The 56,599-nt window shown below is 65.3% G+C and carries 52 protein-coding genes and 2 tRNA genes (2 of these 54 running past the window's edge); 32 read left to right on the top strand and 22 right to left on the bottom strand.

The features are described from left to right. The 4 genes from ABIC16_RS14255 to ABIC16_RS14240 all read left to right on the top strand — a co-directional run. Window positions 1–172, top strand: the end of a protein-coding gene (locus ABIC16_RS14255; RefSeq protein ID WP_354291595.1) for an acyclic terpene utilization AtuA family protein. Its footprint begins 1,172 nt before the window's first position; 172 of the gene's 1,344 nt are visible here — the last part of the coding sequence; its start codon lies beyond the left edge, outside the window; it ends in the stop codon at window positions 170–172. A 1-nt stretch (window position 173) separates the two neighbouring features. Next, the gene (locus ABIC16_RS14250) at window positions 174–482 is read left to right on the top strand and encodes an AtuA-related protein (protein WP_354291594.1); all 309 of its coding nucleotides are present in this window, start codon (window positions 174–176) and stop codon (window positions 480–482) included. 11 nt (window positions 483–493) lie between these two features. Continuing rightward, window positions 494–2,497, top strand: coding sequence for an alpha/beta hydrolase domain-containing protein (locus tag ABIC16_RS14245; RefSeq protein ID WP_354291593.1), 2,004 nt, complete (start codon window positions 494–496; stop codon window positions 2,495–2,497). Window positions 2,498–2,720: 223 nt separating this feature from the next. Then, on the top strand, window positions 2,721–5,537 hold the full coding sequence (locus ABIC16_RS14240; protein WP_354291592.1) for a TonB-dependent receptor domain-containing protein: 2,817 nt from the start codon (window positions 2,721–2,723) through the stop codon (window positions 5,535–5,537). Here ABIC16_RS14240 and ABIC16_RS14235 read toward each other — a convergent pair. The 3 genes from ABIC16_RS14235 to ABIC16_RS14225 form a co-directional block, all read right to left on the bottom strand. Then, window positions 5,534–6,847: a hypothetical protein gene (locus ABIC16_RS14235; RefSeq protein ID WP_354291591.1), complete on the bottom strand. Its 1,314-nt coding sequence runs from the start codon at window positions 6,845–6,847 to the stop codon at window positions 5,534–5,536. The two genes, ABIC16_RS14240 and ABIC16_RS14235, sit on opposite strands and share 4 nt — an antisense overlap. Before the next feature lie 251 nt (window positions 6,848–7,098). Beyond that, window positions 7,099–7,172 (bottom strand) — tRNA-Gly (locus ABIC16_RS14230). 189 nt (window positions 7,173–7,361) lie between these two features. Then, window positions 7,362–8,039 carry a FadR/GntR family transcriptional regulator gene (locus tag ABIC16_RS14225; protein ID WP_277968593.1) on the bottom strand — a complete coding sequence of 226 codons (678 nt, stop codon included), beginning with the start codon at window positions 8,037–8,039 and terminating at the stop codon, window positions 7,362–7,364. A 285-nt stretch (window positions 8,040–8,324) separates the two neighbouring features. On the opposite strand from ABIC16_RS14225, the gene ABIC16_RS14220 reads away from it, so the two are divergent. The 10 genes from ABIC16_RS14220 to ABIC16_RS14175 all read left to right on the top strand — a co-directional run bounded on the left by ABIC16_RS14220 (window position 8,325) and on the right by ABIC16_RS14175 (window position 16,908). Further along, window positions 8,325–8,594, top strand: a complete 270-nt coding sequence (locus ABIC16_RS14220) for a response regulator transcription factor (protein WP_431358368.1) — start codon at window positions 8,325–8,327, stop codon at window positions 8,592–8,594. 30 nt (window positions 8,595–8,624) lie between these two features. Then, the gene (locus tag ABIC16_RS14215; protein ID WP_354291590.1) at window positions 8,625–9,719 is read left to right on the top strand and encodes a Gfo/Idh/MocA family protein; all 1,095 of its coding nucleotides are present in this window, start codon (window positions 8,625–8,627) and stop codon (window positions 9,717–9,719) included. Window positions 9,720–9,803: 84 nt separating this feature from the next. Beyond that, a complete protein-coding gene (locus ABIC16_RS14210) occupies window positions 9,804–11,051 on the top strand; it encodes a CaiB/BaiF CoA transferase family protein (RefSeq protein WP_354291589.1) in 1,248 nt (415 codons plus the stop codon). An 85-nt stretch (window positions 11,052–11,136) separates the two neighbouring features. Continuing rightward, a complete protein-coding gene (locus tag ABIC16_RS14205; protein WP_354291588.1) occupies window positions 11,137–12,438 on the top strand; it encodes a spinster family MFS transporter in 1,302 nt (433 codons plus the stop codon). Window positions 12,439–12,533: 95 nt separating this feature from the next. Next, window positions 12,534–13,643, top strand: a complete 1,110-nt coding sequence (locus tag ABIC16_RS14200) for an S-(hydroxymethyl)glutathione dehydrogenase/class III alcohol dehydrogenase (RefSeq protein WP_242137124.1) — start codon at window positions 12,534–12,536, stop codon at window positions 13,641–13,643. Then, entirely contained in the window at window positions 13,643–14,581 is a 939-nt protein-coding gene (fghA, locus tag ABIC16_RS14195) for an S-formylglutathione hydrolase (protein WP_354291587.1), read from the top strand. The genes ABIC16_RS14200 and fghA overlap by 1 nt, the downstream gene beginning before the upstream one ends. 11 nt (window positions 14,582–14,592) lie before the next feature. Continuing rightward, window positions 14,593–14,853 carry a hypothetical protein gene (locus ABIC16_RS14190; protein ID WP_354291586.1) on the top strand — a complete coding sequence of 87 codons (261 nt, stop codon included), beginning with the start codon at window positions 14,593–14,595 and terminating at the stop codon, window positions 14,851–14,853. A gap of 181 nt (window positions 14,854–15,034) precedes the next feature. Next, window positions 15,035–15,856, top strand: a complete 822-nt coding sequence (locus ABIC16_RS14185; protein ID WP_354291585.1) for an SDR family NAD(P)-dependent oxidoreductase — start codon at window positions 15,035–15,037, stop codon at window positions 15,854–15,856. Between the two features lie 77 nt (window positions 15,857–15,933). Beyond that, on the top strand, window positions 15,934–16,281 hold the full coding sequence (locus tag ABIC16_RS14180; protein ID WP_277968585.1) for a glycine zipper 2TM domain-containing protein: 348 nt from the start codon (window positions 15,934–15,936) through the stop codon (window positions 16,279–16,281). Between the two features lie 219 nt (window positions 16,282–16,500). Then, a complete protein-coding gene (locus tag ABIC16_RS14175; protein ID WP_502958317.1) occupies window positions 16,501–16,908 on the top strand; it encodes an Hpt domain-containing protein in 408 nt (135 codons plus the stop codon). Between the two features lie 37 nt (window positions 16,909–16,945). Here the strand turns inward: ABIC16_RS14175 and ABIC16_RS14170 are convergent, their stop codons facing one another. Beyond that, complete coding sequence (locus tag ABIC16_RS14170) at window positions 16,946–19,306, bottom strand: coiled-coil domain-containing protein (RefSeq protein WP_354291584.1); 2,361 nt, start codon at window positions 19,304–19,306, stop codon at window positions 16,946–16,948. Between the two features lie 83 nt (window positions 19,307–19,389). Between ABIC16_RS14170 and ABIC16_RS14165 the strand changes: the two genes are divergently transcribed. From ABIC16_RS14165 to ABIC16_RS14145, 5 genes are all read left to right on the top strand, one after another. Next, a complete protein-coding gene (locus tag ABIC16_RS14165; protein ID WP_354291583.1) occupies window positions 19,390–19,683 on the top strand; it encodes an Hpt domain-containing protein in 294 nt (97 codons plus the stop codon). Between the two features lie 126 nt (window positions 19,684–19,809). After that, entirely contained in the window at window positions 19,810–20,970 is a 1,161-nt protein-coding gene (locus ABIC16_RS14160; protein ID WP_354291582.1) for a hypothetical protein, read from the top strand. Between the two features lie 56 nt (window positions 20,971–21,026). Beyond that, window positions 21,027–22,148, top strand: coding sequence for a DUF2336 domain-containing protein (locus ABIC16_RS14155; RefSeq protein ID WP_354291581.1), 1,122 nt, complete (start codon window positions 21,027–21,029; stop codon window positions 22,146–22,148). Beyond that, on the top strand, window positions 22,145–23,560 hold the full coding sequence (locus tag ABIC16_RS14150; protein WP_354291580.1) for a sensor histidine kinase: 1,416 nt from the start codon (window positions 22,145–22,147) through the stop codon (window positions 23,558–23,560). Before ABIC16_RS14155 ends, ABIC16_RS14150 begins: the two co-directional genes overlap by 4 nt. A 92-nt stretch (window positions 23,561–23,652) precedes the next feature. Next, entirely contained in the window at window positions 23,653–23,841 is a 189-nt protein-coding gene (locus ABIC16_RS14145) for a hypothetical protein (RefSeq protein WP_354291579.1), read from the top strand. Window positions 23,842–23,899: 58 nt separating this feature from the next. Here ABIC16_RS14145 and ABIC16_RS14140 read toward each other — a convergent pair whose 3' ends face one another. The 3 genes from ABIC16_RS14140 to ABIC16_RS14130 form a co-directional block, all read right to left on the bottom strand. Next, window positions 23,900–24,562: a DUF4893 domain-containing protein gene (locus tag ABIC16_RS14140; RefSeq protein ID WP_354291578.1), complete on the bottom strand. Its 663-nt coding sequence runs from the start codon at window positions 24,560–24,562 to the stop codon at window positions 23,900–23,902. Between the two features lie 111 nt (window positions 24,563–24,673). Then, window positions 24,674–25,459: a 3-hydroxybutyrate dehydrogenase gene (locus ABIC16_RS14135; protein WP_354292337.1), complete on the bottom strand. Its 786-nt coding sequence runs from the start codon at window positions 25,457–25,459 to the stop codon at window positions 24,674–24,676. Between the two features lie 46 nt (window positions 25,460–25,505). Then, a complete protein-coding gene (locus ABIC16_RS14130) occupies window positions 25,506–26,666 on the bottom strand; it encodes a DUF3734 domain-containing protein (RefSeq protein WP_354291577.1) in 1,161 nt (386 codons plus the stop codon). A gap of 137 nt (window positions 26,667–26,803) precedes the next feature. Here ABIC16_RS14130 and ypfJ point away from each other — a divergent pair, with 137 nt between their 5' ends. Further along, complete coding sequence (ypfJ, locus tag ABIC16_RS14125) at window positions 26,804–27,727, top strand: KPN_02809 family neutral zinc metallopeptidase (protein ID WP_354291576.1); 924 nt, start codon at window positions 26,804–26,806, stop codon at window positions 27,725–27,727. A gap of 58 nt (window positions 27,728–27,785) precedes the next feature. Here ypfJ and ABIC16_RS14120 read toward each other — a convergent pair whose 3' ends face one another. Continuing rightward, on the bottom strand, window positions 27,786–28,775 hold the full coding sequence (locus tag ABIC16_RS14120; RefSeq protein ID WP_354291575.1) for an NADP-dependent oxidoreductase: 990 nt from the start codon (window positions 28,773–28,775) through the stop codon (window positions 27,786–27,788). Window positions 28,776–28,912: 137 nt separating this feature from the next. Next, on the bottom strand, window positions 28,913–29,908 hold the full coding sequence (locus ABIC16_RS14115) for a DUF2171 domain-containing protein (RefSeq protein WP_354291574.1): 996 nt from the start codon (window positions 29,906–29,908) through the stop codon (window positions 28,913–28,915). Window positions 29,909–30,154: 246 nt separating this feature from the next. On the opposite strand from ABIC16_RS14115, the gene ABIC16_RS14110 reads away from it, so the two are divergent. The 3 genes from ABIC16_RS14110 to ABIC16_RS14100 all read left to right on the top strand — a co-directional run bounded on the left by ABIC16_RS14110 (window position 30,155) and on the right by ABIC16_RS14100 (window position 31,938). Further along, window positions 30,155–30,230 (top strand) — tRNA-Ala (locus ABIC16_RS14110). A 107-nt stretch (window positions 30,231–30,337) separates the two neighbouring features. Beyond that, on the top strand, window positions 30,338–31,183 hold the full coding sequence (locus ABIC16_RS14105; protein ID WP_354291573.1) for an oxygenase MpaB family protein: 846 nt from the start codon (window positions 30,338–30,340) through the stop codon (window positions 31,181–31,183). Beyond that, window positions 31,183–31,938, top strand: a complete 756-nt coding sequence (locus ABIC16_RS14100; RefSeq protein ID WP_354292336.1) for an NUDIX hydrolase — start codon at window positions 31,183–31,185, stop codon at window positions 31,936–31,938. The genes ABIC16_RS14105 and ABIC16_RS14100 overlap by 1 nt, the downstream gene beginning before the upstream one ends. Before the next feature lie 6 nt (window positions 31,939–31,944). Here the strand turns inward: ABIC16_RS14100 and ABIC16_RS14095 are convergent, their stop codons facing one another. From ABIC16_RS14095 to ABIC16_RS14080, 4 genes are all read right to left on the bottom strand, one after another. Continuing rightward, window positions 31,945–32,496, bottom strand: a complete 552-nt coding sequence (locus ABIC16_RS14095; RefSeq protein WP_354291572.1) for a hypothetical protein — start codon at window positions 32,494–32,496, stop codon at window positions 31,945–31,947. 209 nt (window positions 32,497–32,705) lie between these two features. Further along, the gene (locus ABIC16_RS14090; protein ID WP_277968572.1) at window positions 32,706–33,005 is read right to left on the bottom strand and encodes a hypothetical protein; all 300 of its coding nucleotides are present in this window, start codon (window positions 33,003–33,005) and stop codon (window positions 32,706–32,708) included. Between the two features lie 56 nt (window positions 33,006–33,061). Next, window positions 33,062–33,841: a transglutaminase-like domain-containing protein gene (locus ABIC16_RS14085; protein WP_277968571.1), complete on the bottom strand. Its 780-nt coding sequence runs from the start codon at window positions 33,839–33,841 to the stop codon at window positions 33,062–33,064. Between the two features lie 97 nt (window positions 33,842–33,938). Continuing rightward, the gene (locus ABIC16_RS14080) at window positions 33,939–34,673 is read right to left on the bottom strand and encodes a Bax inhibitor-1/YccA family protein (protein WP_277968570.1); all 735 of its coding nucleotides are present in this window, start codon (window positions 34,671–34,673) and stop codon (window positions 33,939–33,941) included. 280 nt (window positions 34,674–34,953) lie between these two features. Here ABIC16_RS14080 and ABIC16_RS14075 point away from each other — a divergent pair, with 280 nt between their 5' ends. After that, entirely contained in the window at window positions 34,954–36,525 is a 1,572-nt protein-coding gene (locus ABIC16_RS14075; protein WP_354291571.1) for a spinster family MFS transporter, read from the top strand. Between the two features lie 35 nt (window positions 36,526–36,560). Here ABIC16_RS14075 and ABIC16_RS14070 read toward each other — a convergent pair whose 3' ends face one another. The 3 genes from ABIC16_RS14070 to ABIC16_RS14060 form a co-directional block, all read right to left on the bottom strand. Continuing rightward, the gene (locus ABIC16_RS14070; protein ID WP_277968568.1) at window positions 36,561–37,097 is read right to left on the bottom strand and encodes a superoxide dismutase family protein; all 537 of its coding nucleotides are present in this window, start codon (window positions 37,095–37,097) and stop codon (window positions 36,561–36,563) included. Window positions 37,098–37,253: 156 nt separating this feature from the next. Next, complete coding sequence (locus tag ABIC16_RS14065; protein WP_354291570.1) at window positions 37,254–38,270, bottom strand: ferritin-like domain-containing protein; 1,017 nt, start codon at window positions 38,268–38,270, stop codon at window positions 37,254–37,256. Window positions 38,271–38,310: 40 nt separating this feature from the next. Then, on the bottom strand, window positions 38,311–39,294 hold the full coding sequence (locus tag ABIC16_RS14060) for a ferritin-like domain-containing protein (RefSeq protein ID WP_354291569.1): 984 nt from the start codon (window positions 39,292–39,294) through the stop codon (window positions 38,311–38,313). A gap of 410 nt (window positions 39,295–39,704) precedes the next feature. On the opposite strand from ABIC16_RS14060, the gene acnA reads away from it, so the two are divergent. The 3 genes from acnA to ABIC16_RS14045 all read left to right on the top strand — a co-directional run bounded on the left by acnA (window position 39,705) and on the right by ABIC16_RS14045 (window position 46,058). Then, window positions 39,705–42,377, top strand: a complete 2,673-nt coding sequence (gene acnA / locus ABIC16_RS14055) for an aconitate hydratase AcnA (protein WP_354291568.1) — start codon at window positions 39,705–39,707, stop codon at window positions 42,375–42,377. A gap of 410 nt (window positions 42,378–42,787) precedes the next feature. Continuing rightward, the gene (locus ABIC16_RS14050; protein WP_277968564.1) at window positions 42,788–44,176 is read left to right on the top strand and encodes a helix-turn-helix domain-containing protein; all 1,389 of its coding nucleotides are present in this window, start codon (window positions 42,788–42,790) and stop codon (window positions 44,174–44,176) included. A 286-nt stretch (window positions 44,177–44,462) separates the two neighbouring features. Beyond that, a complete protein-coding gene (locus ABIC16_RS14045) occupies window positions 44,463–46,058 on the top strand; it encodes an isocitrate lyase (protein WP_354291567.1) in 1,596 nt (531 codons plus the stop codon). A 46-nt stretch (window positions 46,059–46,104) separates the two neighbouring features. On the opposite strand, the gene ABIC16_RS14040 is transcribed toward ABIC16_RS14045, so the two are convergent. The 3 genes from ABIC16_RS14040 to ABIC16_RS14030 are packed head-to-tail and all read right to left on the bottom strand — an operon-like array spanning window position 46,105 to window position 47,596. Then, window positions 46,105–47,055 (bottom strand): aldo/keto reductase, encoded by a 951-nt coding sequence (locus ABIC16_RS14040; protein WP_354291566.1) that lies wholly within the window; start codon window positions 47,053–47,055, stop codon window positions 46,105–46,107. After that, a complete protein-coding gene (locus ABIC16_RS14035) occupies window positions 47,052–47,261 on the bottom strand; it encodes a hypothetical protein (protein ID WP_277968561.1) in 210 nt (69 codons plus the stop codon). The genes ABIC16_RS14040 and ABIC16_RS14035 overlap by 4 nt, the downstream gene beginning before the upstream one ends. Continuing rightward, window positions 47,261–47,596 (bottom strand): hypothetical protein, encoded by a 336-nt coding sequence (locus tag ABIC16_RS14030; RefSeq protein WP_277968560.1) that lies wholly within the window; start codon window positions 47,594–47,596, stop codon window positions 47,261–47,263. Before ABIC16_RS14030 ends, ABIC16_RS14035 begins: the two co-directional genes overlap by 1 nt. Window positions 47,597–47,772: 176 nt before the next feature. Between ABIC16_RS14030 and ABIC16_RS14025 the strand changes: the two genes are divergently transcribed. From ABIC16_RS14025 to metH, 4 genes are all read left to right on the top strand, one after another. After that, window positions 47,773–48,741 (top strand): ArsR/SmtB family transcription factor, encoded by a 969-nt coding sequence (locus ABIC16_RS14025; RefSeq protein WP_354291565.1) that lies wholly within the window; start codon window positions 47,773–47,775, stop codon window positions 48,739–48,741. After that, a complete protein-coding gene (gene metF, locus ABIC16_RS14020; RefSeq protein ID WP_354291564.1) occupies window positions 48,738–49,676 on the top strand; it encodes a methylenetetrahydrofolate reductase [NAD(P)H] in 939 nt (312 codons plus the stop codon). The genes ABIC16_RS14025 and metF overlap by 4 nt, the downstream gene beginning before the upstream one ends. 135 nt (window positions 49,677–49,811) lie before the next feature. After that, a complete protein-coding gene (locus ABIC16_RS14015) occupies window positions 49,812–50,858 on the top strand; it encodes a homocysteine S-methyltransferase family protein (protein WP_354291563.1) in 1,047 nt (348 codons plus the stop codon). Between the two features lie 144 nt (window positions 50,859–51,002). After that, window positions 51,003–53,720: a methionine synthase gene (metH, locus tag ABIC16_RS14010; protein ID WP_354291562.1), complete on the top strand. Its 2,718-nt coding sequence runs from the start codon at window positions 51,003–51,005 to the stop codon at window positions 53,718–53,720. On the opposite strand, the gene ABIC16_RS14005 is transcribed toward metH, so the two are convergent. Beyond that, on the bottom strand, window positions 53,717–54,916 hold the full coding sequence (locus ABIC16_RS14005; RefSeq protein WP_277968555.1) for a cation:proton antiporter: 1,200 nt from the start codon (window positions 54,914–54,916) through the stop codon (window positions 53,717–53,719). The genes metH and ABIC16_RS14005 overlap by 4 nt on opposite strands. A gap of 175 nt (window positions 54,917–55,091) precedes the next feature. Here ABIC16_RS14005 and ABIC16_RS14000 point away from each other — a divergent pair, with 175 nt between their 5' ends. Then, entirely contained in the window at window positions 55,092–56,024 is a 933-nt protein-coding gene (locus ABIC16_RS14000; protein ID WP_354291561.1) for a polysaccharide lyase domain-containing protein, read from the top strand. 10 nt (window positions 56,025–56,034) lie between these two features. Here the strand turns inward: ABIC16_RS14000 and ABIC16_RS13995 are convergent, their stop codons facing one another. Beyond that, complete coding sequence (locus ABIC16_RS13995; RefSeq protein ID WP_354291560.1) at window positions 56,035–56,412, bottom strand: avidin/streptavidin family protein; 378 nt, start codon at window positions 56,410–56,412, stop codon at window positions 56,035–56,037. A 109-nt stretch (window positions 56,413–56,521) separates the two neighbouring features. Beyond that, window positions 56,522–56,599, bottom strand: the 3' portion of a protein-coding gene (locus ABIC16_RS13990) for an alkaline phosphatase family protein (protein ID WP_502958349.1). It continues 1,575 nt past the right edge of the window; 78 of the gene's 1,653 nt are visible here — the last part of the coding sequence; its start codon lies beyond the right edge, outside the window; its stop codon occupies window positions 56,522–56,524.

The raw sequence follows: 56,599 nt of genomic DNA, 5'->3' as shown, positions 1-56,599 counted from the left end.
ACCGACCCGCGCCGCCGCCGAACGGATCGGCGCCGAGGTCGAGGCCCTGTACACCAACGGGCCGTTTGGCGGCGGTGGCGCGGTCGCGGCGGTGCGCGACGTGCTCGCGGTCGCGTCCACGTTGATCGACCGTGCGCGCGTGTCGCCGACCGTTCACTACGAGGTGGCGTGACATGATCCTCCGTGACATCGCGCATCTGAGGACCGGCGACAAAGGCGACATTTCGCAGATCGCGATCTTCGCGCATGCCGCCGAAGACTATGACCTGCTCGTGCGCTGCGTGACGGCAGAGCGGATCGTCGCGCATTTCGCCGATCTGCCGATCCGCGCCATCCGCCGCTATGAGTTGCCCGGAATCGGCGCGCTCAATTTCGTACTGGAAGGCGCGCTGCGCGGCGGCGTCACGCGCTCGCTCGCGCTGGATGCGCACGGCAAGACGCTGGGCGCGCAACTGCTCGATCTGGTGATCGACCCATTTTGAAAGGTTCGCTCATGCGACGGTCCGTGCTTCTTGCCGCCGGTTCCCTGCTGTCCGCCGTGTTGGTCGATCCCGCGCTCGCGCGGCTCGAACGCGTCCGGATCGACAGCGTCACGCCCGCGCCGCCGCCCGCGAAAGCCGGGGCGCTGCGCTACGAGATCGTGCGCGGCCAGTTCTTCGGGTCGCTCGATCCGGCGGACCCGCATAACGGGATCATCACCGATATCGCGGCCGCGACCCGCGATGCGCGGGGTCGCGTCGGCTATTCGGCGACCTTCGCGATCGCACGACCGATCGACCGGGCCAAGGCGAGCGGCGTGCTGTTCTACGACGTTCCCAACCGGGGCGGCTGGCCGATCGCCGCCGATCCGGATGGGCATGTCCGGGTCATCAGCGGGTGGCAGGGCGACTTGCCCGCCGGACCGGACGTCCAGCGCGCGACCGTACCGGTGGCGCATGGGCCGGGCGGCAGCCCGTTGACCGGGCCCGTCCTCGCGCGGTTCATCGACATGCCGGCGGGGGCGCGGACGATCGCGATCACCGGCAGTATCGGCAAGCCGACCGCGCGGCCCGTGCCGGTGTCGCTCGATACCAGGCAAGCGCGGCTGTTCCGACAAAGCGCGGACACCGCCGCCCCGGTCGACATCGCGCCGGGCGACTGGGCGTTTGCGGATTGCAACGCGCAGCCTTTCCCCGGACGGCCCGATCCGGCCAAGCTGTGCGTGCGCGGCGGGTTCGATCCGGCGTTCGCCTACACGCTGGTGTATCAGGGCAAGGATCCGCTGGTGCAGGGGGTAGGGTTCGCCGCGACGCGCGATCTGGTCGCGTATCTGCGCGGCGGCAAACCCGATGACGTCGGCACGCCCAACCCGGCGGGGGCGATCCGCTGGACGGTTGCCAGCGGGACGTCGCAATCGGGCAATTTCCTCAAGAGCTTCATCAATTTGGGGTTCAATGCGGATGAGCGCGGGCACCGCGTGTTCGATGGGGTCAATCCCAACATCGCCGCACGACAAGTTCCGCTCAACCTGCGCTTCGCGGTCCCGGGCGGCGCGGCGACGCTGTACGAACCCGGCAGCGAAGGAACGCTGTGGTGGGGGCGCTATGACGATGTGGCACGCGGGCGGGGAACGAGCAGCCTGCTCGACCGGTGCGGCGCGAGCAACACCTGCCCCAAGGTGATCGAGACGTTCGGATCGGCCGAATTCTGGGGCCTGCGGATGTCGCCCGGGCTGATCGGCACCGACGCGAAGGCCGACCTGCCGCTGCCGGGCAACGTCCGGCGTTACTATTTCCCGAGCGTCACACACGGCGGATCGTACACCGGGGGCTTCCCGACGGTAGGGGACAAGGGGCTGGCGATTTGTGCATTGCCGGGTAATCCCAACCCGTCGATCGACAGCTTGCGCGCGGCGCAGGCGATGCTCGTTTCGTGGGTCCGTTCCGGCAAGGCGCCACCGCCGAGCCGCTATCCGACACTGAAGGCGGGGGATCTGGTGGAGGCCAATGCCGCGGCGATGGGGTTCCCATCCTGGCCCGGTGCGCCGTCACCCGACGGCAAGCTCAACGTCTTTCTCGATTACGACATGGGCAACGCCTTTCGCTATCACGACATCAGCGGCGTGATCACGCCCCAGCCGCCGACGGTGCGCGGGACGATCCCGTCGCGCGTCCCGCGGGTCAACGCGGATGGCAATGAAACGTCGGGCGTCCCATCGGTCCAGTTGCAGGTTCCGCTCGGCAGCTATCTCGGCTGGAACGGGCAGGCGACGGGTTTTGGAAAAGGCGGCGGCTGCGGCTTTTTCGGCGGCTTCGTGCCGTTCGCACGAACCAAGGCCGAGCGTCTGGCGGCGCACGATCCGCGACCCTCGCTCGAGGAACGCTATCGCGACCATGCGGGCTTCGTCACGCAAGTCCGCAGCGTCGTTGCCCGGCAACAGGCCGAGGGCTGGCTGCGCGACGAGGATGCCGCGCGGCTGGTCGAGCAGGCGCAGGCGAGCAAGGTTCTGACGGACTAGAGGATTGATCAGTCAAACGGATCGATCAATCAGAAGATTGTATTTCCGTTCTGAAACCCGGTGGGTCATTCCATCACCAACAAGAACGTTCCGGTCGCGGAGACGTCGAGAGGATGCAAGGCACCGTCGCTTGCGACCAGCCTGATACACCCGTCACCTTCGGGCTGGCGGCATGATCCTTCACGTCCTTCGCTGTCAGGAACGGCCAGAAGGGGAGAGTTTCATGTCGCGACCACATTCGACCGCCGCTGCGAACCGCCTGCTGGGCGGGCTTTCGATCACCGCTTTGGCGATGATGCTCGTCCCTGCCGCCGCCGCGCAGGTTGCGCCGGGTGCAGCGCCCGAGGGGCAAGTGGCACCGGCGGACGCGCCGCCGCCAGTGGCCGCGCCGGAAGACACTGGTCCCGACATCGTCGTCACCGGATCCTATCTCGGCAATGTCCGGCAGGAGGACCGCGCTTCGCCGATCCTGTCGATCGACTCGCAGAGCCTCGCGCGGACCGGCGTCACCTCGCTCGGCGACATCACGCGCTTCATTCCGCAGAACGTCGGCAGCGCGGGTGGTATTCAGGATCTGGCCAAGGGCGGCGGCGCCGATTCCCGCGATACGCGGTCGGCCAATCTGCGCGGGCTTGGTGCCGGCGCGACGCTGGTGCTGCTCAACGGACGCCGGGTCGTCCCCGCCGACGGGTTCGTCAACCTCAACAGCCTGACGCCCGAGATCGCGATCGAGCGGGTCGAGACGGTGCTCGACGGCGCCTCGTCGACGTACGGTGCGGATGCGGTCGCGGGCGTGTTCAACGTCCTGACCAATACACGGTTCAAGGGGCTGAAACTCTCCGCGCAATATACCAATATCGCGGATACCCCGGCGGCGACGGTCCAGGCGATGTGGGGCGTCGGCGATGGCCGGTTCCACACCGTCACTTCGGTCGCCTATCGCTATCAGGACGGGTTGCAGAACAGCGAGCGCGACGTCACCAATTTCTTCAACCCGTCCTCGGGCGCGGGCGCGAACCCGGGTGCCTTCACGCTCTACTCGCGGCCGCGCACGGCGGGGGGTGGCGACGTGGTCATCAACGGCAACAATTATTCCGCCCTGTACGACCGCTTCCGTTCGGCAGCCGGGACGGTGACGGTGGTCGATCCGAATTGCGGATCGGCGGCGAGCCAGAGCCGCTATGTGCCGTCTGCGAACAGTCCGGGGTTCGGGCTTGGATCGTGCCAGTTCAGCTTCCAGGCGCAGAACCCGATCCGACCGGAAGCCAAGAGCTACCTCGTCCATAACGACACCACGTTCGAGATCGCGCCGGGGCAGACGCTGTTCGCCGAAATCGGCCTGTATCATCAGGATTCCAAGCGGTTCAGCGTGCCGTCCTACGCGCAGAACCGGGTCGGTGCGCGCCCGCCGATCGTGCCGGGCAGCAACCCCTACAATCCGTTCGGGGTCGATGTCGGCTTCATCGGCCGCGCGATCGGGTCGCAGGGGTTCCCCGGCTACCAATATCGCCTGATCCAGGACAAGGTCGATCAGGGCCAGTTCGTGGTGGGCGCGCGCGGGCGGATCGACGGGAACTGGAAATATACCGCGAACGCCACCTATTCGCGCGCGGACGTCGCCTCGACCGATCGCGACACCGACATGAACCTGTTCCAGGCCGCGCTCAACGGATACGGCGGGCCGAACTGCAACATCCGCTACAGCGGACCCGGCGCGGGCGCACAGCCGGGCGCGGGCAATTGCCTGTACCTCAGCCCGTTCACCGCCGACGTGTCGAAGATGGACCCGTCGCTGATCTACAATCTCCAGAGCAACGTCGTCACCCAGTCGCGGATCGAATATATGATCGGCGAGGCGGTGGTGAACGGCACGCTGGCGACGATCAACGGCCATGCGCTGGCGGTCGCGGTGGGCGCGCAATATCGCAAGGAAAAGCAGTCCACCCAATATTCGGATCTGTTGCTGAGCGGTTTCGGCGGGTTCCTCGGGCCTAATCGCAACACCGCATTCGAGCGCGAAGTGAAGAGCGTCTTTGCCGAAGCGAATTACGAGGTGATCGACGGGCTCAACGTCAATGCCGCCGCTCGTTACGAAGATTACGGCAATTTCAACACGACGGCGCCCAAGCTCGCGGTCAACTGGCGGATCATCCCGCAGTTGTCGCTCCGGGCATCGGCGAGCAAGGCGTTCCAGGCGCCGTCGATCGCCAATTCGGCGGCGGTGCTGATCTCGACCAACGTCGCCAACATCATCGATCCGCGCGACGGCACGACGACGTTCCGGTCGATCCAGCAATATGGCAACCCGGCGCTGCAGCCGCAGAAAGCGGACGTCTTCAACATCGGCGCGACGCTGTTGCCGGTTTCCCGGCTGACGCTGTCGCTCGATTACTGGCACTATAAGTACAAGAACCAGATCCAGCTGCAGAACGGGCAGGCGGTGATCAATGCCGCCCCCAACGGCCCGAACGTCATCCGGGATGGCAGCGGCGTGGCGCAGTCGATCGTCATCTCCTCGTACAACGCACCGAGCGGGACCGGAACGTCCGGGATCGATGCGGCGGCCAGCTATCGCTTCGACATCGGCGCGGCGCGGATCACGCTGCGCGACAACCTCAGCTATCTCGCGACGTATGACGTGGATACGGGGTCGGTCGTCTACGACGGCGTCGGGCATCGCAACAATTACCAGACCTCGCCGCTGACGTCCGCCGCGGCACCGCGCTGGCGCAACATCGCCGGGATCGACCTCTCGCTCGGGGATCACTTCCTGTCGGGCACGTGGCGTTATGTCTCGAGCGTGATCGACGATTATCAGCAGGTCGTCGGCGCGCCGACGGTTGCGCGGGTCGGAGCCTGGTCGGTGTTCGACGTTCAATATGGCCTGCAGTTCGGGTCGACGAAACAGTATGAACTGACGCTCGGCATGATCAACGCGTTCGACAAGGCGCCTGCCAAGGCGCTGTATACCGGGTATCTCTCGACGCTCGGCGATCCGTATGGGCGGCAGGCGTATGTCCGGATCGGCGCGAAGTTCTAGTGGTGCGCCGGGGTGGATGGTGTCTTCGGTGGTGACGCGGTCGCCGCAACGCCGAGGTTCAGGGTGCCCGCATAGGGTCCATCCCCGCCGTCCATGACCACCCCACGCGCGACGGTTACCGGAGACGATGGAGCGGACGACTGTCGGCCGCAGGTCGTAGCCGAGGTACATGCCCAATACGATCCGCCGTTCCATCTGGCATCGAGACTGACGGTGGAATCGGCAGGCAGATAGCCAGCCATCGGGAGATAGGCTGGCTTCGCCCAGGCCGGGGGTGTCCGCATTGCGTGAACGTTGCCTACCAGAACGAGCACCCGGCCTTGGCTCGCCACCCGGCCGATCAAGGATGCCGCGAGCGCTTTCTCATAGTCGCCCGCGTTGAACCCGGGGTCGTACAAGGGTTGGAAGGCAACCACGCTCGTTATCTGCCCTGCTGCTCGCAGCGCGCGCAGGCGCCGGAAAAGCTCAAAATACGCCTCACTGGAGAGACCGGCCTTGAAGGGTTCGGTCCATATCCTGCTCGCGAGAAAGCGGGATGTCGCTTCGGCATCCCCATTGGACCCGATGTAGTCATCGATCGCGGGCTGTTCGGTAGTCGCTTGCTCGACCGCGACCACCACCGGCTGGGCTGTCGCTGCCAGACAAACGAGGTCGCCAAAGGCTTTGGGTGTTTCGGTCGTTCCATGGATCTCGCCGACGACGATCCAGCGCAGCGACGACCGCCCGAGAAGCTGTTCCGAACCAGGGATCGCGGCGCAAACGGACGGTTGTAGCTTTGCCACGAAGATCCTCGCCGGGGGCGCCGGGACGGGAGGCCGCAGCGGCGACTTCGAGACGCTGGCGGGAGCGCGGCGTGCCGACGTTTCATCCGCAGCGCGTCGCTCTTCTTGCGCCGCAAGCGTCGGCACACCGAGCGCGCCCCGCAGCGCGTCCGAAACGAGGGAGCGATCGAACGGCTCCTGTGTTATCCGACCGTCCGCACCGGTCAGAAATTGCGTGCCAAGAATCTGTGGCTTGCCCGTGGTCTGGAGATATCGATCGAGCGTGGCAGCCGCGATCCAGGTAGCGCCGACCTTGCCCTTCGCGACGGCGATCGTCGCGAGCAGGTGCGCTTTCAAATAGGCGTCGGACGATCCGCCGTGTTGAAACACGAAAGCGGCGTTAAAGAAGTCGTCCCCGCTCTTCAAGGTACCGGCATCAAGTAATGCTTGTGTACGCTTAAGACGCGCCTCGTCCTGTGGTCCGACGATTGCCCAGTCGATATCGACGCTTTGTCGGTCCTTTTGGTCCGCCTCGAAAATCGCCGTCATCTCGGGGTTCGATGCCGCAGCAGGGACGGGCGCAATCGAAACCGACGACGGGGAAATTGCCAGCAAGGAAAGGACAATCATTGGATTGAACATTGCTGGACCTTTCGCGATCGATCGTATCGGAAAGGAAGCTGACGGTGTTTGGCGCCTCCAAGCAAGCCAAAAGCGCGAGCGCGTGGCTCGAAACTAGAGCGTCTGCCGTGCATGCCCATCAATCAGCGCGGGCGCGGCGAGGAACCGTTGTTTGGGAATGGAGCGGGTGAAGGGAATCGAACCCTCGTCGTAAGCTTGGGAAGCTTCTGCTCTACCATTGAGCTACACCCGCGACGCCGCGTATTTCCGTCGTTTCCTGTCTTATGTCAACGGGCATTCCGCCTTTCCGACCCTCTGAATTCCGACTTTGAAAACAAATAGGAATGCCGCGTGGTTCGTTCCTGACCACGCATCCGACCGGCCTATCGGAAATTCTATCCCGTTGAATGAGGCCGTTACGTTCTTTCGACATCGTAAAGGCTCACGGCATCAGCCGCTTGCGGCCTTCCGACAAATGCCAGCGCATCGCCAGGGCGGCGCCGTCTGCATCCTGCGCGCGAATGGCCGCGACGATCATCTCATGTTCGCGCAGCATCGCGCCGATCACTTCAGGTGGACGCGAGCGGGAGATGTCGACGCCCGCCCGCATGATCCGGTCGACGTCAGCGAACAGCGCTTCGAACGTCACGAGGAACGCGGGGTTGGCGGTTGCGAGCATGACCCGGCGGTGGAACTCCATATCCTCGTCATGCGCGGGTGCACTCGACAGCAAGGCGGTACGGAGCTGGTGCAAGCCGTCCTCGATCTGCGCCATTTCATCGGTCGACCGCCGTGTCGCGGCGAGCCGGGCCGCTTCCGCTTCGAGCACGAACCGTACCTCATAGGTGCCGAGCGTTGCGGACATGTGGTCCATCGGCATGAAGGCGATCAGCTGGTTCGACGGGCGGCTCTTGACGAACGACCCCGCACCGCGCCGCGCTTCCGTAATGCCATCCGATGCAAGCCGCACCAGCGCTTCGCGGACGATCGTTCGGGACATGCCAAAGATTTCGGCAAGCCGCGCTTCCGACGGCAAGCGATCCCCGACCGAAAGATTGTCGGTGTCGATGATCTCAACGATGCCGGCATAGGCCCGGTCCGCCAGCCGCCCCTCCCTCATCGCTTGCTTTCTCTCTGCATGTGGGACGCAGGGTAGCGCAGGCACTGGATGGCGAGCAACGCTCTTGCAGTCGCACATTCTGATGACCGACCTGTACGACAACGTTTGCGTTAAATCGGCAACAATTGCTACTATTCTGGCGTCAGGCTGCAATAGATGGTTGAGTCTGTCCAACCAATTTGCCTAGACTGACGAACGAAGGATCCGAAAACGGGACTCGAACGGGCGGTTGGGGCCAGCCGTGCACTGCTTGCATCGTCAGGTGGATCAACAGGGAGAGGTTGTGTGAAGACCAATCGTCAAGAAGCGCCGGCAATTGAGGCCACCGCGGCGTTGCCGCCGCTTGCGTTACTGACCCCGACGCAACGCAAGGTGCTCGACGGGGTCTATTCGGGCCAGCTCAACAAACAGATCGCGTTCGATCTCGGCATCGCCGAGGCGACGGTCAAGGCGCACATGACGGCCCTGATGCGCAAGCTGAAGGTGCGCAACCGCACGCAACTCGCGATCACCGCGCAGTCGCTCGGCTGGAACGGGCGTACGCTCGCGCATTGAGTGCGCTTTGGTCATTGAGGAAGGATCGTCATGGAAATCGGGCGTCGCGATGTTCTGCTCGGCTCGGCCGCGCTGCTGCTTGCTCCTGGAGGCTCGGCCTGTGCCGCGACGGATCGTCCGCTTGGCTATGCGATCGTCGGGCTGGGGTATTACGGGCTCAACGTCATCATCCCGCAATTCGTCAACTGCACGCATAGCCGCCTCGCAGCGGTCGTCAGCGGCGATCGCGCAAAGGCGCAACGTGTCGCGCGCGAACACGGTCTGTCGGACAAGGCGATCTACTCTTATGCCGATTTCGACACGATCCGCGACAATCCGGATGTCGACATCGTTTATGTCTGCCTCCCCAACGGGATGCATGCCGAATATACCATCCGCGCCGCGCGGGCGGGCAAGCACGTGCTGTGCGAGAAGCCGATGGCGATCTCGGTCGCCGAATGCGAGGCGATGATCGCCGCGTGCCGCAAGGCGGATCGCAAGCTGATGATCGGCTATCGCTGCCATTTCGAAGCGCATAATCTGGAGGCGATGCGGCTCGCGCGGAGCGGGGCGGCGGGCAAGATCCGCTACGTTCGGTCGGAACACGGGTTCGTTCAGCGGGATCCCACGAAATGGCGGCTCAAGCGCGCCTTGTCGGGGGGCGGGTCGCTGATGGACATGGGCATCTACAGCCTTCAGGCCGCACGGTACATGACCGGCGAGGAGCCGGTCGCGGTGACCGCGCGTGAATCCACGGATCGTCGAGACCCGCGCTTTACCGAGGTCGAGGACATGATCGACTGGACGCTCGAATTCCCGTCGGGCGCGATGGCGGGCTGCCTGTCGATGTACAGCGCGAACCAGAACCGCATCCTGCTGATGGGCGACACCGGGCGGATCGAGCTCGAACCGGCGACGCGCTATGACGGGAACGAAATGTGGACCGGCAAGGATGGCCGGGAGCGCAAGATCGTCCCGCCGCCTGGCCCGGCGAAGACACAGTTCGCGGGACAACTCGACCACATGGCGCAAAGCGTGCGGCGCGGGCAGGAACCGATCGTGTCGGGCGACGAAGGCCTGCGCGACATGCGGATCGTCGAGGCGATCTATCGATCCGCGCGCGAGGGGCGGACGATCCGGCTCTGAAGGGCGCAGTCGTGTCGGGGGTAGCGGAACGGGAAACGCTCTCCCCCCTCGCATGCCGCCGTTTTTCGTGGCAGCACCGCCGGCATGTCCAGCGTGCCACCTCCCGGTCCATCCACTCCCGCCGCCCTCCAAGGCATCAAGGTCCTCGATCTCTCGCGGGTCCTGGCAGGGCCGTGGGCGACGCAGATGCTGGGGGATCTCGGCGCCGAAGTCCTCAAGATCGAGCAGCCGGGGCAGGGGGATGATACGCGCCGTTGGGGTGGCCCGGCGCTTGATGACGGATCGGGCGATTCCGCCTATTTCCTGTGCGCCAATCGCAACAAACGGTCGCTCGCGATCGACCTTGCCAAGCCGGAAGGCGCCGCGCTGATCCGTCGATTGGTGCAGCAGAGCGACGTGCTGGTGGAGAATTTTCGCGTCGGTGGGCTGGCGAAATACGGGCTCGATTATGCCACGCTGTCCGCGCTCAACCCGCGACTGGTCTATTGCTCGATCACCGGGTTCGGCCAGACCGGGCGCTATGCGGACAAGGGCGGCTACGACTTCCTGATCCAGGCGATGGGCGGGCTGATGAGCATTACCGGCTTGCCGGATGGCGTCCCGGGTGGTGGGCCGATGAAGGTCGGCGTGCCGATCGTCGACCTGTTCACCGGCACCTATGCGACGGTCGCGATCCTGGCGGCGTTGCGCCACCGCGATGCGACCGGGGAGGGCCAGCATATCGATTGCGCGCTCCTCGATACCCAACTCAGCCTGTTGTCGAACCAGGCGTCGCGCTATCTCAACGGGGGTGCGGTGCCCGGGCGATTGGGCAACGATCATCCCGATATCGTGCCGTATCGCGACTATGCCTGCGCCGATGGCGACATCGTCGTCGCGTTGGGGAACGACCGGCAGTTCCGGGATTTCGCCGTCCTCCTTGGGCTGGCGCCCTTGGTCGAGGATGCTCGCTTCGCAAGCGTTGCGTTGCGCAGCCTAAACCGCGCGGCGCTGCACGCGGTGATCGGCCCGGCCGTCGCGCGGTGGCGGGTCGCTGATCTGGTCGACGCGATGGAAGCCGCCAAACTTCCGGCGGGCAAGGTGCAGACCGTGCCGGAAGTCTTCGACGACCCTCATGTCGCGGATCGGTCGAGCGTGCAGACGATGTGCCGGGACGACGGCACGCCGCTCCGGGTCGTCGGCTTTCCCGTCAAACTTTCCGAAACGCCCGCCCGCTACGACCGCGCGCCGCCGCGCGCCGGGGCCGATACGCGGCAAGCCTTGAGCGCGGCACTGGGCCTGACGGCGCGCGATCTGGACGATCTTGCGGCGGATGGCGTCATTCCGGCGTAGCGGCGCAACGGCGGTCTCCCTCTTGCGGAACCGCGCCTGCACGAACAAGGGAGCGGACTTGCACGGTGACAGCGGAGAACGGTTTTTGAACAACGAGACGACGCCGACCCTGTCCCCTGCGCGCTGGTATGTCGTGACGATCCTCGCCCTGGTCTATGCGCTCAACATCGCGGACCGGTATGTCGTCTCGACCGTGCTCGAGCCGATCCGCAAGGAATTCGCGCTGAGCGATACCGGGGTCGGCTGGCTGACGGGGGTGTCGCTGGCGTTCTTCTACATCATCGCGGGTCTGCCGATCGCGCGCTATGCGGACCGCGGCAATCGCCGCAACATCGTCGCGGTCGCGCTGGTGACGTGGTCGGGGATGACGGCGTTGCTCGGGATGACGCAGAATTTCTGGCAGTTCCTGCTGGCGCGGATCGGGGTCGGGATCGGCGAGGCGGGCTGCACCCCACCCTCGACGTCGATTATCGCGGACAATTTCCCGCGCGGACGTCGCGCGTTTGCGCTGACCTTGTGGGCGCTGGGGTTGCCGCTTGGCGCGTGGCTGGGCTCAAGCGTCGCTGGCGCGATCGTCGATCATTTCCATAGCTGGCGGGCAGCGTTCATCGCGCTCGGCGTGCCGGGCGTGCTGTTCGGCGCGATCATCCTTTTCACGGTGCGCGAACCGGTGCGCGGACGGTTCGAACTCCGCGGGCGTACGGACGACGCCGCCACCTTCGTCGAGACGTGCCGCTTCCTGTGGACCCAGCGATCGGCGTGGCACATCAATGCGGCGGGCGCGGTGATCTGCCTGTGGGGCTGGGGGATGCTGTTCTGGATGCAGACGTATTTCGAGCGTGCCTATGGCCTGTCGACCTCGGAAGCGGGGGCGCGGCTGGGTACGATCTATTTCTGGGCGGGCACGCTCGCGACGATCGCGACGGGCGCGCTGCTGGCCTTGCCGCAGATGCAGGACGTCAAGCGGATCGCCTGGTTCCTCTCCGCAATTGTGATCCTGTCGACGATCCCGTCTTTCCTGATCTTCTGGACGCATTCGCTGAGCGTCGCGACCGCGATGCTGTGGATCGTGATCCCATGCGTCTATCTCTACATGGGGCCGACGATGGCGCTGCTGCTCAACTTCCTGCCGCCGACGATGCGCGCGCAAGGGATGGCGATCAGTCTGCTGGCCGCCAACGTGTGCAATCTGATCGTCGCGCCTACGGTCGTCGGCTGGATCAGCGACACGCTCGCGCCGCGGCTGGGGAGCAATGCGGAGTCGCTGCGCTATGCGCTGCTCGCGTTGTCGCTGACCGGCTTCTGGGCGGGCTATCACTATCTCACGAGCGTGCGGACGTTCGACAGCGACGACGTTCGACTGGGGCACCCGGGCAAGCTGGCGTAGCCTAGGGACCATTTGGCGGGACCGTTCGGCCACTCTGCGCTTTATGCAATGGAAGGCCGGCCTATAAGCGCCGAGCCCAGAGACCGGAGTATGCCATGAAGACCCGTGCCGCCGTCGCGTTCGAAGCGAAGAAGCCCCTCGAGATCGTCGAACTCGACCTGGAAGGCCCGAAGGCGGGGGAAGTGCTGGTCGAGATCATGGCGACGGGCATCTGCCATACCGACGCCTATACGCTCGACGGGCTCGACAGCGAGGGGCTGTTCCCGAGCGTGCTTGGACATGAAGGCGCTGGCATCGTCCGCGAAGTCGGGCCGGGCGTCACCTCGGTCAAGCCGGGCGACCATGTCATCCCGCTCTACACCCCCGAATGTCGCCAGTGTAAGTCGTGCCTCAGCGGCAAGACCAACCTGTGCACTGCGATCCGCGCGACGCAAGGGAAGGGGTTGATGCCCGACGGCACGACGCGCTTCAGCTACAAGGGCCAGCCGATCTACCATTATATGGGCTGCTCGACCTTCTCCAACTTCACCGTCCTCCCCGAGATCGCGGTCGCGAAGATCCGTGAGGACGCGCCGTTCAAGACGAGCTGCTACATCGGCTGCGGCGTGACGACGGGCGTCGGCGCGGTGGTCAACACCGCCAAGGTCGAGGTCGGCGATACGGTGATCGTGTTCGGGCTCGGCGGGATCGGGCTCAACGTGCTCCAGGGCGCGCGGCTCGCGGGCGCGGCGAAGATCGTTGGGGTCGACATCAACCCGGACCGCGAGGAATGGGGCCGGCGCTTCGGCATGACCGACTTCGTCAACCCCAAGGACGTCAGCGGCGACTTGGTCGCCCATCTCGTCGCGCTGACCGATGGCGGGGCGGACTATACGTTCGATTGCACCGGCAACACGACCGTGATGCGGCAGGCTTTGGAGGCGTGCCATCGCGGTTGGGGCACGTCGATCGTCATTGGCGTCGCGGAAGCGGGCAAGGAAATCAGCACGCGGCCGTTCCAGCTCGTCACCGGGCGCAACTGGCGCGGCACCGCGTTCGGCGGCGCGAAGGGGCGGACCGACGTTCCCAAGATCGTCGACTGGTACATGAACGGGATGATCGAGATCGACCCGATGATCACGCACGTCCTGACGCTCGACGAGATCAACAAGGGCTTCGACCTGATGCATTCGGGCGAGAGCATCCGCAGCGTGGTGCTGTTCTGATGGCGGCGGTGAAGACCGTTTCCGAGGTCAAGGCGCATGGCGGGGTGCAGGGCGTTTACAGCCACGCCTCGACCGCAACCGGCACCGAGATGACCTTCTCGGTGTTCGTGCCCGACCATGCCGAGGGCGAGACGCTGCCGGTGTTGTGGTTCCTCTCGGGGCTGACCTGCACCCAGGCGAACGTGACCGAAAAGGGCGAGTTCCGTGCGGCCTGCGCCGAGCACCGGGTCATTCTGGTTGCACCCGACACCAGTCCGCGCGGCGAGGGCGTGGCGGATGATCCGGACGGGGCGTATGACTTCGGGCTGGGCGCGGGGTTCTACGTCGATGCGACCGAGGCACCGTTTGCGGAGCATTACCGGATGTGGAGCTACGTCACCGAGGAACTCCCGGCGCTGCTCGGCGAGACGTTCGCGGCGGACATGGGCCGTCAGGGGATCATGGGGCATTCGATGGGCGGGCATGGCGCGTTGACGATCGGACTGACCTTCCCGGATCGCTTTGCGGGCGTCTCGGCGTTGGCGCCGATCGTCGCGCCGTCGCAGGTGCCGTGGGGGCAGAAAGCGCTCGGCGGGTATCTTGGCGACGACCGGGCTGCGTGGCGCGCGCATGATGCGGTCGCGCTGATCGAGGATGGTGCGCGGGTGCCCGCGTTGCTGGTGGATCAGGGGGAGGCGGATAATTTCCTGGTGGAGCAGCTTCGCCCGGAACTGCTGCGCGCGGCTTGCGAGGAGGCAGGGATCGACCTGACGCTCCGGATGCAGCCGGGGTATGACCACAGCTATTATTTCATCTCGACCTTCATGGCGGACCATGTCGGCTGGCATGCGGCGCGGTTGCGCTTGCGTTCTCCCGCGAAGGCGGGAGTCCAGGGTTCGGGGGCGGTGCGTTTGCAACTCTGGATTCCCGCCTTCGCGGGAAAACAGGGAGAAATCTAAGCGGGGAGTTCATGGCCAAGAAGCGCACGTTCCTCACCGCCACGCTCCCCGACGGGTACGTCAAGACGATCGGGCCGACCACGACCGCCTTCACGCATTATTGGCGGATCGTCGCGACGCTCGAGAATGGCAAGAGCGAGGTTTTCTGGGGCCACACCAAATCGCTTGCCGAAGCGAAGCGCAAGACCGCGGCGGCAGGCGAGGCATCGAAGATGCGCGGGTGGCGGAGCTATGCGCTCGATATCGTCGCGGTCGTACCGACCGACGGTTGAGCGCAACAGGGTGTCGTATCACCGCGCGACGGCAACCCTTCGGGCGGCGGAACATTGGGCGATCGAAGGCAACGGCCGGAACGTGGTGCCGGACAGGGAGATCGCTGATGACACTGGGTGAAAACGGCTCGCAAGGCTTCGGACGACCGGTTCGCAAGTCTTGGGAATTGGACGACAATCAATGAGCGCGCTGGCACCGGGCAACCTTGCCGTCGTAACCGGCGGCGCGAGCGGGATCGGGCTTGCCGCCGCGAAAGCGTTCGTCGACCTTGGATTGCGCGTCGTGATCGTCGATCGACCTGGCGAAGCGCTCGAGGCTGTGGTCGCGCTGCTCCGGGGCGACGGGGTCGGCATGGCGGTCGATGTCGCGGATCGGGTCGCGGTCGAGGCGCTCGCGGCTACGATCGCCGACCAATATGGCGCGGTTTCGGTTTTGATGAACAATGCGGGCGTCGGCGCCGGTGGCGACGTGCTGGCGGATCCGTCGGCATGGGAGCATGTGCTCGGCGTGAACCTCATGGGTGTCGTGCACGGGGTCCAGAGCTTCGTCCCTGCCATGATCGAGAGCGACCGGCCGGGAATCATCATCAACACCGGGTCGAAGCAGGGGATCACCCAACCACCGGGCAACACGGCGTACAACGTCAGCAAGGCAGGGGTGAAGGCGTTGACGGAAGGGTTGGCGCATACGCTTCGGCAGCGTTCCGGGGACCGGGTGACCGCACATCTGCTGATTCCAGGCTTCACCTTTACCGGGATGACGGCGGCCAGCACACCGGACAAGCCCGCCGGGGCGTGGTCCGCGGATGAGGTCGTTGCCTTCATGCTCGACGGAATTGCGGCGGGCGATTTCTACCTGCTCTGTCCCGACAACGAAACCAGCCCGGAACAGGATCGCAAGCGCATCCTGTGGGCGGCGGGCGATCTCGTCGAAAACCGACCAGCCCTGTCGCGATGGCACCCCGACTGGATGGATCGCTTCGCAGCGTTCATGCGGGGTTAGTCCGAAGACGCGCAAATGAACTTTCGCAAGGGTCGATGGTTGTTCGGCCACAGGGTTCAAAGTCAAAGGACGAGACGATGAAGAAGTTTATGATGGCGCTGATGGTGGCTGCGGTGACGCTTCCTGGTCCGGTCCTTGCGGCGCAGGATCGCGATCGCGACGGATATCGTGATGGCTATCGTGACCGCGACTATCGTGATCGCGGACGGAACTATCGCGGACGTGACTCGCGTCGCTATCAGGATTGCAAGCGCAGCAGCGGCACGACCGGTACGATCGCTGGCGGCGCAGGCGGCGCCATTCTCGGCAACGTTCTTGGCGGCGGCACGCTCGGCACGGTTGCAGGCGGTGTTGGCGGTGCGTTGCTCGGTCGTAGCATGGACAAGAAGCATGATGCCGCTCAGAACCGGAAGAACGGTTGCTGATCTGATACGCTAACGCCGCTCCTCAGGCAGGGGCGTTGTCGGAATGTCCCGATTACCCCGCTCCCTTTCCAGGGGGCGGGGTTTTTTATTGCAGGAACAACCGGAAGCGCCGTTTTCCGTCTACCGTTCCGCGGCGTGTCAACGGGTCGTTTACGATATCGCCCTACATCGACGTCATGACCTTCGCGTCCGCGGCGGACGTGTTTGGGGGAGACGAAGGTGCCACACGACGACAAAAGCCTGATCGATTGGGTCGTGTTCGCGCGCGCTCGTAGCGAACTTGGCGGCGGTTTCGTGCGGATTCTGGGCTATTTTCGCGAGGATGGCGTCAAGTCCGTGCTCGCCATCGAGGCCGCGATGCGCGGGCAGAACGCAGCTGCGATCGTGATCCCCGCCCACACGCTGAAAGGCGAAGCCCGCCAGTTCGGTGCGGAGCCGCTGGGCGCGCTGGCCGAGAAGATCGAGACCGTCGCGCGGGACTGCGTGGAGCGCCGCGACACGCCCGACGAGGCGATGGCCGATGTCGCCGCACTCCGGCAGATGTTCGAACGCAGCCTGGCCATTCTCGAGGCCGAAGCCAACCCCGTCACCCCGCGGCGGCAAGGGTTCGGCAGACGGATCGGATGATCTAGGGGACTTGCACGGCGGCCGGCCTCGGTCCGTCTCAGGTGCGCAGGCGCTCGATCGCCTGCGCCAGCGCGACGTAAAGCTTGCCCATGTCGGACGACAACAGCGTCACCCCGAGCGGCGACCCGTCGGGACCGGACAGGATCGCGCGCAGCATCGCTTCGAAATCGTGGATATAGCGGTTCACATGCTCGCGGAACGCATCGTCCTCGTCATACAGATAGGCGATCTCGCGCGCATCGGTCGTATCCAGCAGCCGGACCGCGCGGCGCGTGAAGACACCGCGATCGCCCTTCAGATAGGCTGACCACGCGCTGTCGGAAACGTCCGCTGAAAACGTCTTGGCGATGTCGATCGACGCGGAATTGAGCGCCTCGACGAGCAACGATACGCGTCGGGTCATCGAATTCTGGTCGGCTTCGGCCCGCTGCAGACGATCGTCCTCGAACCGCGTTTCGAGGACCGCGGAGGCGTTGGCCAGCGCGGTGACGCGCTCCGTCAGGCGCTCGGACGCCCGCGCCGCCGAATCTGCTGCGGCATCGGCGGCTGCCGCAATTGCGGCAAGCTGTTGCTGGACGGCATGGGTCGCACCGCGCTCGACGGCGGCGGCGCTATGCTGTTCGATCGCGAGCGCAGCGTCGGGGATGACGCTGGCGAGCGTCTCGCGCGCGCGGTCCGCCGCGGCATTGGCGGTATCGCGAACCCGCAACAGCGCTTCCACCAGTCGCGGCGCGGCTTCGTCGGCGAAGCGGTTGGTCTGGCCGATCGTGTCGTCGACCATCTGCCCGAGCGCATCCGCCTTGAGCTTGCCGTCGCTGAGCGTGTCGATCAACGTGCCCGCAAGCTTTTCGACCGTATCATGCTGCGTCGCGACGACGTGCGCGATCGCCTCGATCGCGTCGTGCGTGCTTTCCGCGGCGGTGACGAGCGCGAGCAGTTCGGGCTTGGTCGCGCCGACGTGGCGGCGCGTGTCGCCGACCTTGGTGTCGAGGCGGGTCAGGGCGTCCGGCAAGGTCTCGTCGATTTCACGCGCGGCGGCGTCGAGCGCGAGCAACAGACGTTCGGTCGTCTCGATCGCGGTGCTGGCGACGGTGTCGCCCATGCGCAACGCTTCGGTCATCGCATGCGCGGAGCCGCCGAGCGCGCTGATCGACGCGGCGAGCGCCTGGCTGCGGTCGATCCCCTGCGCATGCAACGCGTCGAAGCGACCGGACACGTGGACAATGTGGTGGTCGAGCTCGGCGAAGATCTCACCACCCGTGCCGCGCTGTTCGTTCAGTCGGGATGCAACATGCTCGATCAATCCCTCGATCTCGACGATGCGCGCGGCGAGGCCATCGGCACTGTCGTGCGCGACGCGTTCGAGCGCGGCCTGGTTGGTGCCAAGCATCGCGAGCAACGCATCGCCCTGTGCCGCGATCCCGCGGCGCGCTTCGTCGATCGCGTCGGCCGTACGCCCGAGCAGTCCGTCGACCGCGACCGACATGTCGCCGGTAACCCGCTCGAGCCGGGCGCCGGCCGTTTCGCTGGTCGCTTCCATCCGCGTGATGTGCGCGGCGAGCTTCTGGGCGGCACCGTTGGCGACGGCATCCGCTTCGCGGCCGCGTTCGGCGAGCGCCGCCAGTTGCGCGTCGAGCGCGGCGGCATGCTCGGTCGCCGTCACCCCGGTCGCCTTGAGCAATTGCGCGAGCGCATCGGTCTCGCCGTGCGCGCGCGGCAACAGCGCCAGCAGGACATCGAGCCGGGTCTGCGCATTCTCGGCAGCCTTGGCGAGCGTGGTCGCGTGCGACTCCGCCGAGGCAATATGGTCGCGCATGCCACCGCCGACTCCCGCGAGCCTTGCGACGGCGGTATTGCCGAGCGTGTCGAGCCGTTCACTCTGTTCGCTAAGCTGGATCCGGTGATCGTCGATCCGGGTGGAAAGGCGATCGATCGTGCGCTCCAGATTGGCCGCCTCTGCGCGCATCGCCTGTGCGGTGCGCCCGAAGCGGCGTGCCTCGGCTGTGCTGGTGCGCAGGGCAAGCAGGAGCAGAATTCCGATAAAGGCCGGGGGCACGCACAGGCCAGCGACGAAGCTGACCAGTTCCGGGGCGCTCATCCGCGGCAGCGACGGCGCCGACAGTAGCAGCATCGTGACCAGCCATGCCAGCGACAGAACCAAACCAGCGACCATCAGCCACGGGAAGGGTTTGCCGGGAACATCGACCTCGACGTTGTCGGGGTCGGCGCCGGGTTCGGCGTCGACGAACGTGGCGGAATCGGACAGATTTTGCATGGGCACGGTTTCCGCGTCGGACGACAGGGCTTGCGGGTTGGGCAGCAGATCGCCGTGCGGCGGGTAGCCGGGTTTCGGACGATGATTGGGCCGAAGATCGATGATGCGAGAACCCCCGTTCATACGGGTCGTTTATCATGAAAAGCGCAGACGCAAAGCGAATAGCGAAACCCAACATTAAGTCCTTCGTCCATACGGTCCGAATCATGGCGTATGAACCTGGTGCAATCGATGCGACGCTGGCGGCGGCGGTGGGCGACGAGCCCCTGCTGATCGCGGAATTGCGGATCGCGTTTCTCGAAAGCGTTCGACGTGGGCTCCACGGGTTGGAGTGTGCGGTGGACGAAGCGGAATGGAAAGGTGCCGCATGGCGGTTACGCGGCCTCGCGGCGAGCTTCGGTGCGGTTCGGCTGATGGCGATCGCGACCGAGGCGGCGGCGTGCGAGGTGCAGGACCCGGCGTTGATGCTGCGTTTGCGTCGCGCGGTCGAGGAGCTGTAACGCGCCGTTCTGCAGGTCGTACGGGTCCCTGGCGATCTTTCGGTCCCTTGCCTTTCGGCCGATCGCCTTTGGGCAGGGGGCTTGCGGCCTTTGCCAAGCTGTTCCGAACGCCGTAACAGCGCGTCCATGCTGGCAGGACTGATTTTCACGACCGAAGACGCCGACGATCGGCCAGGGACGCTTGCGGCCACCTTGCCGTTCGGCGGATTGACGCTGGTGGAATTCCAGGCGCGGTTGCTCGCGGCGGCGGGGGCGACGCAGATCATCCTCGTCGTCTCGCGGATGACGCCCGAATTGCTCGGTGTGATCGGTCGGATCGGGCGGCGCGGTGGGCTTGTCGATGCAGTGCGTACCGCGCAGGATGCGGTCGCCAAGCTCCACCCGCTTGCGCGCGTGCTTGTCGTTGCTGACGGCGTGGTGACAAGCGGCGACATCATCCAGAGCCTCGCGTCCGCGGGCCACGACACGCTGGTGATCTGCGATCCCGACGATCACCGTTACGAACGCGTCAGTGCCAAGGCGGCGTGGGCCGGACTGGCGCTGCTCGATTGCAAGCGCGTCAGCGAAGTCGCCGCGATGCCGCGGGATTATGATTTCCAATCGACGCTGTTGCGAGTGGCGGCGCAGGCGGGGGCGGAGCAGGTGCGGCTCGATCCGCGCGACGCGCCCAAGCATGCGATCGAACGCAGTGCCGACGCGCTGATCCGGCGCGGGACCGCGACCGTTGCGGCGCTGGTGGCGAAACCGGTGCGCTGGGCCGAACGGTTCCTGCTGGCACCGCTCGTCCGGGTCGCGTTGCCGCCGCTGATGGCGCGGCTGATATCCACGATCGTGCCGCTCGCGGTTGCGGGGGCGCTGAGTGTCGGGGCCTTGATCGGCATTCTTGGAAAACACCCCGTGATCGGGCTGTTGCTTGCCTTTGCGGCGCTGGTCGGGGTGAGCATCGCCGCTGCGCTGGGGTGGGTCCGGGAGGAAAACCGGATCGCGTCGATCTCGACGCACGCCCGCTCAGCGATCGTCGCCGGCGCGGTGCTGGCAATCGGAGTGCGCGCCGATCCGGTCGCCGGTACGGCGCTGGCCGGGGCGCTGGTCGTTGCAGGGGCTTTGCTCGAACGTGCCGCATTGCCCGCGTTGCTCCGGCGGTGGTGGGCGAGTCCGACCGCCTATCTCGTGATCCTGCTGCCGCTGGTGATCCTCGGATGGCCGCTCGTCGGTCTGGCGGGGGCCGCACTGTACGGCGCTGGGACACTTGCGGCCGCGATCGAGGCTTTTCGGCAAAAGCCGTAGTCCCGCCGTCCGAGCAAACGGCGTAAGTCGCTCCCATGTGGAGCGATGGACGCAGCATGGACAGGGGAGCTGGGGACGGGGTCGCGACGCTGCTTGCCCGTGCCGCCCACGCCGCGGCGACCGCGGAGGACCGGCTCGGCGGCGCGATTGCCGACGTGTTCCTCGACGATGCCGTCCGGCTGGATGATCGCACCCGTCTCCGTGTGCGGGCGGTGCTCGCCCAACTTGCCGGCGAGGTCGAAACGGTCTTGCGCGTGCAGGCCGCGCGCTTGCTCACGCTGCGCGACGCAGCGTCCCTGGCGGAACGCCTCATCACGAACGGCACACCCGTCTTTGCACGGCTGAACGCCAGCGGGTTGCTTCGCGACCCGGCGTTGATCCGTGAAGTGATCGGGCGAGTCCAGCAGGACGCCATCGCCGACGCCTTACCGTCCCACGCTCCGGAAGATCGTGATCGGCCAAGCCTCCTGCCGCGACTGTTGTACCATGCGGACTCGTCGGTAAGCGCAGCAGCGGCAGCGCTGCTCGCCGCGGAAAGCCGCCGTCGCGGCGTCGCGCCGGTTGGCGCGGGTGGGTCGAGTGACTTGCCGGCGGACCTGCACCGCCACTTGGTCTGGTGGAGCGCGGCAGCGCTGCGCATCGGTATTGGCCAAGTCGGCGCGGGGGCAGTACCGGCGCTGGACCGCGCGCTGGCTGAGGCGGCGCTCCACGCGATCGATGCTCATGTCGACGGAGACAGGCTCGACGCAGTGGCGATGCGGTTGGCCCGGGCACTCGACCCGAGTTCGAGCGAACGGGCTCGCTGGCTGATCGAGGCGTTGCGCGACCGGCGTCTGTCGCTGTTCATCGCCTTGCTGGCAGACGGACTCGGGCTGTCGTACGCCGACATGCGCGCGATCGTGCTCGATCCGAGCGGCGTGCGCCTGTGGCTCGTGTTGCGCGCGCTCGGCCTTGATCGTGCGGCGATTGCGCGGGTCGGTCTGGCGCTCGCCGAGGCAGACCCTCGGCGCGACATCGACGGGTTCGTCGCGGTGCTCGACGCCATTATGGCGACCGACGGCGCCGTGGCGCGACAGGCGCTGGCGCCCCTGCTGCTCCATCGCGATTATCGCGCGGCGCTGACCGCACTCGCTCGGGGCATGGACGGGGCGTGGCCATCGTGGGATTTACCCGGGTGAGTCTGGACGACCCGGTACCGCCAACCACCGTACGCGCCACACTCGATCGCGCAGGACGGTTGATCGCGGCGGACCGCCGGCTGCTTTCGCTCAACAAGCGGGCGGGCGGGGAGACCGGCATGCCGTTGGCGATCCCGGGGCTGGACACGGTGGTGCGGCTCGCGCTGCAGTTGGCGATTCCGGTCGCGCGGACGGTGGTCGTCGCGGATGGTGCCGAGGATCTGGACCTGTGGGTCCGCGCCGATCCGATCACCGATCCGGCTGGTGTGCGTGGCGGGGTCGATCTCATTCTGGTCGGGTGGCGTACCCGCTCCCCGTGGCAATCGGATGCTTTGCACGAAACACGCGAGGCCGACTTCCTGCGCAGTGCCGCGCAGTGGGAATGGGAAACCGATGCGATCCTGTCGCTGACCGCCTTGTCGGGCAGAGCAAGCGCAGCGATGGGCGTGGACGGGCAGGCCGCCCTTGGACGCCCGCTGACACAGCTGTTCGTGCTGGCGGAAGACGACGCCGGTGTGTTTCCGATCCTGCGCGGTCTCGCGTCGCGGGAACGCTTCGTTCGGCAACGCGCGATCGTGCGCCAAACTGGCCAGACGGTCCTGCTCTCGGCAGTGCCGCGGCTCGACACAGGCGGCGAGTTTGCCGGGTTCGCCGGATACGCGGAGGATGTGGACCCGTCGGGTGCGGCCCGGACCGGTGCGCTATCGACGGCGGATGTCAGGAGCGATCTGGACGCGCTGACGGACGGGATCGCGGCGCGGCTCGATCGGACGCTACGGGGACCGCTCGACCGGATCATCGCTTCGGCGGAAACGATCCGAGCGCAATTCGATGGGCCGCTGCGCCAGGATTATGCGGATTATGCCGCTGACATTGCGAACGCGGGGCGGCATTTGATCGGGCTGGTCGACGATCTGATCGACCTGCGCGCGATCGAACAGCCCGGTTTCACGGTCGTGCGCCAGCCGATCGACTTTGCCCATGTCGCACGCCAGGCGGCCGGGTTGCTGCGGCTCCGGGCGTCGTCGGCGCGAGTGCAGATCGATGTGCCTGCTGCCGCGGAAAGCCTGATGGCGACGGGCGATGCGCGGCGGGCGTTGCAAGTTCTGGTCAACCTTCTTGCCAATGCGATCCGCTACTCACCGCTCGACGGGACGATCTGGATCCGGGCGGAGCGCGACGCGCATCTCGCCGCCATCATCGTCGGGGATCAGGGCAAGGGCATCGCACTCGACGATCAGGCGCGGATCTTCGCGAAGTTCGAACGCGTCGACCCCGGCGAGGCGGGAGGATCAGGGCTGGGCCTCTACATCGCACGACGGCTGGCGCGCGCGATGGGTGGGGACGTGCGAGTCGACAGTGGGCCAGGGCTGGGCGCGCGGTTCGTTTTTACCCTCCCGCTGAACGGCTGACGGATGACATAATCGTCAATTGACGTTGCGCGCATGCGGCGTAGGTTCGCGCCTGGCTCGTGTACGGGCCGTGAGCGTGTTGGAGAGTCTGTATGCGTAAGCTTATTCTGGCGGCGTCCGTTCTGGCGTTTGCAGCCGGCACCGCGCCCGCCGTGGCGGCACCGTGCAAGGACGCCAAGGGACGGTTCATGAAGTGCCCTACCGTCGCGCCAAAGGCAACGAAGTGCCGCCTCAACGGCAAGTTCACGAAATGCGGTACCCCCGGGGCCAAGCCAGCCTGACCTGGCGGCGCGGTCTTCGGGCCGCGTTTCCGTCGAGAGCAGGCGCCCGGCCCGAGCGTTACCGCGCCGGTATTATCTCGACGACGTTCAACAGCGATTCGAACCGCGGCCACGGGAGCACCATACGCCAGCGTTGCGGTTCGATCCGCTCGACGTACCCGGCAAGGTCGTGGTTGGCGTCTTTGCCATAGGCGAGGGGGCGGTGCTCGTCCCCCAGCACCATCGTGCCGAGAAACACCGCGCGCGACGATGAGTCTTCGTACAGCGTCCCGAAAGGGCGCTGCGCGCCGTCGATCTTGTACAGGCGCACGATCCCGTCCGTGCTTTCGACCCTGCAATCGACTGCAGGGTAGCGCGTCAGATCGCGCATCGCGGTGCCGTTGGCGCCCAGTTTGACGACCTGGCAGCGATAGAGCCCGGCGGGCGGCACCGGGTTGGGCAGGGCGCGGTCCGGATCGAACAGCGTCGGGTCGGCTTCGATCGAGGCGATCAGGCCGGCGGCGCGGATCTTTGCCATGGCGTCGATCCAGGCCCCGCGCCAGGATCGCAGGCGTGCGCGGTCGGCCGGCGTGGCCACGCGGCGCCAGTCCGTCTGACGATCCGTCTGGGTATCCGCCGCTGGAACGGGCAGCGGCCGTGCCGACGCCGTTCCCCCGCATCCGGCGGACACCCCCGCCATCGTACAGGCGATCAGACCCGAGAGGCGGGCGGGGCTGTTCACCGGCAGGACGTCATAATGTGCAGTTCCACAGAGAGATGACCGGACCGCCCATCAACCACGCAATTCCCGCAATGCCAAGGACTTCCGTGCGGGCGCCGGGACCCAGGCAGGTCAGGCGGCGGTCCATCCCCCATCGACCGACAAGTTCGCGCCGGTAATCGCCTTTGCCTCGTCCCGGCACAGGAACAGCGCGAGCGCGGCGACCTGATCGACCGTCACGAATTCCTTGGTCGGTTGCGCCGCAAGCAGGACGTCTTCCATCACTTGCTCGCGCGTCATCCCGCGCGCCTTCATCGTGTCGGGGATCTGCGCTTCGACCAGCGGGGTCCAGACATAGCCGGGCGAGATGCAGTTGACGGTCACGCCATGCGTCGCGGTTTCCAGCGCGATCGTCTTGGTCAGCCCGGCAAGACCATGTTTCGCCATGACATAAGCGGACTTGTTCGGACTGGCGACGAGCGAATGCGCCGAGGCGGTCGAGATGATCCGGCCCCAGCCTGCCGCCTTCATGTACGGCACCGCAGCCTGCATCATGTACCAAGCCGAATGCAGGTTGATCTGCAGGATCGCTTCGAACTTATCGGCCGGAAAATCCTCGATCGGCGCGACGTGCTGGATGCCGGCGTTGTTGACGATGATATCCGGGCCACCCAGTTCCTCATGACACCGCTTCACCATTGCCGCGATCTGGTCGGGGCGAGTCATGTCGGCGGGGTCGTAGAGCGCCTTCGCGCCACTCGCGGCCTCCAGCTTAGCGCGCGCGTCCTCGATCGCTTCGGGCGCGCCGAAGCCGTTGATCAAGACGTTTGCGCCCTCTTGTGCGAAGACCTTCGCATATTCCAGCCCGATGCCCGAGGTGGACCCGGTGACGATCGCGGTTTTGCCCTTGAGGAACATGGCCTTGGTCTCCGTCATTGATAGCAGGATGTCTTGAATGCGGGCGTCAGAAGGGGTGCGTCGGGGCCGGTTGCGTCAGGTCGAACGCCGCGCTCTTGCCCGTCTCGATATTGTGCGCGATCAGGCGTGCGTTCTCCATCGTCTTGGCGACGTCCGCCATTCCGGCGTTCCAATGCTCGCGCATCGTCCGCGCCGAAAACTCGAAGTCGCGGCTGCCGCCCTCCCAGGCGTTGGCACGGTGGATGAGATGGACAAGGTTGACCGGATCCTCGCGCGCGCTCGCTGCGAGCGCGATCACATCCGGGTCGTCCAGTAATTCCTTGGGAAGCTTGTCGAGCACGCGTCGCGCAAGCTCGCGGTCCTTGCGGACCCGCATCATCTGGTCGGAGACCTGACGCGTCCGGCTCGAAAAGCGGATTTCCTTCTCGCGCGCCATCACGTCCATGATCGTGCGGGGACGCTCGGTCGCGGCGGGGAACAGGTCGATCTGGAAAGCCAGCAATTCCCCGCTTTGATGTTCGAGGACGTGAGTCAGCGGGGTGTTCGAGACGAGCCCGCCATCCCACCACAGGCGTCCGTCGATCTCGACCGCAGGCAAGCCGGGCGGCAGCGCGCCCGATGCCATGATGTGCCGCGCGTCGATCCGCATTTCGGTCGTATCGAAATAGGCGAAATTGCCGCTCTCCACATCGACCGCGCCGACCGAGAGGCGGACGCGGCCGCTGTTGAGCAGATCCCAGTCGATCAGGCTGTCGAGCGTCGCGCGCAGCGGGGCGCTGTCGTAAAAGCTCGTCGCTTCGGGGGTGCCGGGAAGCGCGAAGGTCGGGGGAATGAGACGGGGCGAGAAGAACCCGGGAACGCCCCCGGCAAGGACGGTCGCCGCCGACCATTCATGCAGGAACTCGCGGATCCGGTCGTCGGGAAAGATCGGGAAGCTCGGCAACGCCCCGGTCATCACGTCCCAGAACTTGGCGAGCTTCTCGACGCGGTGCTCGGGCAGATTGCCGGCGAAGATCGCCGCGTTGATCGCGCCGATCGAGATGCCCGAGACCCAGTCGATCTCGATCCCGCTCGACGCCAGGCCCTCGATCACGCCGGCCTGGTAACTTCCCAGCGCGCCGCCGCCCTGCAACACCAGCGCCACGCACTCGGGCAGGGGCAGCGCTTTCGCGCGCCGTTTGGGTCTGATCGATTCGCTTTTCGACATGGCGCCGCCATGCGCGCGTTGCGGTGCGCGATCAACGCTTGGCGCACAAAAGAACGAACCCGCCAACCCGACTTGCAACAAGCCGGGCCGCCGCGCATTCATGCCGCAACGGCAACGACTTTCGGAATACTCCCGCCATGCGTCTCGATGATTTCGATCCCAACATCAACGTCGAGGACCAGCGCGGCCAGGGTGGCGGCAGCGGCTTCGGCGGTTTCGGCGGCGGCGGTGGCGGCGGGTTGTTGTTCGGCCTGCTGCCGATGGTGTTCAGCCGGTTCGGCTGCGGCGGCGTCGCGATCCTGCTGGCGGTGCTGTTCTTCTTCGGCGGTGGCCTGGGGATGCTCGGCGGCGGCGGCGGTCAGGTCGGTGCGCCGACCCAGCAGGTCAGCCGCGAGAAGGCCGGTAGCGACGTCGCGTCGAGCTGTTCGCTCAACGCGGAGAGCAAGGCGGCGTGCAACGCGTTCAGCTCGGCCGACAAGACTTGGGCGGCGATTTTCCAGCGTGAGGGCAAGCAGTTCCAGCAGCCCAAGCTCGTGTTCTACGGCGGCAACGGTCAGTCCGGCTGCGGCGCGGCGCAGAGCGCGATGGGGCCGTTCTATTGCCCGCGCGACCAAGGCGTCTATCTCGACACGAGCTTCTTCGCGGAGCTGGCCGACCGGTTCGGCGCTAAGGGCGACTTCGCCCAATATTATGTGATCGCGCATGAGTTCGGCCATCACATCCAGAACCTGCTGGGCACGTCCGACCAGGTTTCGCGCATCCAGCGCAGCGGGGACGAAGTCGCCGGGAACCAGGCATCGGTGAAACTCGAGCTGCAGGCCGATTGCTATGCGGGCGTATGGGCGGCGCAGAATCGTGACCGTTTGGAACCCGGCGATATCGAGGAGGGAATGACCGCCGCGCGCGCGATCGGCGACGATACCTTGCAGAAGCAGTCGCAGGGGCGAGTAGTGCCCGACAGCTTCACCCATGGCACCTCGGCCCAGCGGATGAAGTGGCTTCGCGTCGGCATGGAAAGTGGCGATCCGAATGCCTGCAACACGTTTTCGGGCGCGCTCTGAGGAGGTCTGAGACCCGGGGCGTCGCCATTCGGCAACGCCCCGGGACGGAGAGGATGTTTTAGAGGCGGACGAGCATCTTGCCGGTGTTGCCGCCGCTGAACAGGCCGAGGAATGCGTCAGGCGTCGCGTCCAGCCCGTCATGCACGGTATCCTGGCTGGTCAACGCGCCCGACTTCACCATCGCGGCCATATCCTCGTAGAATTCCGTCGCACGCGCGAAGTACGGCGTGACCAGGAACCCCTGCACGCGGATGCGCGCGGCGATCACGCGCATCAGATACTTCAGTTCGGTCGGCGTGCCGCTGTTATACCCTTCGATCATCCCGCAAATCGCGAACCGGGCGCCATCGCGCGCATGGGCGAGCGCGGCATCGAGGTGACTTCCACCGACATTGTCGAAATATACGTCGATCCCGTCCGGGGCGGCTGCACCGAGCGCTTTGACCAGCGATGTGCCGTCCTTGTAATCAATCACATGGTCGGCGCCCAACGACTTGACCCAGGCGCACTTCTCCGCACCGCCGGCAGAGCCGATCACCGTCATGCCCTTGGCCTTGGCAACCTGCACCACCGTCGAGCCGACCGCACCGGCTGCGGCCGACACGAACACGGTTTCACCGGGCTTGGCGGAGGCAACGTCGAGCAATCCCCAATATGCGGTCATGCCCGGCATCCCGAGCATACCGAGGAACTGTTGCACTGGCACGCCCAGATCCGGCAGCTTTTGAACCTGCGCGGCGGGCAGTACTGCCTCGTCGCGCCAGCCGAGCATGTGCTGGACCATGTCACCGACCTTGATCGAGTCGGCGTTGCTCTCGACGACTTCGCCGATCGCGCCGCCCTGCATCGGCTCGCCGAGCGCGAATGGCGCGACGTAGGATTTCGTGTCGTTCATCCGGCCGCGCATATACGGATCGACCGACAACCAGCGGTTGGCGACGCGTACTTCGCCGTCGCCAAGGCTGGCCGACGCGGTCTCGAGCAGCGCGAAATCGTCCATCTTCGGCATGCCGGCTGGGCGGCTTTTCAAAGTCCAGGAACGGGGCATCGGGGCTTTCTCCTTCATGTGTTTCGAACGGGGGGTATGCCCTGAGGAAGCTTGAGGCAACGAAAAAACCCCCTCCCTGCGGCGGCAGGGAAGGGGGCTTTCCAGGTTCAGGGAAGTTTACTTACGTCGCAAGGACTTCAGTAGGTCCCGCCAAAGCTCCGGTTGAGCGTGCGCGGGCCATTGTTCTTGTCCGCATCGGCTGCACCTGCATTTTTGTCGTTCTCGCCGAAGAGCGCCTGGTTGCGTTCCTCATCGCGCCAATGCGCCTTTGCGTCCTCGGCCGACTTCGAGATTGTCACCTTGTCGGCAACGGTCTGCAACCAGCTCGATGGGATCGAGTGGTGGCGTCCACCGGCGTCGGCATCGGTCTTGGTCAGAATGATGCGGTCGCCGCGCACCTTGTCGACCGTGCCGACATGCGCGCCATCCGAACCGACGACTTCCATATGTTCGGTGACCTGCGACAAGGACGAGCGCTGCGTCTGCCGATTGCTCCGCCACGACCCGAATTCCGACTCGAACTTCGACCGGTTTTCGCGGCGATATTCATCATAGTCGCGATCGAGCGCCTCAATCTGCGTACGACGCCAACTGCCATAGTTCTCGTCATGATGTCCGCGCTCGTTACCGCCGCGCTGGTCGTCGTAGCGCGCATCGAACTCGCGGCGGCGCTGGGCTTCGTCGTCGCCGAACCACGAGCGGACTTCGTCGCCCGCGCGGTCGAAGAAGCCGCGGTCGTCATAGTCATAGCCTTGGGGCTGGCGACCATATCCTTGCTGGCTGCGACCATAGGCCTGATTGCCACCGCGATTGCCATATGGGTCACCTTGGCCATAGCTATCGCGTCCATCACGGTTCTGGCTTTGGAAGCGATCGCCGCTGCTCCGGTTGCCACCATAGGAACCGCCGGTTTCCTGTCCGAAATTGCGGTCGCCATATCCGCGTGCGCCATATCGGTCGCTACCGCCTTGTCCCTGATACCCGCTTCGATCGGACGGTCCGTAGTCGTCGTGCCGGTCGGGGCCACCAAAGGGATTTCCTCGGTCGCCGTATGCGCTCTGACCGTAGCGGTCATTCTGGTCGAGGTTGCCGGGGCGGTCCGAATAGGATCGGGAATAGCGTTCATCAGCCATGATAACGTCCTCCTGAGACAGTGAGCATCAAGGTGCGCGACGTTTGCCGCGTCGCATTGACGGGGAATAAACTCGGAAAAAAGCGAACCGGTTCCGCTGTTTGACGCAATGTCGGGGCGGATCGTCGTCCTGCCACGGCGAAGCATTTGAAAATTGCGTACGGTCGGCGGCGCATTGTCGTTGCACCGTGCACAAACCATGATATTGCAAGAATGAACGCTCCGCTGGGGCGGTCGGGCGTGGTGCGGGGCTGTAGCTCAGATGGGAGAGCGCTGCAATCGCACTGCAGAGGCCAGCGGTTCGATTCCGCTCAGCTCCACCACCACGCATCCTTTCGGCATCCCTGACGGCATCTAGCACCGGTTCCGTTATGACGGGTTCGCGTGGGGAGCCTAGCGGCGTGTGCTTCGTTCGTGCATCATGCCGTTGATGTCCTCCGCCGATCGTCTCGCCCGCCCGCTTAAAGGACTGATCGCCGGACAGGTTCGGGCCGTCTTCAACGATCGGTCCAGCGGTGAGGTGCCGGTGGTACGGCGTGCCGATGCCTTGTTCCCGCCGGACTCGGTCGCGTGGCGCGTCCATGGCGACGTGACGTCGATGCTGGTGGGCGGCGTCACTGCGCTGATGCTTCAGATGCTCCATCCCGCGGTGCTTGCAGGGGTCTGGGATCATTCAGGGTTTCGGGACGACATGCAGGGGCGGCTCCGCCGGACCGCGCGCTTCATCGCGGTAACGACCTACGGCGCGCCCGAGGATGCCCGCGCGCTGCTGGCAAAGGTGCGTCGCATTCATGATCACATCGGCGGATCGCTTCCGGACGGTACGCCGTATCGTGCCAGTGAACCCGCTTTGCTCGCCTGGGTCCATGTCAGTGAAGTGCTGAGTTTTCTCGATGGCTGGATTCGGTACGGGGAGCCGGGCATGAGCCGCGCCGACCAAGACCGCTATGTCCGCGAGATGGCGCGGATTGCGGAGCCGCTGGGGGTCGATCCGATCCCGACGACCCGCACCGAAGCGGAGGCGATCCAGCGTCGGATGCGGGCAGATCTTCGGGTCGATGCGCGGACTCGGGACGTTGCCGATGTGCTGCTCAACCAGCCAGCGCCATCGATCGCTGCGCGACCCTTCCAGGCGATGACGATGCAGGCCGCGATCGATCTGCTGCCGGGGTGGGCGCGGACGCTCCATGGACTGGAGCGCCCCGGCATAACGCTGCCGCTGCTGCGCGCGAGTACCTTCGGTGTCGCCAGTACGCTGCGATGGGCGTTCCGATGATGCCGGAGCCTGCCACGGTGCCGATCCCGGCGGCGACGCTCGTTTTGTTCCGGGAGCGCATGGGGACACCCGAACTGCTGTTCGTGGAGCGATCGCGGGCGATGGCCTTTGCGGCGGGTGCGTTGGTCTTCCCCGGTGGCCGGGTCGATCCGGGAGACCATGTGTTGGCGCAGCAATACGGAGACGATGTGGAGGACGGCGCGAGCCGGATCGCGGCGATCCGCGAGACGCTGGAGGAAGTCGGGGTGCCGGTCGGGCTGCCGCCACTGTCGGCGACGGAAATTACAGGGTTGCGCGCCGCGTTGCAGGCTGGCGTTCCGTTCGGACAGGCGCTGTCCGCCATCGATGTGACGCTGTCGATCACGGACCTTGTCCCGTTTGCGCGATGGTGTCCGTCGCATGCGCCGGCGCGGATCTTCGATGCGCGATTCTATCTGGCCGAGGTTCCGCTCGACGCGCCCGAACCGATCGTCGACGACACCGAGAATGTCCGCGTATTCTGGGCAACCGCGCAAGACGTGCTCGACCTGGCGGACCGGGGCGCCGCAACGATCATTTTCCCCACCCGCCGCAACCTGGAGCGGCTGGCATTGTTCGACAGCTTCGCGGCAGCCGTATCGCACGCCGCCCGTCATCCAATCCGCACCATTACGCCGTGGGTCGAGCCGCGCGACGACGTTCCGCATCTTTGCATTCCGACGGACCTCGGTTACCCGATCACCGCCGAACCGATGCATAAAACCGTCCGCGGCTGACGCGCGTCAGTGCGGCATCGCTGCCGCTTCGACCTTTTCCACCCAGTTGGGGAAGAATCCGGGCTGGCGGTTGGACCATCCCGACGCCGTCGCCGCAGCTTCGCTGATTGATTGCAGCAGTTTCCGCCGCAAGTCGGGGTGAAGGTGCGGCAATGCCGCTGCCGCGCAGAAAGCTGCGGGGAGCCACGGCCTAATTTCGGCACCGATCAACCGTTCATAAAGGAAACGGTAGGCGGCAAAGGTGGTGAGGCGGCCCTGTCCGAGATCGAAGGCGGAAAGCGTGAGCAGCGGCCCCATGATCGTCTCGACCCCCTCGAGGCCACCGTCATTCGGGGTCAACATCCGGATATTGGGAAGGCGGTCGTACAGCCGGGCCTGTGCGCGGATGCTCGCGGCTTCGACGACATCGCGCGACCACAGAGCGAGTGCGTCCTGACGATCGAGACCGATGTCGAGGGCGCGCCGAATATATCTCTGGGTCGATGCGGGGAACCCCGCGAACTCTTTCATCTCGGCCAGCGTCATCGTGCCGTTGGCCGCTTTCATCCGAGAACCCATCGTGCCACTCCGCTACAATCGTGCAGTCCAGCAAAAATGCGCTTCTTGCATTACCACATGGTTAACGCCGGAAACCCACTGCGAAACTAAGCGACCATAAATCATGTTGCGGCGCAACATCCGATGCGACGAGATGAGATATTTGTACGAAAGTGGATCGTCCCCGCACGGAACGGCCGTTCCGTGCGGGGGAGGCGGGATCGTAGGCGTCAGCGTTTGTCGGAAGACCGCTTTGCCTCGGCTTCTGCATCATAGCCGGAAGACCGCGGCGGTTCGCCGTTTTCGCCGGGGCGGCTGGTCGAGGGCGGGTCGGACGCGTCCATCGACTCGTCCAGAGCGTTGTCGAGCGCTGCATCGGGGCTCGACGGGTTCCGTTCCAGACGGTGCGCGATCGATGCGTCCTGGCCCGCATCCTGCTTGTTCGCGGTTGCCTCTTCCTCGGGATCGCCGGGCGCCACCGAGAGGCCGTCGAGGGCCTTGTCGTCGATCAGCTTGGGGTCGTCGGTCATGAATTCACTCCTGATCGTGAGCCAAGGAGAACGATCCGACCGACGCGCCTGTTCCCTCATTCCAGACGCGTGACCAAAACACGTTGCGCGACGAAGGCAGCGCGGCCGAACACGGTCATGAAGGCGATGTCCGTTGCATCGCGCCCGACCGCGACCCGGACGAGATCCGAACAGCACGCCATGCGGGTTGCATCGACCAGATGCCAGCCGCCCCCGACCCACAATTCCGCCACCGCATGGAAATCGGGCGGGTCGACCCCAGGCGCGTAAGCGGAGACGCAGCGCGCCGGTATCCCGCCGGCCCGCGCCAGCGCGACGAGGAGGTGCGCATAGTCGCGACACACGCCGTGCCGTTCGGCAAAAGTCATCATCGCCGTGGTCGTGCCGTTCGACGTGCCACCTTCGTAGCGCAAATGCCCAGCGACCCAATCGACCAGTGCCGCGGCGAGGGGGCCGCCACTCAAGCCACCGAAATGCTGCTCGACAAAGCCTTCCAGACGGTCCGACTCACAATAGCGGCTCGGCAGCAGATACGGGATCGTGTCGACCGGCATGAGCCGTACCGGCGTGTTGGGGAGGACCGAAAAGTCGATCACGGGCCGATCGATCCGGACGATAGCGCGGTAATCCGCACGGAATGCGCCTTCCCCCCGGGCCCAGCAGCGTTGCCCGATCCCGTCTTCCCCGCGCACCGCGCGCAGCGGCTCGGGCGAATAGACTCGCAGATCCTGCATCTCGAGATGCTGATCGGGCTGTTTGGCCGCTTCGATCAGCAACAGCACGTCCGCCGCGCCATCGATAGTATAGTCGAGCATGGCCTCGATCGCGATGCGCATGAATGTCCTTTGTGCGGTCGGAGGGAAACGCCAATAAAAAGGGCCCGATGGATCGCGCCATCGGGCCCTTTCGGAAGAGTTCTTACCTAAGCGGCGATCAGTTGCGGTTGCCGAACAGGCGCAGGATGAACAGGAACATGTTGATGAAGTCGAGGTACAGGCTCAGCGCCGACATGATCGTAACGCGCTGTTCCATGTCGGTACCAGCAACCTGGGCGTACATAGCCTTGGTGCGCTGAGTGTCATAAGCCGTCAGCCCAGCGAACAGCAGGACGCCGACGAAGCTGATGACGAGGCCAAGCGGACCCGAATTCAGGAACATGTTGAGCAGGCTTGCGACGATCAGGCCGATCAGCCCCATCGTCAGGAACGTGCCGAACGCGGACAGGTCACGCTTGGTGGTGTAGCCATACAGGCTGAGACCACCGAACGCCGCTGCCGTCGCGAAGAACGCCTGTGCGATCGCCGTCGGGCTGTAGACCAGGAAGACCGTCGAGAGCGACAGGCCCATCGCCACCGCGAAGCCCCAGAACATGATCTGCAGCGTCGAGTTGGTCATCCGGTTCTGGCCGAAGCTCATGCCGAACACGAAACCGAGCGGGGCGAGGGTGATCACCCACTTGAGGATGCCCGGGCCACCGAAAACGGTCGCTGCCGCACCGCTCGCCACGAAGCCGAGCGCGACGATCCCGGTCAGCAGGACCGCGGACGCCATGTAGTTATAGACGGACAGCATGTACCGCCGCAGGCCAGCGTCATACGCCCCCGCGCGGGTGGTCCCAGCCGTCTGGAACGCGGAGGCGTTCGGACGGGGATCAGACCAGTTTGCCATTACGAAAAGCTCCTTGCAGCCGGCCGTGTGCCGGTTGCCTTGAATATCGGCGCACCTTGCCCGTATTTCAAGCGAATCCGGGGGGCTTCCGGCGGCAGCAACATAGCGTAACATGACGCAGCCACGGGATCCGGTGCCGTAGGCGGCCGCGCCGATCCTTAAACGCGCCTGCAAGCGCGGCGGCGGGGCGCTCCAGTTCGGGTTGCTAAATCGCTTTCGTAATCGCGGTATGCTCTGCTACGCTTCGTACAAGAACAAAAGTTCGAGAGGAGCACACCCAATGCATACCGGCCCGGCCATCGCGGATTCGCCCGAAACGGCCCGCGTTTCCCGTTATGCGTGGCTGGTGCTCGGGATCCTGTTCCTCGTCTACGTGCTCAATTTCGTCGATCGGCAGATCATCTCGATCCTCGCGGAAGACATCAAGCGTGATCTCAATTTGAAGGATGAGGATCTCGGCTTTCTGTATGGGACAGCATTCGGCGTGTTCTATTCCCTGTTCGGCATTCCGTTGGGTCGGCTTGCGGACACGTGGCACCGGGTCCGCCTGATGACGCTCGGTTTGGGGCTGTGGTCCGCGATGACGGCGGCATCCGGGCTCGCACAAAGCGGGGGTGCGCTCGCCGGGGCGCGGATCGGCGTGGGCGTGGGGGAGGCGACCGCGAGTCCCTCGGCCTATTCGCTGATCTCGGATTATTTCCCGAAACGCCTGCGCGCGACCGCGCTCGCGATCTATTCGTCCGGATTGTACGTCGGGGGCGGGCTGTCGCTCGGAGTCGGCGGGTTGATCGTTCAGCGGTGGAACCACGCCTATCCCGACGGCGGGCCGTTCGGTCTGCACGGTTGGCAAGCCGCGTTCATGATCGTCGGCATTCCCGGCCTGATCCTCGCGGCGGTCGTCGCCACGCTGCGCGAACCGATCCGTGGTGCGGTGGAAGGCCTGCCGCGACCGGAGCGGCATCCGGCGCCATTCAGCGCATTCCTGTCGGAATTGCTCACGATCCTTCCACCGTTGACGCTGATCGGCGCTGCACGGGGCGGGGTACAGGCGTTTCTGACCAACATCCTCGCCCTCGGGATCGTCGTTGCCGCCGTGCTCGGCCTGCATGCGATCGGCGAGCCGTGGCCACAGTGGATCGCCGTAGGGATCGGGGTGTATGCGGTCTTTTCCTGGGCGGCGGCGCTGAAGCGTCGCGATCCGCCGACGTATCGGTTGATCGTCGGTAATCCGGCCTTTCTGTGCATCGTCGTGGCTTATGGCCTCAATGCGTTCATGGCCTATGCGATCAGTTTCTGGGCGGCGCCGTTCGTGATGCGGACGTTGGGTACGTCGCCGGCGATGGCGGGGCTCCTGGTCGGGTCGACCGGTGCGCTCGCGGGATTTCTGGGGGTTATGCTCGGCGGCCTGATGGCGGATCGGCTGCGGCGGCGGAATCCGGCGGGGCGCGTGATCGTCGTCCTGTTCGGCGCGATCGCGCCGATCCCGTTCGTCATCGGAGCGTTTACCGCGACGAGCACTGCAGTCTTCTTCCCGTGCTTCTTCTTGTCGAGCATCTTCGCCAGCACCGCGCTCGGGGCTGCTGGAGCAACGATGCAAGACCTCGTTCTGCCGCGAATGCGTGGAACAGCGACCGGGACGTTTTTTATTGGCACGACTCTGCTGGGATTAGCGATGGGGCCGTATCTCGCAGGGCGAATCTCGACGCTCTCCGGCAGCTTGTCTGTGGGGGTTTTGTCGCTGCTGTGCGCTGCCCCAATCACGATCGCAGCAGGCCTTGCGGCGTACCGGCTAGTGCCGAATGCCGAGGCGCAACGCGAGGCGTGGGCGCGGGGGGCGGGCGAGGACATCTAGTCCAGACCAGCTCGCCCCCCGCACCCCGCGAAACCTTAGCTCGCCGCGAATACGCCGCAGGCAACGCGCCCGCCGCTGTTGCCCGAGGGGTCGGTCATCAGATCATCCGGGTTGGCGTGGACGACCAGCGCCGACCCGTCGGCGTCGAGCAACCCGGCCATCGTCGCGCCGGGAAGAACCATCCCGATCGTCCCGCGACCGTTCGTGCCGACGACGAGGTTCGGCAGGTCGCCCGCATGTGGGCCCTGCGGGTTCATCGACCCGTGCTTGGTGGACGTCGGGTTCCAATGTCCGCCGGCGCTGGCAAAGTCAGGGGCATCACACTTGCCGACCGTATGGACATGCGCGCCGTGGGTGCCCGCGGGCATTCCGGTCACGTCGACCGTGAGGCGAAGGCCACCGCCGACTTCGGTCGCGCTTGCGCGGCCCACTTCAGCGCCGTCCGCGGTTCGCAGCATGGCAACGGCACGGGCGCCGTTCGCCATCGGGGCGCCGGTCTTCGGACCTGCCTTGTCGCAGGCGGAGAGGCTGAGCGTCGCCAAGGCTGCCGCAGCGAGGATCGGTACGCGCATGGGGTATCTCCTGTTATGTGTCGGGGACGTGTTGCCCTGTAACGCATTGCGCGACAAGCGGAGCCGGGAATTGCATAAAAAAGGACCGTGCGACGATCGTCGCACGGTCCTTGCAAGGTTCCACCATGTCAATTGCCTGACATGGTGGAGATACGATCAGTTGGCGTTGCTGGTCTTGATCGACCCGTTCACGCCATTGGGGAAGAAGCCCCCCCCTACCGTCGCAGACTTGGTAAGGTACACGATGTTCAGCACATTCGCTGCACTGCGGCTGTAAGCGATACCCGAGCCGTCGGTCGGAACGATGTTCGAAATCGACGAGTCCGCCCCGGCAATTCCCTGATCGTCTTCGACCGATCCATCCAGACTGTCTCGCGCGTCACTGATCATCCGAACCTGATCGAAGATCGAACCCGTGGCCGTGCCGGCGGCGAAGCCCTTGCCGTACAGGATCGTGCGGATCAGACCCGCGTGATACGCTTCTGCCGCCAGAATGCCCGCTGCGGCGTCCAGATAGGTCTTGCTCGTCAGCAACGGCGCGGCGCCCTTGTAGGCGCTGACGCCGACGTCCTCGAAGATGAAAGCGCCGAGCAGGAACGCATTGTCGTTGGCGTACGGATCGAACACGCCCGTCGACGAGACGACACCGGCCGCCCGCGCGGCTGCGGTGAACGCCCCCGTCGCGCTGCCGTCGATGTTGATCGCCGGCATCGCCACCGCCGCAGATCCGAGCGCTGTACGCAGGTAGGCGACATGCGCGATCTCGTCTGCCGCGATCTCACGCGCATATTGTGCGACGATCGGGTCTTCGAAGGTTACCTTGCGGCCGCCGGTTACGGCGCCTTGCGTTCCGACACCGGTGACTTGCGATGCGGGAAGACCCGTGCCGTACACCGCGAACGAGTAGAACTGCGCTTCGAGATATTCGAGATTGAGCGCGAAATTCAGAATATCCCCGTCGGAAACGGGCGCACTGGTCGGCGTCGGGGTAGGGGTGGGCGTCGGGGTCGGCGTCGGGTTGAAGCCCTTCGGCCCGTTATCGCACGCGGCGAGCAGCGAAAGACCGCCCGCTGCGACCGTCGCCTGACCGGCGACGCGAAGGAAGTTGCGGCGCTCGTCGCGGCGGCGGTCACTCGCCTCCAGCACCTGCGTCAAAATATTCGTAGTATCCATTGCTACTCTCCCTTGGAGAAGGCGTGATGTCTAAAGCGGCTTAATTGGCGCCGCTGAACCGCAGGTCGGCGTTCGGGTTGTTCGTCCCGTTGGGGAAGAAGCCGCCTGCCATCACGCGCGCGTTGGTGAGGTACGCAATGTTGTGGACTTGCGCGACGGTGCGCGAGAACGCGAGACCGTTCTCGTCGAGTGGCACGATGTTGGATGCATCTCCACCGTTGATCTGGACGGTCGAAATACCCTGATCGAGATCGGTCGTACCGTCGAGGCTGTCCCGCGCGTTCGAGATCTTGTCCGCCGACGTGCGAAGCGCAGGCGTGTCGACACCCTTGCGGTACAGTACGGTTCGAACGAGTGCGGCATGATACGCCTCGACCGCGAGGATGCCGGCTGCGGCTTCCAGATACGTCTTGTTGGTCAGCAGCGTCGCGCCGCCCTTATAGGCCGTGACGCCGACGTCTTCGAAGATGTACGCGCCGAGCAGGAAGTTGTTGTCGTTCTCATAGACGTTGAACGCCTCGCCAGCGCCGATCAGGCCGGCCGCCCGTGCGGCGTTGCTGAAGGCGGAGGTCGGGGTCACGTCGATGTCGATCGCCGGTTGCGCGATCGCCGACGTGCCGAGCTGCGTGCGCAGAAAGGTTACGTGCGCGAGCTCGTCGCCTGCGATCTCCTTGGCGTAGGCAGCGACGATCGGGTCACTGAACGTCACCTTGCGACCGCCGGTAACCGCGCCCTGAGTGCCGAGACCGGTCAGCATGTTGGCGGCGAGGCCCGTGCCGTTGGCGGCAAAGCTGTAGAATTGCGCCTCGAGATATTCGAGATTGAGCGCGAAGTTGAGCACGTCGGCGTCGCTTGGTGCGCTTTGCGCTTCCGCACGGCTCGCTAGGCCGATTGCGGCGCCGCCCGCGAGACCCGCCACGGCGGCAGCGCCGAACGCGGATTTGAAGAAATCACGACGATCGTTGCGTCGTTCTACGCGCCGATCGAGCGCTTCGATCAACTGCTGGTTTACATCTTCGGTCATTGAACTCGACCTCCCTGTGGATGGTACTTCGCTAACCCGCACATCGAGTTATGGTTCCAAGCCGTTGAAAACAAAGGCAAAAACCGAAATCCAAGGCGCGCGCAGACGGTGCTCGGAACCGCATGAACCGAACCCTCTCCCGTCGTGGCACAGCTACGCTCGGTGTCTGGCCAAGGACGCACGACCGTTAAAAAATTACTTAGTATTTCTGCGTAGTAAAAGAATGTGTCGGGTTTTCCCCGGAGTATGCGCGAACCCACGGTGAACGCAGACGCGCCCTTTCCCCCGCGCAGCCCCCTTGCTAAGGGCACCTCGACTCTTGCATTCGCACAGTCGGTCGCGCCCGCGCGGAGCCTTGATGGTTTCGCCTCCCCGCCGCGGCCCGACGCATAGGGAAGGACCCGCTGCACATGACCGCCATTGGCCAGGATACACTCGGCACGCGCACCACGCTCGACGTTGGTGGCACCTCTTATGACTATTACAGCCTCGCCACCGCCGCCGAGAAGCTGGGCGACATCAGCCGCCTGCCGTTCTCGATGAAGGTGCTGCTCGAGAACCTGTTGCGCTTCGAGGATGGCGTCACCGTCACCACCGAGGATCTCCAGGCGATCATCGACTGGCAGCAGGAGCGCAAATCGGACCGCGAAGTCCAGTATCGCCCCGCGCGCGTGCTGATGCAGGATTTTACGGGCGTGCCGTGCGTCGTCGATCTCGCGGCGATGCGCGATGCGATCACCAAGCTCGGTGGCGACCCGGTCAAGATCAACCCGCTCGTCCCCGTCCACCTCGTGATCGATCACTCGGTGATGGTCGACGAATTCGGCACGCCAAAGGCGTTCGAGGATAACGTCGAGCTCGAATATCAGCGCAACAACGAGCGCTACGAGTTCCTCAAGTGGGGCTCCAAGGCGCTCGACAACTTCAAGGTCGTCCCCCCCGGCACCGGCATCTGCCACCAGGTCAATCTCGAGAACATCGCGCAGGCGGTGTGGTCCTCGACCGCGCCCGACGGCAAGACGATCGCATACCCCGACACCTGCGTCGGCACCGACAGCCACACCACGATGGTCAACGGCCTCGGCGTGCTCGGTTGGGGCGTCGGCGGGATCGAGGCTGAGGCCGCGATGCTCGGCCAGCCGGTCTCGATGCTGATCCCCGAAGTCGTCGGCTTCAAGCTCACCGGCGAACTTGCCGAGGGCATCACCGCGACCGATCTCGTGCTCACCGTCACGCAGATGCTGCGCGCCAAGGGCGTCGTCGGCCGCTTCGTCGAGTTCTACGGCCCGGGCCTCGATGCGCTCAGCCTCGCTGACCGTGCGACGATCGCCAACATGGCACCCGAATATGGCGCGACCTGCGGCTTCTTCCCGGTCGATGACGCAACGCTCGACTACATGCGCCTCACCGGTCGCAGCGAAGAGCAGATTGCGCTCACCGAGGCATATGCCAAGGCACAGGGCATGTGGCGTCTGGCGGATGCGCCCGACCCCGTCTTCACCGACACGCTCGGCCTCGACATGGCGAACGTCGTTCCGTCGCTCGCCGGTCCCAAGCGTCCGCAGGACAAGGTCATCCTCACCGAGGTCGACGATACGTTCAACGCGGATCTCGCCAAGGTCTATGGCCATTCGAACGCCATTCGCGTCCCCGTCGAAGGCCGCGACCATGATATCGGCGACGGCGACGTCGTGATCGCCGCGATCACGAGTTGCACCAACACCTCCAACCCATCGGTGCTCGTCGCCGCAGGGCTGGTCGCGCGCAAGGCGAACGCTCTGGGCCTCAAGCCCAAGCCGTGGGTCAAGACCTCGCTTGCCCCAGGCTCGCAGGTCGTCACCGACTATCTCGACAAGGCCGGTCTCACGACCGACCTCAACGCGGTCGGCTTCAACCTTGTCGGTTATGGCTGCACCACCTGCATCGGCAACTCGGGCCCGCTCGCCCCCGCGATCTCGGCGGCGATCAACGGCAACGACATCGTCGCGGCGTCGGTCCTGTCGGGCAACCGCAACTTCGAAGGCCGCGTCTCGGCCGACGTGCGCGCGAACTTCCTGGCCTCGCCGCCGCTGGTCGTCGCTTATGCGCTCAAGGGCACGGTGACCGAGGACTTCACCACCACGCCGATCGGTCAGTCGACCGCGGGCGAGGATGTGTACCTCAAGGACATCTGGCCCACGAATGCCGAAGTCCGCGAAGTGATGGACGCCAACATCGACCGCGGCATGTTCCAGTCGCGCTACGCCAGCGTCTTCACGGGCGATGCCAAGTGGCAGGCGATCGATATCGACGGGTCGGACACCTATGCGTGGCCGGCAAGCTCCACCTACATCGCCAACCCGCCGTATTTCGAGGGCATGTCGATGACCCCGGCACCGGTGCAGGACATCATCGAGGCACGCCCGCTCGCGATCCTCGGCGATTCGATCACGACCGACCACATCTCGCCCGCCGGCTCGATCAAGGCGGACAGCCCCGCAGGTGCGTGGCTGATGGAGCGTCAGGTCGCGCGTGCGGACTTCAACAGCTATGGCGCGCGTCGCGGCAACGACAATGTCATGGTCCGCGGCACCTTCGCCAACATCCGCATCAAGAACGAGATGGTCCCGGGCGTCGAAGGCGGCATGTCCTCGTACAAGGGCGAGACGATGCCGATCTACGATGCGGCGATGCGTTTCAAGGAAGACGGCGTTCCGCTGATCGTCATTGCGGGCAAGGAATATGGCACCGGCTCGTCGCGCGACTGGGCGGCGAAGGGCACCAATTTGCTCGGCGTCCGCGTCGTCATCACCGAAAGCTTCGAGCGGATCCATCGCTCGAACCTGGTCGGCATGGGCGTGCTGCCGCTGCAGTTCGCTGAGGGCGTCGACCGCAAGACGCTGAAGCTCGACGGGTCGGAGAGCTTCACGATCATGAAGGTCTCGGAAATCCGCCCGCGCCAGAACGTCGAAGTGACGATGACGCGCGCCGACGGCACGGTCGAGACGTTCATGACGCGCTGCCGGATCGATACCGTCAACGAGCTGGAGTACTTCCTCAACGGCGGCATCCTGCAGTACGTGCTGCGCAAGCTGGCCGCGTAAGCGGGACGGGCGGGCTCCGGCCCGCCGGTTTTACGGAGTTGAAGAAGGGGCGGGGAAACCTGCCCCTTCTTCGTGCTTGGTGAAGGCTCTCGTTTTCACGGCAGGCGCTTCCCCGGCGACGGCCGGGGCCCCGGAGTGGGCGGACGATCGCGGCGGCAGTGGTCGGTTACAGCGGCCTTCACCGGGGAAGCCCTTGTGTACGGAACGTAACGCCTTGCCCCAGAACGGGAAATGCCCGCCACACTTGCGTGTGGCGGGCATCCTTTCCTCCCCAGGAAACTTTCTAGACCCGTCCCTAGGCGGCGAATCTCGTAAGCGTAACGGCGCATCGCATCGCAGCGCGGTCGGCTTGTAAACTTCCCTGGTCAAGCGTACGTACGTTTGTAAAGTATTGACGAACGGAGGGACACATGGCCGATCGCAAGCTGTTCGCCGGACACGCAGTGCGTCGCTTGCGGCGCGGGGCGGGACTGACCCAGGCCGCGATGGCCGAAGTGCTGACGATTTCCCCCAGCTATCTCAACCTCGTCGAGAAGAACCAGCGACCGCTGTCGGCAACGCTGCTGGTCAAGCTGGCCGAAACGTTCGACTTCGATCCCCGCGCGCTGGCGGCGGGCGAGCCCGGCGGCGGCGAGGCGGCGCTCCGGCGGAGATTGGCCGACCCGATGTTCGCCGACCTCGAGATCGACCGCAACGAGATCGAGGAGTGGCTCGCAGGCGCACCCGGCGGCGCGGAAGCGTTCGCGCGTGCGTTCGACCGGATCCGCGCGGGCGGGACGCCCGACGATCCCGCCGCAGTCGATCCGATCAGCGAGGTTCGCCGCGAGATCGAGCGTTGGCGCGGCCATTTCGCCGACCTGGATGCCGCGGCGGAGGCGCTCGCGGACGAATTGCGGATGGGCGCGGGCGATCTGTACGGCGCGATCTCGGAACGGTTGCGCGTCAAGCATCAGCTGACGATCCGCGTCCTGCCGGTCGATGTGATGCCCGAACTGCTCCGCCGCACCGATCTCCATGCGCGACAGGTGCAATTGTCGGAAATGCTCGATCCCGCCAGCCGGACGTTTGCCGTCGCGGTCCAACTCGCGCAGATCGAAGCCCGCGACGAGATCGAGGCACTGGCCAAGGGCGCAGGATTTGCCGACCGCGCGGCCGAGCGGCTCTATCGCCGCCACCTCGCCAATTATTATGCCGCTGCACTGATGATGCCCTACGCCCGGTTCCTGCGCGCATGCGAGGCGACGGGCTACGACATTGAATTGCTGCAACGCCGGTTCGGCGCGGGGTTCGAACAGGTCGCGCATCGTATGACCGCGCTGCAACGCGTTGGCGCACGCGGGCTGCCGTTCTTCCTGGTGCGGATCGACCGGGCGGGGCAGGCGTCGAAGCGTTTCTCGGGCGCGAGCGCATCGCCGCTTGCCGAGGCGGAGGCGCGCTGTCCGCTATGGCGGCTCCACGCAGCGTTCGAGCGTCCGGGAACGCTGGCGGTTCAACTGGTGGCGCTGGAGGACGGATCGCGCTGGTTCACGATCGCGCGTACCGTCACCCCGCAAGGGCGGCGTTATGGCACGGTGCCGGCGGAGTTCGTCGTCGGGGTCGGCGTTGCCGCTGCGCATGCGGGCGCGCTTGCCGCGGCGCGTGGCGTCGACCTGACGGGGGAAGCGACGCCGATCGGGCTGGGGTGCCGTGCCTGTGGGCGCGGACAGTGCCCGCAACGGTCGCTGCCGCCATCGGGTCGCGCGCTGATCGTCAACGAACGGGAACGCGGAATCAGCGGCTTCTCGTTCGGCGGCGACTGAGCCGACCTCGCCCGTTTCCGGCGGTGCTGTCCTACAGCGCGGCGTCTTTCTATGGTGTGGGGCACGGCTCTCCCCGATGTGCTCAGCCGCGTTTGATAAGGGGGAGGGGCCAAATTACGATGCGTTTCCGCCTAACTTTCCGACCATCTGCGGTGTCAACAACATCACACCGTTACAAATAACCTGGCGAAGGATTGACGGCGCTACGCTGTAGTTCGGACGTTTCCCGTCTCAATTTCTGTAAAGAACGCTATTCCGTGGAAATCGCTACACAGTGAGGCCCTCGATGACGTACCAGTCCAGCATCGCTCAAACCAACGCGCTGATCCGCAGCCACAACGGCTCCTGGGACGGCATCTCGGCCGAGTCGGTCGCGCGGATGCGGCTTCAGAACCGGTTCCAGACCGGGCTCGACATCGCGCGCTATACGGCGGCAATCATGCGGCGCGACATGGCGGCCTATGATGCCGATCCAGCGCACTACACCCAGTCGCTCGGCTGCTGGCACGGGTTCATCGGGCAGCAGAAGATGATCAGCATCAAGAAGCACTTCGGCTCGACCGAGCGGCGCTATCTGTACCTGTCGGGTTGGATGATCGCGGCGCTCCGCAGCGAGTTCGGCCCGTTGCCCGACCAGTCGATGCACGAGAAGACCAGCGTCCCCGCGCTGATCGAGGAACTCTACACTTTCTTGCGCCAGGCCGACGCCCGCGAGCTCGGGATGATGTTCCGTGACATCGATGCGGCGCGCGCTTCGGGCAATGCGATCGAGGAGCAGCGCCTGCTCAACGCGGTCGAGAATTACCAGACACATGTCGTTCCAATCATTGCGGATATCGACGCCGGCTTCGGCAATGCCGAGGCGACCTATCTGCTCGCCAAGAAGATGATCGAGGCGGGCGCCTGCGCGCTTCAGATCGAGAATCAGGTCAGTGACGAGAAGCAGTGCGGCCATCAGGACGGCAAGGTCACCGTGCCGCACGAGGACTTCCTCGCGAAGGTCCGCGCGTGCCGCTATGCCTTCCTAGAGCTGGGCGTCGACGACGGCATCATCGTCACCCGCACCGACTCGCTGGGGGCGGGGCTGACCAAGCAGATCGCGGTGTCCAAGGCGCCGGGCGATCTCGGCGACCAGTATAACGGCTTCCTCGATTGCGAGGAGATCGACCCCTCAACCGCACGCAACGGCGACGTCATCCTCAACCGTGACGGCAAGCTGCTGCGCCCCAAGCGGCTGCCCTCCAACCTGTTCCAGTTCCGCGCCGGATCGGGTGAGGATCGCTGCGTGCTCGATTGCATCACCTCGCTCCAGCATGGCGCGGACCTGTTGTGGATCGAGACCGAGAAGCCGCACATCGAACAGATCGCGGGCATGGTCGACCGGATCCGAGAGGTCATCCCCAACGCCAAGCTGGTCTACAATAATTCGCCTTCATTCAACTGGACGCTCAACTTCCGCCAGCAGGTCTACGACGCCTGGGCCGCGGAAGCCCGCGACCTGTCGGCGTACGACCGGGCGAAGCTGATGTCGGTCGACTATGACGGCACCGAATTGGCGGACGAGGCGGACGAGCGGATCCGGACGTTCCAGCGCGATGCCGCGGCGCGCGCAGGGATCTTCCATCACCTCATCACGCTGCCGACCTATCACACCGCCGCGCTCTCGACCGACAATCTCGCGCGCGAGTATTTCGGCGAGGCGGGGATGCTCGGCTATGTGAAGGGCGTCCAGCGCAAGGAAATTCGCGAGGGGATCGCCTGCGTCAAGCACCAGAACATGTCGGGCAGCGACATCGGCGACGACCACAAGGAGTATTTCGCGGGCGAGGCAGCCCTCAAGGCCGGCGGCGCACACAACACGATGAACCAGTTCGCTGCTTGAAACGGTACCCCTTCCCCGGCGGAGGCCGGGGAAGGGGAGGACCTGTTTACGCGCCCGCCGCCGTCAGCCGGTCCAGCTGCTCGGTGGTCAGCGCAAGGTTCATGGCGCCAAGCAGATCCTCAACCTGCTTCACCGACGTGGCGCTGGCAATCGGCGCGGTCACCGCGGGCTGCTCCTTGAGCCACGCCAGTGCGACCTGCGCGAGGCTGGCACCGGTTTCCTCGGCGACCGAATCCATCGCCGCCAGCACGGCAGGACCGTTGCCATCGAGAAGTTCCTGCATCCGCCCACCGCGCACGCTCTTCCCGAAATCGTCCGCGCTGCGATACTTGCCGGTGAGGAACCCCGAGGCGAGCCCGTAATAGGGCACGACCCCGATGTTATTCTCGACGCAATAGGACTGCAGTTCGCCTTCGAACTTGTTGCGACTGACGAGATTATACTCGGGCTGAAGCACATGGAAATGCGGCAGGCCATGCTCGCGAGCCGCATCGTTTGCCGATTTCAGCCGCTTGGCGTGGAAGTTCGACGCTCCCAACGCGCGGATCTTGCCCGCATCGATCAGCTTCCCGAACGCCGCGAGCACGTCCTCCTGCGACACCGACTCATCGTCCTGATGCGCGAAATACAGGTCGATCGTGTCGACCCCGAGCCGCTGCAAAGACGCCTCGCACGCCGCCGCGATCCGCGCCGGGGCGAGCTTTTCGCCGCCCTCGCCAGGAAGCATCCCGACCTTTGTCGCAATCTGAACCTGATCGCGCTTGCCGCTCTGCTTGAGCCAGGCGCCGATCATGCTCTCGGACTCGCCGCCCTGATGTCCGGGTACCCAGGCGGAATATACGTCGGCCGTATCGATCATCGTACCACCGCCCGCGACGAACGCGTCTAGCACGGCGAAGCTGGTGGCCTGATCCGCGGTCCAGCCAAAGACGTTGCCGCCCAGCACGAGCGGCGCGATGCGGAGGTCGGTGGCGCCGAGGCGGCGGTGTTCGGTCATTGCGGCTTGGCTCCAGATTCGTCTTCGGTGCCGCCCTCATCATCGGGGACGACTTCAGCGGCGTTCATGTCGGCACTGTTCGCGTCGAGTGGGACGGTGGCGGTGTTATGCGACAAATCCTCTCCAGCCATCGCGTTACGGGCAGCAGGAGTGCCGCCCGAACACGCGCTGACCAGCGCTGCCACCAACAGGACGCCCCAGCGCATCAGTTGTCGATCTCGTTACCGATATCGCGGGCAGCGGCACCGGCGCGATCGCCCACGCGGTCGGCCTTTTCGCCGAGGCGGTCTGCAGCCCGGTCTGCGTCGTCGCCGAGCCGGTCTGCTTTCTCACCGGCCGCCTGGCCGAAATTGTCCATCCGTGTCTCGGCGTCGCTGAGCGCGGCGTCGGTATCGTCGCGCGCCTTCCGGGCGGTTTCGTTGACGTCACCCGCAATCGAGTTTGCAGCGGTGCTGGCGTCGTTTTGTGCCTTTTCGCTGCAGGCCGACATGCCGCCGGCGGCGAGGGCGAGGATCGGCAGGAGGAGGATGGACTTTGTCATAAAGGCTCCCGTGATAGGATCGGTTAAGGTATCGAAGGGGTCTAACCCACGCAATCGCGCAAAGGTCCGCTGACGGGACGATCGGACCCGGGGACGCGATACGTTGCGAAAGTCGCACGGCGCAGCCATCGTCGTCGTTGACCGCATATAAAGATATCTTTATATGTCGCTGCCAGATGACCATCGCTCTCGATATCTTCCGCGCTCTGGCGGACGCGACGCGCTTGCGGATCGTGGCGTTGCTGCGCTCGATGGAGCTTTCCGTCGGGGAGCTTGCGCAAGTGTTGGGGCAAAGCCAGCCGCGCGTGTCCCGCCACGTTAAGATCCTGTGCGACGCCGGGCTGGCCGAGCGGCGGAAAGAAGGCAGCTGGGTTTTCGTGGCGCTGGGGGAAGGGGCCACGGTCGGTCCCGTGCTGGGCGCGCTCGACCAATGGGCCGTGCTGTCGCCCGATCACTGGGCGGTCGCGGATGCGGCGCGGCTGGCGGCGGTTCGCGCGGACCGGGCGGCGTCTGCAGCGAGCTGGTTCGAGGCGAATGCCGGCCAATGGGACGCGATCCGCTCCCTCCATATCGCCGAAAGCGAAGTCGAAGCGGCGATTTCTGCCGTGGTCGGCGATGCGCCGATCGGGCAGTTGATCGATATCGGGACGGGCACCGGGCGAATGCTCGAACTGTTCGCCGGACGGGCGGAGCAGGCGCTGGGGATCGATCGATCGTCGGAAATGCTGCGGCTTGCGCGTGCAAAATTGTCCGAGCGGGGGCTCACCAACATCGAGTTGCGGCAGGCGGATCTGTATGCGCTGCCGCTGGCCGATCGCGCGGCGGACGTCGCGATCGTCCATCACGTCCTGCATTTCGCGCAACAGCCTGGCGCTGCGATTTCTGAAGCGGCACGCGTGCTCAACGTGGGGGGGCGGCTGCTGATCGCCGACTTCGCGGCGCATGACCGCGAGGAATTGCGCGCGCAGGACGGGCATACCCGACTGGGTTTCGCTGACGAGCAGATGACGACGTGGTTCGCGGCGGCCGGGCTCGACCCGGTGCGCACCGAAACGCTGATGGGTGGCGAACTGACGGTCAAATTGTGGCTGGCGCGCAAGCGCGATGCCGAACGTTCCGGAATACAAGAGGCGATGGCGGCATGACGATTTCGGTAAACCAGCTCGAGGAGGCGCGGCGCGCGCTCGAAGCGCCGCTGTTCGCGGATCTCGCGGGCGATGCGGCGGTGTCGTTCGAATTCTTCCCGCCCAAGACCGAGAAGATGGAAGAGGCGCTATGGGAGACGGTGCGCACGCTCGAACCCTTCGCGCCCGAGTTCGTCTCGGTGACGTACGGCGCTGGCGGGACGACGCGCGACCGGACGCATGCGACCGTCGCGCGGATCGAGCGCGAGACGAGCATGCCCGCTGCGGCGCATCTGACCTGCGTCGAGGCGTCGCGTGGCGAGATCGACGAGATCGCCGAGCAATATTGGGCGGCGGGGGTGCGGCATATCGTGGCCCTTCGCGGGGATGCGCCGGGGGCGGGGGGCTTTGTCCCGCATGCCGATGGCTATACCAATGCCGCCGATCTGGTGGCGGGGCTCAAGCGGCTCCATCCGTTCGAGATTTCGGTCGCGGCCTATCCCGAATGCCATCCGGATTCGCAGGGCCACAGCGACGATCTCGACAATCTCAAGCGCAAGCTCGACGCGGGCGCGACGCGCGGGATCACGCAATTCTTCTTCGAACCCGAGACGTTTTTCCGTTTTCGCGATCGTGCGGCGGCGGCGGGGATCGATGCGCCGATGGTGCCGGGGATCATGCCCGTCACCAATTTCCAGAGCATCGTGAAGATGTCTGCGATGTGCGGCACCGAGGTGCCGGCGTGGATGGGGCGTCTGTTCGAGGGGCTTGAGGTTCATGCAGGCGCACGCGGGCTGATCGCGGCGACGCTGGCGGCGGAGCTGTGCCGCAAGCTGTATGCGGGCGACGTGCGAAATTTCCATTTCTACACGCTCAACCGTGCGGAGTTGAGTTTCGCGATCTGCCATTTGCTGGGGCTGCGGGCGAAGACCGTGGCGAACGCAGCGGCGGCCTGATTTTTTCTTAGCCCCTCTCCTTTAGGGGAGGGGTTGGGGTGGGGCAGTGCAGCGGGGTTTCGCTCTCTGCGAGGCACTTCCCCACCCCCAACCCCTCCCCTGAAGGGGAGGGGCTTTAGATAGTGGACCTGTAGTATGACGATCCGTGAAACATTCCTTGCCGAGGCGGCCAAGCGCATCCTCATCACCGACGGCGCGTTCGGGACCGAGATCCAGAACTGGAAGCTGTCCGAGGCGGACTATGCCGGCGACCTCGGCCTCGCCAAGGACCAGAAGGGCAACAACGACATTCTCGCGCTGACCAAGCGCGAAGTGCCCGAAGCGATCCACCGCGCCTATTTCGAGGCTGGTGCGGACATCGCCGAGACCAACACCTTCTCGGCCAACCGCATCAGCCAGGCCGATTATGCCGCCGAACATCTGGTGCGCGAGATCAACGTCGAGAGCGCGAAGCTCGCGCGGGCGCTGGCGGACGAATATCAGGCGAAGGACGGCCGCCCGCGCTTCGTCGCAGGGGCGATCGGGCCGACCAACAAGACGCTGTCGCTCAGCCCCGACGTCAATGATCCGGGCTTCCGCGAGATCGACTTCGATTATCTGAAGGGCGTGTACCGCGAGCAGACCGATGCGCTGATCGAGGGCGGGGCGGACTTCATCCTGGTCGAGACGGTGTTCGATACGCTCAACGCCAAGGCCGCGATCATGGCGGCGCTGGAAGCAGGCGAGGCGCTCGGGCGTGACGTGCCGATCATGCTGTCGATGACGCTGACCGATCTGTCCGGACGCAACCTGTCGGGGCATACGGTCGAGGCGTTCTGGCATGCGGTGCGGCATGCCAAGCCGGTGACGATCGGACTCAACTGTTCGTTCGGTGCGGAGCAGCTGCGGCCGCACGTTCGGACGCTGTCGGCCATCGCGGACACGCTGATCATGGTCTATCCCAACGCCGGGCTGCCCAATGAACTTGGCGAATATGACGAAATGCCCGCGACGACTGCCGGGCTGGTCGGCGAGTGGGCGACCGCGGGTCAGGTCAACGTGCTCGGCGGCTGCTGCGGATCGACGCCAGCGCACATCAAGGCGATTGCGGACGGGGTGCGCGGGGTTGCGCCGCGTGCGCTGCCGGTGCCGCCGGTCGTCACGCGGCTTGCCGGGCTCGAGCCGATGACGATGGCGACCTAATGCTTCTCCCTCTCCCCGCTTGCGGGGAGAGGGCAAGCGAGCGAAGCGAAGCGGGGGAGAGGGGCAGTATCGGGCGACAGCGCTTGATACTGCCCCTCTCCCCGACCCTCTCCCCGCAAGCGGGGAGAGGGAGAAGGAAAAGTAATGACGACCACCACCTCCACCGCCAATTTCGTCAACATCGGTGAGCGCACCAACGTCACCGGTTCGGCGCGCTTCAAGAAGCTCATCATGGCGGGGGATTATCCCGCCGCGGTCGAGGTCGCGCGGCAGCAGGTCGAGAGCGGCGCGCAGGTGCTCGACGTCAACATGGACGAGGGCCTGCTCGACGCAGAATATGCGATGGTCACCTTCCTCAAGCTGATCGCCGCCGAGCCCGACATCGCGCGCATCCCGTTCATGGTCGACAGCTCGAAATGGTCGGTAATCGAGGCGGGGCTCAAGTGCGTCAGCGGCAAGCCGATCGTCAATTCGATCAGCATGAAGGAAGGCGAGGAGCAGTTCCTCACGCAGGCCAAGAAGGTCATGCAATACGGCGCAGCGGTCGTCGTGATGGCGTTCGACACGGTCGGGCAGGCGGACACGCGCGCGCGCAAGCTCGAGATCTGCGGCCGCGCCTATGATCTGCTGATGGGGATCGGCTTTCCCCCTGAGGACATCATCTTCGATCCCAACATCTTCGCGGTCGCGACGGGGATCGAGGAGCATAACAATTACGCGGTCGACTTCATCGAGGCCTGCCGCGACATCAAGGCGCGCTGCCCGCACGCACACATCTCGGGCGGACTGTCGAACCTGTCGTTCAGCTTCCGAGGCAACGAGCCGGTGCGCCGCGCGATGCATTCCGTGTTTCTCTATTATGCGATCCCCGCCGGGCTCGACATGGCGATCGTCAACGCCGGGCAGCTCGACATCTATGACCAGATCGACCCCAAGCTGCGGCAGGCGTGCGAGGACGTCATCCTCAACAGCGACGACGGCGCGACCGAGCGGCTGATCGCGCTGGCCGAGAGTTTCAAGGGCACCGATGCGGTGGCCGAGAAGGCAGCGGCGGAATGGCGCGGGCTGCCGGTCAACAAGCGGCTCGAATATGCGCTCGTCAAGGGCATCGACATGCATGTCGTCGAGGATACCGAGGAAGCGCGTCAGGCGATCTTCGACAAGGGCGGACGCCCGATCGAAGTGATCGAGGGGCCACTGATGGACGGGATGAATGTCGTCGGCGACCTGTTCGGATCGGGCAAGATGTTCCTTCCGCAGGTCGTAAAATCGGCGCGCGTGATGAAGAAGGCGGTGGCGCATCTGCTCCCCTTCATCGAGGCGGCGAAGGAGCCCGGTGCACGCGGCAAGGGCAAGATCATCATGGCGACCGTCAAGGGCGACGTGCATGACATCGGCAAGAACATCGTCGGCGTGGTGCTCCAGTGCAACGGGTTCGACGTGGTCGACATGGGGGTGATGGTTCCCTGGTCGGACATCCTGAAGGCCGCGAACGAGAATGACGCGGACATGATCGGCCTGTCGGGGCTGATCACGCCGTCGCTTGACGAGATGGTGACGGTTGCCGAGGAAATGCAGCGCGCCGGGATGACGATGCCTTTGCTGATCGGGGGCGCGACGACGTCGAAGGTCCACACCGCTTTGCGGATCGCGCCCGCGTACAAGGGGCCGGTGGTGCATGTGCTCGACGCGAGCCGCGCGGTTGGCGTTGCGTCGACCTTGGTCAGCGACACGATCCGCGACGAGTTCGTCCAGAAGACGTCGGATGAATATGAAGCGGTGCGCGTGGCGCGCGCGAACAAGGGGCAGAGCGAGCTCGTCCCGATCGAAGTCGCGCGGGCGAACGGGTTCGTGGCCGACATGGCGTTGAAGCCGGGGGCGCCTTTGCAGCCGGGTGTGCATGTGTTCGACGACTGGGATCTGGCGGATCTGCGCGAGCTGATCGACTGGACGCCGTTCTTCCGGGCGTGGGAGCTGGCGGGGAATTATCCGGCGATTCTGGATGACGAGATTGTCGGCGAAAGCGCGAGCAACCTGTTCGAGGATGCGCAGAAGATGCTCGATCAGATCATTGCGGAGAAGTGGCTGACGGCGAAGGGCGTGGCTGGGTTGTGGCCATGCCGGCGGGAAGGGGATGATGTGGTGATTTCTGCAAAGCCCCTCCCCTTCAGGGGAGGGGTTGGGGGTGGGGCCGTGCCTGTCTCCGACGGTGCGTCTGCGGCACTGCCCCACCCCAACCCCTCCCCTGAAGGGGAGGGGCTAGAGGAAGTTCGCATGCCGTTCCTCCGCCAGCAGATCGCGAAACGCGAGGGGCGGGCGAACATGTGCCTGACCGATTTCATCGACCCGGCAGGCGACTGGATCGGCGGGTTCGCGGTCACCACCGGGCATGGGATCGACGCGCACCTCAAGCGCTTCAAGGTGGATAACGACGACTATTCCGACATCCTGCTCAAGGCGCTCGCCGACCGTCTCGCCGAGGCGTTCGCCGAGCGGCTTCACCAGCATGTCCGCACGACGCTCTGGGGCTATGCCGACGGCGAGCAGCTCACCAACGAGGCGCTGATCCGCGAACAATATCGCGGCATCCGCCCGGCACCAGGCTATCCCGCATGTCCTGATCACAGCGAGAAGCCGATGCTGTTCGAGCTGCTCGATGCGACCAACGCAACGGGCATCACGCTGACCGATAGCTTCGCGATGCTGCCGACCGCGGCGGTGTCGGGCTTCTACTTCGGGCACCCGCAGGCGGAGTATTTCGGCGTGGCGCGCGTCGGGCCGGATCAGTTGCACGAATATGCGACGCGGCGCGGGGTGGACCTGGCGACGGCGACGCGTTGGTTGCGGCCGAACCTGGATTAGAGCGCGGCGCGCCCCAGCGCCCGCAACCGCGGTGTCACCATCGGGATCGTCAGCATCGTCGAGCCGATCGCCATCAACAAGAGCGCGGTAAACGCGTCGTTGGTGATGATCTTCTTGTCGAGCAGGATGTTGACGAAGATGATCATGATCAGCGCCTTGGTCTGAAGCAGCCAGCCGATCGTGCTCGCTTCGCCCTTGCCCCATTTGAGCAGCCGCCCGGCGATCTGAACCCCGAGCAGCTTGCCGCCGACCGACGCCACGAGCAGCAACGCCGCCGCCGCAAACACCGCGCCGCCGCCGACCTGGAACTGCGTTCGCAACCCGGTCGACAGGAAGAACACCGGCATGATCGCGAGCAGCACGAAGTGGCGGAACTGGTCCATCCGCGCACGATCGAACAGGTTTCCGTCGAGCACCGCGCCCGCGAGGAACGCGCCGACCATGAAGTGCAGCCCCGCCCAGTCCGCCGCGAACCCGCACAGCGCGAGCCAGATCAGGCTGACGTACCAGCGGTCGGTCTCCGCGATCGCCGCCATCAGTCGACGGACCGCCCAGGTCGCTGCCGCAAAGCCGACGAGGAACGCCGCCTGTCGCCCGACCCGCTCCCAATCGAGCAGGATCAGCGCAAGCACGCCCCAGATTGCGATGTCATCGAGGCTGGCATAGCGTAGCGTCCGTTGGCCAAGCGGCGCGCGGAGGATATCGAGCTTTTCGAGAAACAGCACCAGGATCGGCAAGGCGGTGACGGCGCATGCCATGCCAATGCCGAGCACGACCTGCCATGTCGCTCCCGACGGCCCGGCCCAGCCGGGATAGCGCAGCATCAGCAGCGCGGCCGCGCTCCCGGCGAGCAGCGGAGTGGCAAGCGCAAATCCGGCCGTGACACTGGTTTCTCCGCGCCGCCGCCATGCCTCGCCCAGGTCGAGTTCGATTCCGGCGATCCACACGAACAGCATCACTGCCCACCAAGCGACGCCGTTGAGCGACCCGATCGTCGCGGGGGTGAATACGAGTGCATAATAGCCGGGGAAGAAGGCGCCAAGCACACCCGGACCCAACAGGATTCCGCCGATGATCTGGACGACGACGAGTGGGGCCCAATAGTCCGTCCGCGCGAACCGCCAGACCAGATACGGCACGCTGAAGATCAGCAGCATCGCGAGGAGAAACACCTCGGTCGGCGACATTGCGTGCATCGATTTCCCCCCGACAGGCCGATTTCCCCCGGCCTTTGCGGCGCGCTGTACGATGACGCCACGGTTTGGGCAACATGACGCAAACCGTGCCAGCGCTGGACAGTCCCCGTTAACCTCCTTTCGCCCTTCCTGTCGTTGCGTGTGGCAGGCAGGAGGGAGATGAGGAGTTCTTCCAATGCGTCGACTGTTGCCGCTTTTCGCTCTGGCGCTGGCCGCGCCCGCAGACGCGGCCCCGCCCCGCGCGCCGTTCACGATCGTAGAGACCGGGCAGGGCTTCGAGACGATCGATGCCGCGGTGCAATCGGTCCGGATGGGGACGGCGACGATCCTCATCGCGCCCGGGACCTATCATCAATGTACCGTGCAAGCGGGCGGGGTCATCACGTTCAAGGCGGCGACCCCGGGCAGCGTGATTTTCGAGGGCACGACGTGCGAGGGCAAGGCGGCGTTCGTGTTGCGCGGGCAGGGCTCGACGGTCGACGGGATCGTCTTTCGCGGCATGCGCGTCGCAGACGGCAACGGGGCGGGGATCCGGACCGAGATCGGTGACCTGACCGTCCGCAACGCGACGTTCCTCGATAGCCAGGAAGGCATTCTGGGTGGCCATCCTTCCGGACAGAAGATCGTGATCGACCATTCCAGCTTCGCCGGTCTTGGCCAGTGCGACCAGTCGACCGATTGCGCGCATGCGATCTATCTCGCCAATCAGGGCAGCGTAACGATCACCCACAGCCGCTTCGAACGCGGGACGGGTGGGCACTACGTCAAGCTGCGCGTGCCCAATGTGACGATCACGGACGACAGCTTCGACGACACGCGCGGGACGAAGACGAATTACATGATCGACCTGCCCGAAGGGGCGACCGGGGTGATTGCGCGCAATATCTTCGTCCAGGGACGCAACAAGGAGAATTGGACGGGTTTCGTGGTCGTAGGCGCGGAAGCCCGGACCTATCCGTCAAAAGGTTTGCGCGTCGAAACAAACGAAGCATCGCTTGCGCCGGGTGAAAGCCGCAGTCCTGCGTTCGTCGCCGACTATAGCCACGCTCCCCTCGCGATCGGCAACAACAGGCTTGGCCCGGGCGTGCGGGCGTTCGAGCGGCGCTGAACGATCCTGGTCACGGGATCCGCGAGAAAGTATCCGCCCCCGCGTTGATCGAGGCCCATGCCTGCCCGGGATCGGTCTGGCTCGTCATCTGCCATAGCATCACGAGTTCATCAGAGCCTTCGTCCAGCCGCCCGACCCAGGCGGTGATCGCCTGAAATTCGGTCCAGTGGACGAGGAAAGCCACCTGTTGCCCGTCGACCGAGCCTTGCAGCGGACCGGACGTGCTCGAAGCGTCCCCGCTCACCGTGCTCGTGTACATCCCCGACAGCAACGGTCCGACCTGTTCGATCAGCATGAACGAGCCGAGTTCGTTCCGCCACGTTCCCGATATATCGACGTCCCCGCCGGTTCCGTGCAGGGCGACATGGATCGGGTGAAAGGATGGCATGGCGCGGCTCCATCGTGACGGTTGCGCAATGATACCCTTGCCCCGTCACGACGCGATTACGGAATAGCCCGTACGGCGCAGCCAACGGGGCCGGGCACGGGCCACCCTGTCAAGCGCACGGCGCTCCGGCCTTGCTGAGATCGAGGCACTTTCCGTCCATCCGGGGTGCCGCGATCTTCAACCCGAT

It is taken from the genome of Sphingomonas sp. PvP055 (assembly GCF_040546365.1).
Classification (GTDB): domain Bacteria; phylum Pseudomonadota; class Alphaproteobacteria; order Sphingomonadales; family Sphingomonadaceae; genus Sphingomonas; species Sphingomonas echinoides_A.
The sequence above is the reverse complement of the archived record's forward strand: the minus strand, read 5'-3'. Positions and strand labels throughout refer to the sequence as shown.

Bases quoted from the DNA above. Each gene is read 5' to 3' on its own strand.
- ABIC16_RS14250 (WP_354291594.1), top strand. From the start codon at position 174: ATGATCCTCCGTGACATCGCGCATCTGAGGACCGGCGACAAAGGCGAC.
- ABIC16_RS14245 (WP_354291593.1), top strand. From the start codon at position 494: ATGCGACGGTCCGTGCTTCTTGCCGCCGGTTCCCTGCTGTCCGCCGTG.
- ABIC16_RS14240 (WP_354291592.1), top strand. From the start codon at position 2,721: ATGTCGCGACCACATTCGACCGCCGCTGCGAACCGCCTGCTGGGCGGG.
- ABIC16_RS14235 (WP_354291591.1), bottom strand. From the start codon at position 6,847: ATGACGGCGATTTTCGAGGCGGACCAAAAGGACCGACAAAGCGTCGAT.
- ABIC16_RS14225 (WP_277968593.1), bottom strand. From the start codon at position 8,039: ATGAGGGAGGGGCGGCTGGCGGACCGGGCCTATGCCGGCATCGTTGAG.
- ABIC16_RS14215 (WP_354291590.1), top strand. From the start codon at position 8,625: ATGGAAATCGGGCGTCGCGATGTTCTGCTCGGCTCGGCCGCGCTGCTG.
- ABIC16_RS14210 (WP_354291589.1), top strand. From the start codon at position 9,804: ATGTCCAGCGTGCCACCTCCCGGTCCATCCACTCCCGCCGCCCTCCAA.
- ABIC16_RS14200 (WP_242137124.1), top strand. From the start codon at position 12,534: ATGAAGACCCGTGCCGCCGTCGCGTTCGAAGCGAAGAAGCCCCTCGAG.
- fghA (WP_354291587.1), top strand. From the start codon at position 13,643: ATGGCGGCGGTGAAGACCGTTTCCGAGGTCAAGGCGCATGGCGGGGTG.
- ABIC16_RS14190 (WP_354291586.1), top strand. From the start codon at position 14,593: ATGGCCAAGAAGCGCACGTTCCTCACCGCCACGCTCCCCGACGGGTAC.
- ABIC16_RS14185 (WP_354291585.1), top strand. From the start codon at position 15,035: ATGAGCGCGCTGGCACCGGGCAACCTTGCCGTCGTAACCGGCGGCGCG.
- ABIC16_RS14180 (WP_277968585.1), top strand. From the start codon at position 15,934: ATGAAGAAGTTTATGATGGCGCTGATGGTGGCTGCGGTGACGCTTCCT.
- ABIC16_RS14170 (WP_354291584.1), bottom strand. From the start codon at position 19,306: ATGAACGGGGGTTCTCGCATCATCGATCTTCGGCCCAATCATCGTCCG.
- ABIC16_RS14165 (WP_354291583.1), top strand. From the start codon at position 19,390: ATGGCGTATGAACCTGGTGCAATCGATGCGACGCTGGCGGCGGCGGTG.
- ABIC16_RS14160 (WP_354291582.1), top strand. From the start codon at position 19,810: ATGCTGGCAGGACTGATTTTCACGACCGAAGACGCCGACGATCGGCCA.
- ABIC16_RS14155 (WP_354291581.1), top strand. From the start codon at position 21,027: ATGGACAGGGGAGCTGGGGACGGGGTCGCGACGCTGCTTGCCCGTGCC.
- ABIC16_RS14145 (WP_354291579.1), top strand. From the start codon at position 23,653: ATGCGTAAGCTTATTCTGGCGGCGTCCGTTCTGGCGTTTGCAGCCGGC.
- ABIC16_RS14135 (WP_354292337.1), bottom strand. From the start codon at position 25,459: ATGTTCCTCAAGGGCAAAACCGCGATCGTCACCGGGTCCACCTCGGGC.
- ABIC16_RS14130 (WP_354291577.1), bottom strand. From the start codon at position 26,666: ATGTCGAAAAGCGAATCGATCAGACCCAAACGGCGCGCGAAAGCGCTG.
- ypfJ (WP_354291576.1), top strand. From the start codon at position 26,804: ATGCGTCTCGATGATTTCGATCCCAACATCAACGTCGAGGACCAGCGC.
- ABIC16_RS14120 (WP_354291575.1), bottom strand. From the start codon at position 28,775: ATGCCCCGTTCCTGGACTTTGAAAAGCCGCCCAGCCGGCATGCCGAAG.
- ABIC16_RS14115 (WP_354291574.1), bottom strand. From the start codon at position 29,908: ATGGCTGATGAACGCTATTCCCGATCCTATTCGGACCGCCCCGGCAAC.
- ABIC16_RS14105 (WP_354291573.1), top strand. From the start codon at position 30,338: ATGTCCTCCGCCGATCGTCTCGCCCGCCCGCTTAAAGGACTGATCGCC.
- ABIC16_RS14100 (WP_354292336.1), top strand. From the start codon at position 31,183: ATGCCGGAGCCTGCCACGGTGCCGATCCCGGCGGCGACGCTCGTTTTG.
- ABIC16_RS14095 (WP_354291572.1), bottom strand. From the start codon at position 32,496: ATGGGTTCTCGGATGAAAGCGGCCAACGGCACGATGACGCTGGCCGAG.
- ABIC16_RS14090 (WP_277968572.1), bottom strand. From the start codon at position 33,005: ATGACCGACGACCCCAAGCTGATCGACGACAAGGCCCTCGACGGCCTC.
- ABIC16_RS14085 (WP_277968571.1), bottom strand. From the start codon at position 33,841: ATGCGCATCGCGATCGAGGCCATGCTCGACTATACTATCGATGGCGCG.
- ABIC16_RS14080 (WP_277968570.1), bottom strand. From the start codon at position 34,673: ATGGCAAACTGGTCTGATCCCCGTCCGAACGCCTCCGCGTTCCAGACG.
- ABIC16_RS14075 (WP_354291571.1), top strand. From the start codon at position 34,954: ATGCATACCGGCCCGGCCATCGCGGATTCGCCCGAAACGGCCCGCGTT.
- ABIC16_RS14070 (WP_277968568.1), bottom strand. From the start codon at position 37,097: ATGCGCGTACCGATCCTCGCTGCGGCAGCCTTGGCGACGCTCAGCCTC.
- ABIC16_RS14065 (WP_354291570.1), bottom strand. From the start codon at position 38,270: ATGGATACTACGAATATTTTGACGCAGGTGCTGGAGGCGAGTGACCGC.
- ABIC16_RS14060 (WP_354291569.1), bottom strand. From the start codon at position 39,294: ATGACCGAAGATGTAAACCAGCAGTTGATCGAAGCGCTCGATCGGCGC.
- acnA (WP_354291568.1), top strand. From the start codon at position 39,705: ATGACCGCCATTGGCCAGGATACACTCGGCACGCGCACCACGCTCGAC.
- ABIC16_RS14050 (WP_277968564.1), top strand. From the start codon at position 42,788: ATGGCCGATCGCAAGCTGTTCGCCGGACACGCAGTGCGTCGCTTGCGG.
- ABIC16_RS14045 (WP_354291567.1), top strand. From the start codon at position 44,463: ATGACGTACCAGTCCAGCATCGCTCAAACCAACGCGCTGATCCGCAGC.
- ABIC16_RS14040 (WP_354291566.1), bottom strand. From the start codon at position 47,055: ATGACCGAACACCGCCGCCTCGGCGCCACCGACCTCCGCATCGCGCCG.
- ABIC16_RS14035 (WP_277968561.1), bottom strand. From the start codon at position 47,261: ATGCGCTGGGGCGTCCTGTTGGTGGCAGCGCTGGTCAGCGCGTGTTCG.
- ABIC16_RS14030 (WP_277968560.1), bottom strand. From the start codon at position 47,596: ATGACAAAGTCCATCCTCCTCCTGCCGATCCTCGCCCTCGCCGCCGGC.
- ABIC16_RS14025 (WP_354291565.1), top strand. From the start codon at position 47,773: ATGACCATCGCTCTCGATATCTTCCGCGCTCTGGCGGACGCGACGCGC.
- metF (WP_354291564.1), top strand. From the start codon at position 48,738: ATGACGATTTCGGTAAACCAGCTCGAGGAGGCGCGGCGCGCGCTCGAA.
- ABIC16_RS14015 (WP_354291563.1), top strand. From the start codon at position 49,812: ATGACGATCCGTGAAACATTCCTTGCCGAGGCGGCCAAGCGCATCCTC.
- metH (WP_354291562.1), top strand. From the start codon at position 51,003: ATGACGACCACCACCTCCACCGCCAATTTCGTCAACATCGGTGAGCGC.
- ABIC16_RS14005 (WP_277968555.1), bottom strand. From the start codon at position 54,916: ATGCACGCAATGTCGCCGACCGAGGTGTTTCTCCTCGCGATGCTGCTG.
- ABIC16_RS14000 (WP_354291561.1), top strand. From the start codon at position 55,092: ATGCGTCGACTGTTGCCGCTTTTCGCTCTGGCGCTGGCCGCGCCCGCA.
- ABIC16_RS13995 (WP_354291560.1), bottom strand. From the start codon at position 56,412: ATGCCATCCTTTCACCCGATCCATGTCGCCCTGCACGGAACCGGCGGG.